At 30.8% G+C, this 45,869-nt stretch carries 45 protein-coding genes; 42 read left to right on the top strand and 3 right to left on the bottom strand.

What is annotated here, in order from left to right; translation table 11 throughout:
• The 7 genes from AACQ14_RS21805 to AACQ14_RS21775 all read left to right on the top strand — a co-directional run.
• The coding region (locus tag AACQ14_RS21805) for a hypothetical protein (RefSeq protein ID WP_339365682.1) at positions 1–394 on the top strand (394 nt) is incomplete at its 5' end.
• On the top strand, positions 391–1,359 hold the full coding sequence (locus tag AACQ14_RS21800) for a VWA domain-containing protein (protein WP_339365681.1): 969 nt from the start codon (positions 391–393) through the stop codon (positions 1,357–1,359). The genes AACQ14_RS21805 and AACQ14_RS21800, both read left to right, overlap by 4 nt.
• Positions 1,360–1,396: 37 nt before the next feature.
• Positions 1,397–2,383: a VWA domain-containing protein gene (locus AACQ14_RS21795; protein ID WP_339365680.1), complete on the top strand. Its 987-nt coding sequence runs from the start codon at positions 1,397–1,399 to the stop codon at positions 2,381–2,383.
• Positions 2,383–3,342 (top strand): tetratricopeptide repeat protein, encoded by a 960-nt coding sequence (locus AACQ14_RS21790; protein WP_339365679.1) that lies wholly within the window; start codon positions 2,383–2,385, stop codon positions 3,340–3,342. The genes AACQ14_RS21795 and AACQ14_RS21790 overlap by 1 nt, the downstream gene beginning before the upstream one ends.
• Positions 3,332–5,023, top strand: coding sequence for a BatD family protein (locus AACQ14_RS21785; protein ID WP_339365678.1), 1,692 nt, complete (start codon positions 3,332–3,334; stop codon positions 5,021–5,023). The genes AACQ14_RS21790 and AACQ14_RS21785 overlap by 11 nt, the downstream gene beginning before the upstream one ends.
• Before the next feature lie 182 nt (positions 5,024–5,205).
• Positions 5,206–5,484 carry a CD3324 family protein gene (locus tag AACQ14_RS21780; RefSeq protein WP_339365677.1) on the top strand — a complete coding sequence of 93 codons (279 nt, stop codon included), beginning with the start codon at positions 5,206–5,208 and terminating at the stop codon, positions 5,482–5,484.
• Between the two features lie 235 nt (positions 5,485–5,719).
• Positions 5,720–6,319, top strand: a complete 600-nt coding sequence (locus tag AACQ14_RS21775) for a DUF1062 domain-containing protein (protein WP_339365676.1) — start codon at positions 5,720–5,722, stop codon at positions 6,317–6,319.
• 121 nt (positions 6,320–6,440) lie between these two features.
• Here the strand turns inward: AACQ14_RS21775 and ychF are convergent, their stop codons facing one another.
• Together ychF and AACQ14_RS21765 are read right to left on the bottom strand one after the other, a co-directional pair.
• A complete protein-coding gene (gene ychF / locus AACQ14_RS21770; RefSeq protein WP_339365675.1) occupies positions 6,441–7,538 on the bottom strand; it encodes a redox-regulated ATPase YchF in 1,098 nt (365 codons plus the stop codon).
• A gap of 151 nt (positions 7,539–7,689) precedes the next feature.
• Positions 7,690–7,863 (bottom strand): hypothetical protein, encoded by a 174-nt coding sequence (locus tag AACQ14_RS21765; RefSeq protein WP_193774716.1) that lies wholly within the window; start codon positions 7,861–7,863, stop codon positions 7,690–7,692.
• A 275-nt stretch (positions 7,864–8,138) separates the two neighbouring features.
• Between AACQ14_RS21765 and lgt the strand changes: the two genes are divergently transcribed.
• The 21 genes from lgt (at position 8,139) to AACQ14_RS21660 (ending at position 29,874) form a co-directional block, all read left to right on the top strand.
• Positions 8,139–8,996: a prolipoprotein diacylglyceryl transferase gene (gene lgt, locus AACQ14_RS21760; RefSeq protein ID WP_339365674.1), complete on the top strand. Its 858-nt coding sequence runs from the start codon at positions 8,139–8,141 to the stop codon at positions 8,994–8,996.
• Positions 8,997–9,049: 53 nt separating this feature from the next.
• A complete protein-coding gene (locus AACQ14_RS21755) occupies positions 9,050–9,220 on the top strand; it encodes a Spo0E family sporulation regulatory protein-aspartic acid phosphatase (protein ID WP_339365673.1) in 171 nt (56 codons plus the stop codon).
• 395 nt (positions 9,221–9,615) lie between these two features.
• The gene (mraZ, locus tag AACQ14_RS21750) at positions 9,616–10,047 is read left to right on the top strand and encodes a division/cell wall cluster transcriptional repressor MraZ (protein WP_339365683.1); all 432 of its coding nucleotides are present in this window, start codon (positions 9,616–9,618) and stop codon (positions 10,045–10,047) included.
• A gap of 33 nt (positions 10,048–10,080) precedes the next feature.
• Positions 10,081–11,025 (top strand): 16S rRNA (cytosine(1402)-N(4))-methyltransferase RsmH, encoded by a 945-nt coding sequence (rsmH, locus tag AACQ14_RS21745; protein ID WP_339365672.1) that lies wholly within the window; start codon positions 10,081–10,083, stop codon positions 11,023–11,025.
• A complete protein-coding gene (locus AACQ14_RS21740) occupies positions 11,026–11,559 on the top strand; it encodes a hypothetical protein (RefSeq protein ID WP_339365671.1) in 534 nt (177 codons plus the stop codon).
• A 5-nt stretch (positions 11,560–11,564) separates the two neighbouring features.
• Complete coding sequence (locus AACQ14_RS21735; protein WP_339365670.1) at positions 11,565–13,445, top strand: peptidoglycan D,D-transpeptidase FtsI family protein; 1,881 nt, start codon at positions 11,565–11,567, stop codon at positions 13,443–13,445.
• A gap of 97 nt (positions 13,446–13,542) precedes the next feature.
• A complete protein-coding gene (locus AACQ14_RS21730; protein WP_339365669.1) occupies positions 13,543–15,468 on the top strand; it encodes a penicillin-binding transpeptidase domain-containing protein in 1,926 nt (641 codons plus the stop codon).
• An 87-nt stretch (positions 15,469–15,555) separates the two neighbouring features.
• Positions 15,556–17,013: a UDP-N-acetylmuramoyl-L-alanyl-D-glutamate--2,6-diaminopimelate ligase gene (locus AACQ14_RS21725; protein WP_339365668.1), complete on the top strand. Its 1,458-nt coding sequence runs from the start codon at positions 15,556–15,558 to the stop codon at positions 17,011–17,013.
• Positions 17,014–18,429: a UDP-N-acetylmuramoyl-tripeptide--D-alanyl-D-alanine ligase gene (locus AACQ14_RS21720; protein WP_339365667.1), complete on the top strand. Its 1,416-nt coding sequence runs from the start codon at positions 17,014–17,016 to the stop codon at positions 18,427–18,429.
• A gap of 44 nt (positions 18,430–18,473) precedes the next feature.
• Complete coding sequence (gene mraY / locus AACQ14_RS21715) at positions 18,474–19,442, top strand: phospho-N-acetylmuramoyl-pentapeptide-transferase (protein WP_339365666.1); 969 nt, start codon at positions 18,474–18,476, stop codon at positions 19,440–19,442.
• Positions 19,443–19,462: 20 nt separating this feature from the next.
• Positions 19,463–20,815, top strand: a complete 1,353-nt coding sequence (gene murD / locus AACQ14_RS21710; protein ID WP_339365665.1) for a UDP-N-acetylmuramoyl-L-alanine--D-glutamate ligase — start codon at positions 19,463–19,465, stop codon at positions 20,813–20,815.
• A gap of 9 nt (positions 20,816–20,824) precedes the next feature.
• Entirely contained in the window at positions 20,825–21,979 is a 1,155-nt protein-coding gene (locus AACQ14_RS21705) for an FtsW/RodA/SpoVE family cell cycle protein (protein WP_339365664.1), read from the top strand.
• Between the two features lie 162 nt (positions 21,980–22,141).
• Positions 22,142–23,398, top strand: coding sequence for a UDP-N-acetylglucosamine 1-carboxyvinyltransferase (gene murA, locus AACQ14_RS21700; RefSeq protein ID WP_339365663.1), 1,257 nt, complete (start codon positions 22,142–22,144; stop codon positions 23,396–23,398).
• A 28-nt stretch (positions 23,399–23,426) separates the two neighbouring features.
• On the top strand, positions 23,427–24,164 hold the full coding sequence (locus tag AACQ14_RS21695) for a cell division protein FtsQ/DivIB (protein WP_339365662.1): 738 nt from the start codon (positions 23,427–23,429) through the stop codon (positions 24,162–24,164).
• Positions 24,165–24,355: 191 nt separating this feature from the next.
• Positions 24,356–25,474 (top strand): cell division protein FtsZ, encoded by a 1,119-nt coding sequence (gene ftsZ / locus AACQ14_RS21690; protein ID WP_339365661.1) that lies wholly within the window; start codon positions 24,356–24,358, stop codon positions 25,472–25,474.
• A 290-nt stretch (positions 25,475–25,764) separates the two neighbouring features.
• A complete protein-coding gene (locus AACQ14_RS21685) occupies positions 25,765–26,682 on the top strand; it encodes a sigma-E processing peptidase SpoIIGA (RefSeq protein WP_339365660.1) in 918 nt (305 codons plus the stop codon).
• 140 nt (positions 26,683–26,822) lie between these two features.
• Positions 26,823–27,542, top strand: a complete 720-nt coding sequence (sigE, locus tag AACQ14_RS21680) for an RNA polymerase sporulation sigma factor SigE (RefSeq protein WP_330408070.1) — start codon at positions 26,823–26,825, stop codon at positions 27,540–27,542.
• A gap of 82 nt (positions 27,543–27,624) precedes the next feature.
• Positions 27,625–28,401, top strand: coding sequence for an RNA polymerase sporulation sigma factor SigG (gene sigG, locus AACQ14_RS21675; protein WP_113675233.1), 777 nt, complete (start codon positions 27,625–27,627; stop codon positions 28,399–28,401).
• A 58-nt stretch (positions 28,402–28,459) separates the two neighbouring features.
• Complete coding sequence (locus tag AACQ14_RS21670) at positions 28,460–28,723, top strand: YlmC/YmxH family sporulation protein (RefSeq protein WP_113675232.1); 264 nt, start codon at positions 28,460–28,462, stop codon at positions 28,721–28,723.
• Positions 28,724–28,842: 119 nt separating this feature from the next.
• A complete protein-coding gene (gene nrdR, locus AACQ14_RS21665) occupies positions 28,843–29,298 on the top strand; it encodes a transcriptional regulator NrdR (RefSeq protein ID WP_113675231.1) in 456 nt (151 codons plus the stop codon).
• Between the two features lie 168 nt (positions 29,299–29,466).
• Positions 29,467–29,874, top strand: a complete 408-nt coding sequence (locus tag AACQ14_RS21660; RefSeq protein ID WP_339365659.1) for a DUF6241 domain-containing protein — start codon at positions 29,467–29,469, stop codon at positions 29,872–29,874.
• A gap of 189 nt (positions 29,875–30,063) precedes the next feature.
• On the opposite strand, the gene AACQ14_RS21655 is transcribed toward AACQ14_RS21660, so the two are convergent.
• The gene (locus AACQ14_RS21655; protein WP_339365658.1) at positions 30,064–30,357 is read right to left on the bottom strand and encodes a helix-turn-helix domain-containing protein; all 294 of its coding nucleotides are present in this window, start codon (positions 30,355–30,357) and stop codon (positions 30,064–30,066) included.
• A gap of 478 nt (positions 30,358–30,835) precedes the next feature.
• Here AACQ14_RS21655 and AACQ14_RS21650 point away from each other — a divergent pair, with 478 nt between their 5' ends.
• The 14 genes from AACQ14_RS21650 to fliJ all read left to right on the top strand — a co-directional run bounded on the left by AACQ14_RS21650 (position 30,836) and on the right by fliJ (position 45,699).
• Positions 30,836–32,374 carry a YifB family Mg chelatase-like AAA ATPase gene (locus AACQ14_RS21650; protein ID WP_339365657.1) on the top strand — a complete coding sequence of 513 codons (1,539 nt, stop codon included), beginning with the start codon at positions 30,836–30,838 and terminating at the stop codon, positions 32,372–32,374.
• An 84-nt stretch (positions 32,375–32,458) separates the two neighbouring features.
• On the top strand, positions 32,459–33,562 hold the full coding sequence (alr, locus tag AACQ14_RS21645) for an alanine racemase (protein WP_339365656.1): 1,104 nt from the start codon (positions 32,459–32,461) through the stop codon (positions 33,560–33,562).
• Positions 33,562–34,791 carry a lipid II:glycine glycyltransferase FemX gene (locus AACQ14_RS21640; RefSeq protein WP_339365655.1) on the top strand — a complete coding sequence of 410 codons (1,230 nt, stop codon included), beginning with the start codon at positions 33,562–33,564 and terminating at the stop codon, positions 34,789–34,791. The genes alr and AACQ14_RS21640 overlap by 1 nt, the downstream gene beginning before the upstream one ends.
• Positions 34,792–34,809: 18 nt before the next feature.
• Positions 34,810–35,907: a DNA-processing protein DprA gene (gene dprA / locus AACQ14_RS21635; protein WP_339365654.1), complete on the top strand. Its 1,098-nt coding sequence runs from the start codon at positions 34,810–34,812 to the stop codon at positions 35,905–35,907.
• A 12-nt stretch (positions 35,908–35,919) separates the two neighbouring features.
• Positions 35,920–37,995 (top strand): type I DNA topoisomerase, encoded by a 2,076-nt coding sequence (topA, locus tag AACQ14_RS21630; protein ID WP_339365653.1) that lies wholly within the window; start codon positions 35,920–35,922, stop codon positions 37,993–37,995.
• Positions 37,996–38,195: 200 nt separating this feature from the next.
• On the top strand, positions 38,196–38,963 hold the full coding sequence (codY, locus tag AACQ14_RS21625; RefSeq protein WP_113675225.1) for a GTP-sensing pleiotropic transcriptional regulator CodY: 768 nt from the start codon (positions 38,196–38,198) through the stop codon (positions 38,961–38,963).
• 319 nt (positions 38,964–39,282) lie between these two features.
• Positions 39,283–39,657 (top strand): flagellar basal body rod protein FlgB, encoded by a 375-nt coding sequence (gene flgB / locus AACQ14_RS21620; protein ID WP_339365652.1) that lies wholly within the window; start codon positions 39,283–39,285, stop codon positions 39,655–39,657.
• 58 nt (positions 39,658–39,715) lie between these two features.
• Positions 39,716–40,153 carry a flagellar basal body rod protein FlgC gene (flgC, locus tag AACQ14_RS21615; protein ID WP_339365651.1) on the top strand — a complete coding sequence of 146 codons (438 nt, stop codon included), beginning with the start codon at positions 39,716–39,718 and terminating at the stop codon, positions 40,151–40,153.
• A gap of 37 nt (positions 40,154–40,190) precedes the next feature.
• Positions 40,191–40,496 (top strand): flagellar hook-basal body complex protein FliE, encoded by a 306-nt coding sequence (gene fliE / locus AACQ14_RS21610; RefSeq protein ID WP_339365650.1) that lies wholly within the window; start codon positions 40,191–40,193, stop codon positions 40,494–40,496.
• Positions 40,497–40,567: 71 nt separating this feature from the next.
• On the top strand, positions 40,568–42,163 hold the full coding sequence (gene fliF / locus AACQ14_RS21605; protein WP_339365649.1) for a flagellar basal-body MS-ring/collar protein FliF: 1,596 nt from the start codon (positions 40,568–40,570) through the stop codon (positions 42,161–42,163).
• A gap of 7 nt (positions 42,164–42,170) precedes the next feature.
• A complete protein-coding gene (gene fliG / locus AACQ14_RS21600) occupies positions 42,171–43,178 on the top strand; it encodes a flagellar motor switch protein FliG (RefSeq protein WP_339365648.1) in 1,008 nt (335 codons plus the stop codon).
• On the top strand, positions 43,171–43,923 hold the full coding sequence (locus AACQ14_RS21595; protein ID WP_339365647.1) for a FliH/SctL family protein: 753 nt from the start codon (positions 43,171–43,173) through the stop codon (positions 43,921–43,923). The genes fliG and AACQ14_RS21595 overlap by 8 nt, the downstream gene beginning before the upstream one ends.
• 13 nt (positions 43,924–43,936) lie before the next feature.
• The gene (fliI, locus tag AACQ14_RS21590; RefSeq protein WP_339365646.1) at positions 43,937–45,262 is read left to right on the top strand and encodes a flagellar protein export ATPase FliI; all 1,326 of its coding nucleotides are present in this window, start codon (positions 43,937–43,939) and stop codon (positions 45,260–45,262) included.
• On the top strand, positions 45,262–45,699 hold the full coding sequence (gene fliJ / locus AACQ14_RS21585) for a flagellar export protein FliJ (RefSeq protein ID WP_339365645.1): 438 nt from the start codon (positions 45,262–45,264) through the stop codon (positions 45,697–45,699). The genes fliI and fliJ overlap by 1 nt, the downstream gene beginning before the upstream one ends.
• Positions 45,700–45,869: the final 170 nt, after the last annotated feature.

Here is a 45,869-nt window from a genome sequence, read left to right as displayed (position 1 = left end):
GTCTTTCTTCTTTTTATGTATAAGCCTATGGCAATACATAAAAAGAAGAAAGACAGGTCCAGTTAGTGCTTTTATTATTTTCAAAAAAGCAACAGACGATATTTCATTAGAAGAACGTGATTGTTTTGTTACTATGACATTAAATCTTAAGAATTACCTACAGACAAAGTATTCATGTTCTATTAGAGGTAAAACATGTAATGAAATAATAGCTGAGATTTCATCAATAACTGTTTTGGAGTCTTTTGTACCACATATCAAATCTTGGCTTCAGATGTGTGATTACTATAAATTCACAGGAGTAGTAGTTACCACAGAACAAAAACAAGAATTACTTATAAGACTTGTAGAATTAGTGGAAAAAATAGAACAAGCAAAAGAGGTAGATGTATGATACGATTAGCGAATTGGTATTTCTTATTATTTATACCTTTAATTATATATATTTTCATAATCAAGAAAAACAAAAGTACATTAAAATTTTCTAGTGTTAAGCTTCTAAAAAGTTCTGGGCTGAAAAAAACTTATAAGCATAAAATCGGTAAGTACATGATATGTTTGAGTTTAATAATATTAGTTCTAGCACTTTCTAGACCCCAGTTGACCAGCCAGCCAGATACCATACAGGAAAAAGGGATAGATATTGCAATGGTATTAGACGTGTCTGGCTCAATGGAATCTGTTGACTTCAAGCCTAATCGTCTTGAGGTTGCTAAGAAAACCATTGAAGATTTTGTAGAAGAAAGACCTTCAGATAGATTAGCCTTGGTGATTTTTGCTGGAACTGCATACACCAGAATACCATTGACACTTGACCATAACATTGTAAAGCAGTCATTGGAAGAAATAACCACAGAATCAGTTAATGATAATGGTACAGCTATTGGAATGGCTATTTCTGTTGGACTTAACAGACTGAAAAAGAGTGATTCACAATCTAAGGTTATGATATTAGTTACTGATGGTGAAAATAACGCAGGAGCCATTAACCCAAATACCGCATCTGATTTGGCAGAAGAATTAGGTATTAAAATATATACTATTGGTGTAGGAACAGATGAAACCATATATCCAGTAGATTTCTTTGGACAAACTAGATATCAGCGATATGAAGGTGGACTTGATGAAGAATTGTTAAAAGGTATCGCTGAAAAAACTGGTGGCAAGTATTATAGAGCAAGAGATCCCCAGGCTATGTCTAAGATATTTTCAGATATAAATGAACTAGAGAAGACAAAATTTGATAGGGATGATTTTGTACAGTACAAAGAACTTGCTTTTGATTTAATTAAAGTAGCTCTTATTTTGCTGCTGATAGGTATTTTCCTTGACCGTTATTTTTATATTCAAATTCCATAATGTATGCAGTAACTAAGATAGAAAGAGGGTTATTTTATTGAATGGTTTAGAATTTAGATATCCTTTTAATATAATATATATCATAATTCTGATAGGATGTTTGGCTGTTTTTATACTAGGATATTATAAAAAGAAAAAAATATTGAATTTGTTGAAGTTTGATACTAAGGTGAGATTTATATCCGTCAAAATCATTTTAATGACTGTTGCTATTGGTTTGATAGTATTTTCTCTTCTTGGACCTCAGAAGCTGAAAGGGCTTACGGAAGTGAATAGAGAAGGACTTGACATATATGTTCTCATTGATACTTCCAAGAGTATGCTAGCTGAAGATATCAAGCCTAATAGGATTAGCAGAGCTAGGAAGATAGTTGAGAATATAATAGACAATCTTGAAGGAGATAGGATAGGCTTTATTCCTTTTTCATCATCAGCTTTTGTTCAAATGCCTTTGACCGATGATTATGATTTGGCTAAGATGTTTCTTAAGGTAATTGATACTGATATGATTGGTGGAGGGGGCAGTAATGTTGGTACTGCAATTAGTCTAGCGGATAAATCTTTTGACCAGACTATGGGTGCAGATAAAGTTGTAATAGTTTTGAGTGATGGAGAAGAACATGATTCCAACAGTTTGGAAGTACTTAAAAAGATCAATGATGATAACTTGAAAGTGTTTGCTATTGGTATAGGTACGGATAAAGGCGGTTTAATACCTGTATATGACCCTGCTACTAATAATGTCATAGATTATAAAAAAGACCAGAATGGGCAGCCAGTAATGTCAAAATTGAATTCGGATATATTGAAAAGCTTAGCCTCTACTGGTAATGGAGCATATTATCAATCATCGTTAACTGGTGAAGAGATTAATTCCCTTACAAATGATATTCGTCATCTAAAAAGAGATTTGATGAAAACTAGGAAACTGAAGAGATATAGATTGTTATATCAATACTTTTTAGGTGCAGGGATATTATTATTTGTTCTAGGGTATTTCATTCCAGAAAGGAGGAAGTTATAATGAAAAAGATTTCTTTTGTATCTGGATCATTAATAATAATTATGTTAGTACTTTTCTTAACAGGAGTACTTGATTTTAATAATGGTATAAAAAAATCCATAGCGAGTGGTAATAAATTATATGCTTCAGAAGACTATGACAAATCTCTAGAAGCATATCAAAAGGGACTAGAAAAGAATCCTGAAGATACCATACTTAACTATAACTCTGGACAAGCATCATATCAATTGAATGATTATGAACAGGCAATTGAACATTATGATAAAGCTTCTAACAAAGTAGATAAATATTTGAACCAAGGAAATTGTAGTTATAAGCTAGCTGATAGCAGTAATGACATGAATCAGAAAATGGAGTGCTACAATAAGGCTCTGGAAGCTTATAAAAACGGTATGGTCAATTTCCCTAGTAATGTAGAGTTGAAATATAATTATGAGCTTGTAAAAAGTAAAATAGATGAGATGAATAAAGATAATCAGAATCAGCAAGATGATAAAAATCAAGAGGATAACAAAGAAAATCAACAAGATGATAAAAAAAATAATCAAGATGGTAAAAGTGACCAGCAGGATAATCAAGACAATGAAGAAAACGGGGACAATAAGCAAGAACAACAGCAGGACAAAGATAACCAAAACCATGAATCTGGTAGCAATGATGAAAATAAAAACGAAGATGGAGAAGATGAAAGCAAGGAAGAGGAACAAGAAAGTGAGCAATCCAAGAATCAAGAAGGAAATCAAGACGAAGATAAGAAGAATCAGCAAGAACAGGGCGAAAAGTCTGATGAGGATAAAGAAGATGGTAGCAGCATGAATAAGGAAGATACCTCCGAAGGCGAACAAAATGATAAAGACATAATGCAGATACTACAGATGTTGGAAAAACAAGAAGAGAGTAGTTTGAAAAATAATCAACAAGTAAAAAACAGTGGTAAGGAGGAGAAATATGACTGGTAAAAGAATGAAAGTTAGAATTTCCTTCATATTATGTTTGATAGCTACACTTATATTACTTACAGAAGGAAGCGTTTTAGCAAAAAAAGAGGCAGAGTTTCGTCTTGATATTGACAGTCTTAATCTAGAGGAAGGGGTTAGTACTAATCTAGTTTTTTCTATAATAAATGCTAATGGATGTAAGGATCTGGTAATAGATGGACTAGATAATTTTGATGTATTATCAACAAGTCAATCCACATCTACCAGAATTATTAATGGAGATACAACTAGTCAGATTGACGTTACTTATGTGTTGATGCCAAAGAAATCTGGAGAATTCACTCTTCAAGGTAGTATCAATTATAAGGGAGATATACGTAAAACAAACACATTGAAAGTCAATGTCAGCAAAAGGAATGATGATGTTCATAATGAGGAGGTCAAAGATATATTTTTAAAAACTTTAATCTCTGATGATGAAATTTATTTTGGGCAAAAGATTGGTTTAACTTATGAACTCTATTCACGTTATAGCATTGAAAGTTATGGTTTTGCAGATCAAATAGGGTTTGATGACTTTATGGTTAATGAAGTTGCCAATGATGACCTAAAAGGTAATTATGTTTATGTTGATGGTAATAAATATGTTAAATACGAGGCTAAGAAGATGTATTTATCACCAATAAAAACAGGTAAGGTAACAATCCCTTCATATAAATTTCAAGCAAATATCGCTACATCGAATTTTTTTGATTCATCTAAACCAGTATATTTAGGAACAACTGAAAAAGAGGTGACTATTAAGCCATTACCAGAGGAAAATAAGCCTGATGATTTTTCGGGACTGGTTGGTGATTTGAAAATAGAAGCTGAGTTTAATAAAGACCAATTAGAATATGGAGATTCATTGACTCTTAATGTTACTGCTTCTGGTAATTGTAACTTAGAGATTCTGGATAAGATAATAAAAGATGAGGTACCTGGTTTTTCTGTTTATGAAACAGTAAAAGGTATGAATGAAAGTATTGAAAATAATCAATACAATGCTAAAAAACAATTTGAAGTAATATTAGTTCCTGAAAAAAATGGAGATATTAAGATTGATCCTATCTACATATCCTACTTTGATACTGTATCAGGAACTTATAAAAGAGCTGAGATACCTGGTAAGACTATTACCGTAACTGGTGAAGTTACAGAAAATAATCAGTCTAATAATCAGTCCGATAATGGAAATAAAACAGATAACAAAGAATACGCAACTTCTCAAAAGATTAAAATTAATCAAGTCAGTTATAATATGGATGATAAGGATTATCTTACACTAAAATTCAGCAAGAAAGGTTTGTTGATAGGGTTTATTATACTCATTATCTTAATATTATTAGTTACATTATTAATTGTATTAAGGGCGTATGCTAAGAAACAAGATAAAGAGCTTAATAATATGTATAAGCAATTAAAGAATAGTGATAATGAAAATGATATCTACAATATTCTTAATGACATGATAAAGCACCATTATAATATAAGCTTAAAAGCTAATTCCAAAGACTTTATAAGAAGTAGTATTCAGGAACATGAAGTTGCTGATATTGTAGTGGAAATCATTAATTACATGGAAAATAAGAAAGATAGCGCTAATAGAGATAATATATATCTAAAACAGAAAATTAAGGAGATATATAATAAGATTAAATAATAATATCTTGCAAATTTCTCATTAATTGGTTAATATGTTATTGAGAGAATTTAATTTAATCACGGGAGGTTTATATATGAGAAGATATGTTATTAATGCGTAGCAGAGGCTATTGCATTGTTAAATCATTATAGATAATAGCCTTTGCTTAATCCTAAAAATAATCTATTAGGAGGAGCAAAATGAGCTATATTAAGGCGGCAGAATTATTACCAAAGGATTTGGTAGAGTTAATTCAAAATTATATTGATGGTGAATATATTTATATACCCAAGAAGGAAAAAAATAAAAAAGCTTGGGGAGCAAGTACAACGACTAAAGCTGTTTTGGCTGATAGAAATATGAAAATATATGAAAAATATATGAACGGTTATTCAGTCAAAGAACTTGCAGATGAATTTTATTTATCACAAAAAAGTATTCAAAGAATTATTTTGAACATAAAAAAGAAATATTATTAGATACATAAGTCTGTTTCAATCCTTTTGATTCAGGCTTATTTTTATTTCTGAAAAGAACATGAGGTAGTTATTTTGTATAGATGCTAGTATAATATCCAAGAGACATATTGATTAAAGGAGGATTGTATTATGAGAAAACTTATTATTAGTGCTTAGCAAAGGCTATGCATGATAAAATAAATATTGTGAAATAGCCTTTGCGTAATCCTAGAGATAAATATATAGGAGGAGCAAAATGAGCTATTTAAAAAATATAAAGTGGGAAATAGTTCCTTTGACAATACCAGCTGTAATAAGGAACTGTCCAAAATGCGGTAATAATGCTGTTTATAGAAGTAGTGGAAAATTTCGAGTGAATGCCAATAAGAATAAGCTGGATATATGGCTTATATATCAATGTGAAAAATGTAAATCTACTTGGAATATGGGGATATATGAAAGAATAACACCTACTGATATAGATTCACAGCTATACGAATTATTTTTAAGTAATGATATTGAGCTTGCGAAAGAATATGGATTTGATATTGCTATCCATAATAAAAATAAAGTCAAGCTTGATTTTACAAATGTTGAATATGGAATTATTGGTGAAGATATAGATATAATCAAAAAAGATTTCAAAGGAAAAGACAAAATTATTCTTGATATCATATGTAAATATCCACTTGGACTAAGAGTGGATAAAGTGTTAAGTAAAAAACTTGGTATTTCTAGAGAAAAGGTAAAAAATTTATATGAGAATTCCATTCTAATGGGTGAAAATAATAAAAATTTGTTGAAACAGAAAATTAATGATAGAGTAAGAATCTTTTTTAATGGAGGAATAGAGTAGAAATATATATATGAAGATAGACGGTTTTAAGATATAGGGTGCAGTATAAATAGATATAATAATACCTCCTAATGGTGAAATAATCATCAATAGGAGGTTTTGATTTTGTACAATAATTTTATTAAACGTTAAATCTAAACAACATTACATCTCCATCTTGTACAACATATTCCTTACCTTCAACTCCAACTAATCCTTTTTCTTTAGCAGCAGTATAATTACCACATGCGATAAGGTCTTCGTACTTGACTACTTCTGCACGAATGAAGCCTTTTTCAAAATCGGTATGGATTTTACCAGCTGCACCAGGGGCTTTTGTACCTTTTGTAATAGTCCAAGCTCTTGTTTCTTTTTCTCCAGCAGTAAGGAAACTGATAAGACCAAGAAGGCTGTAGCTTGCATTTATTAATTTTTCAAGACCAGCATCTTTTATACCAAGGTCCTCTAGGAACATTGCTCTTTCATCATCATCAAGTTCAGAAATCTCTTCTTCTATCTTAGCGCATATTACAAACGCTTCAGAAGCTTCTATCTTAGCGAATTCTTTTACTGATTGTACATAAGGATTACTAGCTCCATCATCTGGAAGATCATCTTCTGTAACATTAGTCGCATAGATAACAGGTTTATATGTAAGAAGATTAAGGGATTCTACGAATTTGATATCTTCTTCAGAATTAAAATCAACGTTTCTTGCAGATTTGCCTTCTTCTAACTCTTCTTTTAATTTCTTTAAAACATCTATTTCTTTTATAAGAGATTTATCTCCTTTTAGAGATTTTGTTGTCTTAGCTATTCTTCTGTCTAATATCTCAATATCCGAGAAAATTAATTCAAGATTGATAGTTTCAATATCTCTTATAGGGTCGATAGAACCATCTACATGAACTACATTAGTATCTTCAAAACATCTCACTACATGAACTATTGCGTCTACCTCTCTTATATTGGATAAAAATTTATTACCAAGTCCTTCGCCTTTGCTAGCACCTTTTACTAGTCCGGCGATGTCAACAAACTCTATAACTGCAGGTATAGTTTTTTTAGAATCATATAATTTAGTTAATTCATCAAGTCTTGGGTCTGGGACTGTAACGATACCTATATTAGGGTCAATGGTACAGAATGGATAGTTAGCAGATTCTGCTCCAGCCTTAGTTAATGAATTGAATAACGTACTCTTACCAACGTTTGGTAATCCTACAATTCCTAATTTCATTGGTCGTCTTCCTTCCTAATTAATAATATTATTCTTTACTGCTGTTATTATAAATATTATCTAGCAGTATTGTCAACTATATATATTGAAATTAATCATCTATGCATACAAACAAAAACCTAGGTTATTAACCTAGGAATTGATATATAAGCTATTTTCTATTCATTGCAAGTCCAATTAACCAACCTTGAATAAAACAAAAGATAGCGATAATAATGGAAGTTTTTTTGATATCAAATTCCATTATGCTTTTTTCCTGAGATTGCTGTTGTACTTGTTTTTCACCTACTCTATGATGTGGTCTTCTATGATTAGGTCTATTCATTATAGTTCCTCCTTATTTCATCTAAGATATGTTTTTGTATTATAATTATATATTAGTATAACACAATATGATAAAATTAATCAATAATATATATTTAACCGCTTTATTAAGTTAATATACTACAATATCACTGATATATAGTTAATGTACAAGAGGTTTCTGTCTGTATATGTCGTATAAAAAATTGTTATGGTAAATGTGGACGAAAAGTTTGCATTTTCTAAGAATATACTATATTATATTTGTAATATGATTTTTTATGGAGGAATGAAAAAATGAATTTAGCACCAGACATAATTTTTCCAAATCTAGGTATAGAGATAAATAGTATCGACCCGGTTGCATTTAGCATATTTGGTTTAGATGTATATTGGTATGGTTTGATAATAGGATTTGGGATACTCGCAGGATTATTTGTTGCAATTCAATTAGGAAAAAGAAATGATATAGACGAAGCCTTATATCCTGATTTTTTAATTTATGCACTTATCGTTTCAGTAGTTTCAGCTAGATTGTTTTACGTTATATTTTCATGGGATGAATATAAAGATAATCTAATCAAGATATTTGCATTCAGAGAAGGCGGACTAGCTATCTATGGAGGAATCATTGGAGCAGTAATAACTCTAATCATATTTTCAAAGCGTAAAAAAGTTGATTTCTGGAATTTTGCAGATACTGCAGCTCCAGGCCTGATACTTGGACAAATTATTGGTAGATGGGGTAATTTCGTCAATATGGAAGCATTTGGCGGTTACACCGAGAATCATCTAGCTATGATGTTGAAAACTACTAAGGCTAAGTATATTCCTGCACAATTACTTGATAAAATCAAAACGGTAAACGGTGTAGAGTATATACAAGTCCAACCAACATTTTTATATGAATCACTATGGAATTTAGGTGTTTTAGTTCTATTGTTAATTTATTTCAAAAGAAGAAAATTCAACGGAGAAATATTTGCACTATATCTTTTGGGATATGGTTTAGGAAGAGTTTGGATTGAAGGTCTAAGAACAGATCAATTAATAATTGGTAGTTCGGGTATTCCAGTTTCACAATTACTTGCAGGGGTCCTTATAGTTGTGTCATTAGTGTTTATAATAATCATGAGGAGGAAGAGAACAAGATAGAAAACGAATGCTACAAATATTGAAAGAAGCTTAAAAGCTAAGGGGAATGAGAAATGCAGAATTACAATATTGAGCAGCTAAGGGAAATTCTTGACGAAATGATCGCTTGTAAAGCTGATCAGCAAGAAATTTATAGAGTTAGTGTTGAACTCGACAAACTTATTGAAAGTTATTATATTAAAGCAAATATGACAGAAAAACAGTACAGTAAAATAAATAATTGACTTTCCTTAAAATATAGATAATGGGTATTAGTACTTATGATTTAAGGGAAGTGAGAGTTAATTACTATAGGTGTACAGAAATAATTTGAATTGTAAATTTAAGTAAAAATTTGTATAAAATAAATAAAAATAATATACAAAAATTATAAAAAATAATTAAATGCATTCGTTTTAAATAGTAGTATCATTGCAAAAATAGTAATAATGTATAAAAATCTAATAAAAATTTATATAAAATAACAGATTAGATGTATTGGTCTGTTATTTTTTTTTGTCTAAATACTTGAAAAACTCTCTCATATATACTATTATATGGATATGGGTGGTAGAAAGTGGTAGTGAGTGGTAGAAAGTGGATGATGATTTAATTATCTGGGGAATTGCAGGTGAATGCTATGTTTATAGGTGAATATAAACATTCAATTGATGATAAAGGAAGATTAATAGTACCTGCAAAATTCAGGGCTCTACTAGGCGAGACTTTTTACATAACCAAAGGATTCGATAATTGTTTAATGGTATATACAGAAGAAGAGTGGAATAAATTTATTGAGAAGTTGAATAATAACCCTATGAAGAAAAAAGATGCAAGAAGAATACAAAGATTCTTTATCGCTTCTGCTAATGAATGTAATCTGGACAAGCAGGGAAGAATATTGATACCATCACACCTTAGAGAATATTCAGTGCTTGAAAAAGAAGTCATCTTAATTGGTGTTTCCAATAGGGTAGAGATTTGGTCTAAAGAGAATTGGGAAGATTATAATGCTGATGACGATATTGATATAAGCGAATTAGCAGAAGACATGGAAGACCTAGACATATAGTTTAATAGACACATATAGAAAGAAGGAGTAAAAATGGCATTTCAACATAAGTCAGTACTATTAGAAGAATGCATAGAAGGACTTAACATAAAGCCAAATGGTATTTATATTGATGGAACTCTTGGTGGAGCAGGGCATTCTTACGAAATATGTAAAAAACTTAATAAAGACGGATTGCTAATAGGTATTGACCAAGATGAAAATGCTATTGATGCAAGCACGAAAAAACTAGCAGAATATAAAGGTATTGTTAAAATTCATCGTGCTAATTTTTCAGAATTTGAATCAGTCCTTAATGAAGAAGATATCCATAAAGTAGATGGTATCTTATTGGACCTTGGTGTTTCATCACATCAGCTTGATACTGCAGAAAGAGGATTTTCATATATGAAGGATGCGCCTCTTGATATGCGTATGGATACAAGACAAGTATCTACAGCAGCTGATATTATAAATAACTATGATGAGGAAGAATTATATAAAGTAATCAGAACATATGGAGAAGAGAAATGGGCTTCTAGAATCGTCAAAAATATAGCAGCGGCTAGACAAGAGAAGCCTATAGAAACTACATTAGAGTTAGTTGACATCATTAGAAAATCAATACCTAACAAAGCTATGCAAAAAGGTGGACATCCTGCTAAGAAAACGTTTCAAGCTATTAGGATTGAATTAAATGAAGAATTAAATGTATTAAAAGATACATTGAATGATATGATAGATAGACTTAATGATGGAGGAAGATTATGCATAATAACATTTCATTCATTAGAAGATAGAATTGTTAAAAGAGCATTTAAGGATAATTTTGATCCTTGTACATGTCCTCCGGATTTTCCTATATGTGTTTGCAATAAAAAATCTCAAGGTAAGATAATAACTAGAAAACCAATTACAGCTACGGAAGAAGAGTTAAATAGCAATAGCCGCTCTAAAAGTGCTAAGCTTAGAATTTTTGAGAAAGTTGAGGTGAAGTAGATGAGCAGAAAACAACATTATAATACTGATAATCAATTCTATGTGATAGGGAATAATGCAGCCAAATTAGAAAGAGATTACAATACTTATAACAGAGATTCAATTAATGAAAATAATTTGAATAAAGTTAAAAGAAATAAGGCGGAGAGAAGAGTTGTTAAGAGATACAAATATAAGTTGAAATTTTCACTTATATTATGTCTTACCATGGTTATGTGCTTAATCATGATAAAAACACAATTTACAGTATCAGATAGATTCGATAATATTGCAGCGCTAGAAAATAGACTCAACAATCTCAAGAAGAACAATAAATTAATTGAAGAAAGTATCAATACTAATATTGACCTCAATAAAATATATGAAGTAGCAACAACTAAGCTTGGCATGGTAGTACCTAGTAAAAATCAAATAAATAGATTAGATGTGGCACAGAATAGTTATACAGAACAATTGACTGATATAACACAACCAACCCAACAGAATAATAATTTTAACAATATCGTAAGTTTTATTCTAACAAAGGGAAGGTGATTTCATTGAATAGCACGAAAGATTATACATACAAAGCGAAAAGGAATCTTGTTTTCCTTTTCTTTATTTTTATTACATGTATTCTTTTATTATGTTTTCGAGTATATTCCATAGTTAATGCAGAAAGCTTGAACTATAAGAAACGTGTATTGTCTCAACAAGTTAACAATAGTGTTAGATATAATAACTTGCTAGAACCTAAGAGAGGGACAATATATGATAGAAATGGCAGGGTTTTTGCAGAGAGTAAAAAAGTATATGATTTGATTTTTGACCCGGGAGTATTAGCTAAGTGTGATGAAGAAGATATAAATGAGACTATTAATTTTTTAGTTAATACTTATGAATTTAAAGAGTCTGATCTAAAGGATTTATTAAAAAATAGAGCTTTCAGTAATTATGAGGTTTTAGCCTCTAATCTTAACTATAGTGAAATTGAAAATGAATTTGAAGATATTAGAAAAAGAAAGTATAAAGGACTTCATCTAAAAGAAGTTTATAAGAGATTATATCCTAACAATAATATGTTATGTGATGTATTAGGTTTTGTGGATAAGGGTAATCAAGGTAGATGGGGTGTTGAAGAAACTTATGGGAAATATCTGAGAGGAGAAGAAGGTAGAGAATTTGGTGTTATCAATGATGGTAATTATATAGAAAATAAGTACATAGAACCTAAAAACGGCAATGATGTAGTGCTTACCATAGATCAAACTATTCAATATTATGTAGAAGAAGCTATAAAGGCTAATTTAGAGAGTAATCCTAAGAATGTATATGTAGTTGCTACTAATCCTCAAAATGGGGAAGTGCTTGCTATGGCCAGCTATCCTGATTATAACTTGAATGAACCTTATGATCTGACTGCATACTTTACGGAAGAAGAAATTAAAAATATGCCCCTAGAAAATAAATCTAATTTTCTTAATGGATTATGGCGTAATTTTAATATTAGTGATACTTATGAACCAGGTTCAACTTTCAAACCATTTGTAGCAGCAGCTGCTATTGAGGAAAAGAAAGTAACATTGACTGAAACGTATTATTGCGGAGGGAGCAAAAGGCTTTACGGCAGTAATATTTCATGTTGGAAATCCAGTGGACATGGTGACTTGACAGTAATAGGAGCGTTAGAAAATTCATGTAATGTTGCATTTATGGATATAGGTGCAAAAGTAGGAAAAGAAATCTTTTATGATTATCAACAGCTGTTTGGATTTGGAACAAAGACTAATATTGATTTAATAGGTGAGGGAGATTCAAAATATTATGGAATAGAAGGATTAGGACCAGTAGAACTTGCTACTTGTTCTTTTGGACAAGGTTTTACTATAACTCCCCTTCAATTAATAACATCTTTTGGTTCATTGATTAATGGTGGATATTTATATGAACCACATATAATGAAAAAGATTGTTAATGAAAATGGTAATGTTGTAAAAGCGAATGATGCCAAGCAAGTAAGACAAGTCATATCTTCAAAAACAGCTCAGACCATAAAAGAAGCTTTACATTCTGTTGTTGAGAATGGTACAGGTAAGAGAGTTGCTATTGAGGGGTATGATATTGGAGGTAAAACAGGTACAGCAGAGAAATTACCTAGAACAGCAGAAAAATATATGGTTTCATTTCTAGGATTTGCACCAGTAGATAATCCAAAGATAGCATTATTGGTAATTGTAGATGAACCTGAATCGCCAAAACCAACAAGTATTTTTGCACAGAACATTTTTAAGAGCATAATGGAAAAGACACTTCCGTATATGAACATTTATCCTCGTATAGAAGGTGAGGAACAAGGGAATAGTACAGTAGATAAACCAAAAGTCAATACTGACACAACTACTGATAAAACGACTGAAGAAAATATTGAACCTGAGATATAAAAATCGGCTTATATTAATTATTAAGTTTCCTTTAAATTTAGCATAACATTTTTGAAAACTCATAGAATTATATAAAAGTTAATGTTATGGTGAAATAATGTTAAGAACAAAAACACATAATAGAAAAAGAACGTTTTTTATATGTTCCGTCTATGTTTTACTACTTTTCATATTATGTTTTCGTGTAGGTTATATAATGATTTGCAGGGCTGATTTTTTACAGGAAAAAGCAGAAGAACTTCATAATAGAGAACGAGTTATAAAAGCTGAACGTGGTAGCATACTTGATAGAAATGGTATACCTATTGCAGTAAATAAATCTGTCACATGTGTTTCTGTTATACATAACCAGATTACTGATAAAGAAAAAGTTATAGAAGTTCTATGTGACAAATTAGAAATGGATTATGATTTAGTTAAGAAAAAAGTTGAAAATAAAGTAGCTCTAGAAAGAATTAAGATGAACGTAGAAAAAGAGGTTGCAGATGAGATAAGAGAGTATGACTTGGATGGAATAATCATTGATGAAGATTACAAAAGAATCTACCCATTTTCAACTCTAGGTTCTCATGTAATAGGTTTTGTTGGAAAGGATAATCAAGGGATTATTGGTCTTGAAGTAAAATATGATAAATACTTAAAAGGCGAAGTAGGTATGATATTAACTAGGACCAATGCAAAAGGTATTGAAATTGAAAACTTGGCAGAAAGTAGAAAAGACCCAGTAGCAGGTTATCATTTGGTTACAAGTATGGATGTTAACATTCAAAAATATGCAGAACAAGCACTTGAAAAAGTTCTTATATCCAAAAATGCTAATAGAGGGTCTATCATAGTAATGAATCCTCAAAATGGTGAAATATATGCTATGGCCAATAAACCAGACTTTGATCTTAATGAACCTTTCGATCTTGGGGATTTACAAATAGAATCAAGTGAAGAACAACAGAAAATACTCAATCAAATATGGCGAAATTATTGTATTAATGATACTTATGAACCAGGCTCGACTTTTAAGGTGGTAACTGCTTCAGCAGGGTTAGAAGAAAAAGCAGTTAAACTTGACGATACTTTTTTCTGCCCTGGGTATAGTATTGTCGCTGATAGACGAATAAGATGTCATAAGGCAGGAGGACATGGTTCAGAGACTTTTGTTCAAGGTGTTCAGAATTCCTGTAACCCGGTTTTCATGGCAGTAGCTGAAAGACTGGGAGTAGAGAGATTCCTTAAGTATTTTGATAAATTTGGTTTATTGACTAAGACAGGAATTGATTTACCAGGTGAAGCAGTAAGTATAATGCATAAAAAGGCTAATATTGGACCTGTAGAGCTTGCTACCATGTCATTTGGTCAATCTTTTCAGATAACGCCATTACAGCTGATTAGAGCAGGTTCAGCAGTAGTTAATGGAGGAAAACTCATAACTCCTCATTTTGGTGTAGAGATTCTTAATCAAGATGGAGTACCTATTGAAACCTTGAAATATGACAATTCAAAAACAGCTATCAGTAAGGAAACATCAGATACTATGGCTAATCTATTAGAAAGTGTTGTTTCAGAAGGTACAGGTAGAAGATGTTATGTTCCAGGTTACAAAGTAGGAGGTAAAACAGCTACTTCAGAAAAACTTCCTAGAAGCAGTAACAAATATATATCATCTTTCTTAGGATTCGCACCTGCAGATAATCCTCAAGTTATTGCTCTTGTATTAGTTGATGAACCAGAAGGAATATATTATGGGGGTACTGTTGCAGCCCCTGTAATTAGAGAATTATATGAAAATATTTTACCATATATGGGCATTAATCCCAAATATGTCCAGAGAGATTTTGATGAATTCAAAGTTGGAGAGATTACTATACCTGATTTATTAGGGGTAAATATAGATGAAGCAAAAAAAATACTAAAAGATATAGAATTAGAGATAGTAAATATTGGTAATGGTGAAACTATAACAGAGCAGTTTCCGCTGCCAAATGATAAAGTTAATAGAGACAGTAAATTAATACTCTTTGCAGATTAAAAAAATTATGGTAATATTAATGGTAAATTATAGTTTTGGGAATTACATAATAGTATTATATAATTCTCTCAGTTTGGAGGAGATAGATTGAAATTACAAGGACTGTTAAAGAATATAGATTATAAAGTGTTACAAGGAAATGAAGATATTAATATATCAAATATACAATACGATTCCAGAAAAGTAACTGATGCTAGTCTTTTTGTTTGTATAAAAGGTTTTAAGGTAGATGGACATAATTATGCAAAAAGTGCAGTATCAAAAGGTGCAAAAGCTATTTTGGTGGAAGATGATATTGATGGAATTGATAAAGATGTAGCAATACTTAAAGTAGAGGATACAAGAAAAGCTATAGCATATATTGCTGAAAGATATTATAATCACCCATCCAATAAGTTTAGGTTGATTGGTGTTACTGGAACTAATGGAAAAACATCAATAACTTATCTGACAAAGAGTATTATTGAGGAATTCAATAAAAAAACTGGAATTATTGGTACAATTGAGAATAGAATAGGAGATAAAGTGCTAAAGGCTAGCAGGACTACACCTGAATCACTTGATCTACAAGAATTATTCTATAATATGGTTCAGGAAAATGTTAATGCTGTAGTAATGGAAGTATCATCTCATTCACTTGCTCTTCACCGAGTAGACGCGTGCAAATTTGACGTAGGTATATACACCAATCTTACTTTAGATCACCTAGATTTTCATAAGACAATGGAAAATTACAGAGATGCCAAACTGAAATTATTCAAGATGTGTGATATTGGAGTAATAAATATAGATGACAAGTATGGACTATACATGATAGAAAATGGCACATGCAAAAGATATTTAACTTATGGTATTGAAAATGATAAAGCAGACTTGAATGCTACTGAATTGAGTATTGACCTAAGTGGAGTTACGTTCAATGTGGTTTATGAAGGAAATTCATATAATATAACTCTCAATACACCTGGAAAATTTAGCGTATATAATGCATTAGCATCTATGGGAGCTTGTTTAGCTCTAGGTGTACCTATGGATGTAGTTATAAATGGACTTAAAAAGAATAAAGGAATCAGAGGTAGATTTCAGTCTTTTACAAGCAGTAAAGGTTATACAGTAATTGTTGATTATGCTCATGCACCTGATGGATTACTTAATGTATTACAATCCATGAAAGAATTTGCAAAAGCTAGAATTATTACTGTATTCGGCTGTGGTGGAGATAGAGATACCAGCAAACGGCCTGTAATGGGTGAAATTGCAGGTAATAATTCCGATTATTGTGTAATAACTTCTGATAATCCAAGAACTGAAGATCCAATTTCTATTATTGATGAAGTTGAATTAGGTATTAAAAAGACTGATTGTGAATATGTTAAAGTAGCTGACAGATTAAATGGTATACACACAGCTCTTTCTATGGCAAAAGAAGGGGATTTAATCCTTATAGCAGGCAAAGGTCATGAAGATTACCAAATACTTCATGATAAAGTGATTCATTTTGATGATGCTGAAATAGTATTGAATTATTTTATGACAGAAGAATAATTGCCTAAGAAAGGAAATGATTTATTAATGAAGCAAGTAGATATAGAGACAATTGCTGAAGTAGTAAAAGGGAGTATTATAAATAAAGAAGTGTTGAAGCTAGATATTGAATATAATAATGTATCGATTGATTCAAGAACCATACAAAAAAACGATATATTTATACCTATAAAGGGGGATAACTTTGACGGTCATGATTTTATATTAGCAGCATATGAAGAAGGCGCTATAGTTTGTTTTACGGAAGATAAAGCAAAGATTCCTTCTGATCGCTTAGGGTTATTGGTAAATGATACTGGGCAAGCTCTAAAAGACTTTGCCAAGTATTACCTTTCTATGTTTAAAATACCTGTTATAGCTGTAACAGGCAGTGTTGGAAAAACCAGTTGTAAAGAAATGATAGGGTCTGTTTTAAGTGCTAAGTATCTTGTTCATAAGACTAGTGGAAATTTTAACAATGAGATAGGTCTTCCTCTGACTATTTTCAAGTTAGAAGAAAAACATCAGGTGGTTATTCTTGAAATGGGTATGAACCATTATGGTGAACTTCATAGACTTAGTGAGATTGCTAATCCTGATATAGCTGTAATTACAAACATTGGTGAAGCGCATATTGAATACTTTGGTACGAAAGACAACATTTTGAAAGCTAAGAGTGAAATACTTGATTTCCTTAAGGAAGATGGTCTAGTAATATTAAATGGTGATGATGCTTATCTAAGAAAACTTAGGGATAGAATATCATTTAAGACACTTACTTTTGGTTTTGATGATAGTAATGATTTTTATATTGATAAGTATAAAATATTAGGTTGGGATGGATTGGAAGGTACAGTAAAAGGAGATAACAGAGAGTTTGATATCAAAATAAATACACTTGGTAAACATATGTTATATAATATATTGCCAGGGATTATAATTGGGAATCATCTTAATATGACTGTTACTGAAATTGAACAAGGTGCCTGCAATTATAAACCTTATAAAATGCGAATGGATAAAATTATACTTGATAATGATATAGTAGTAATTAATGATGCTTATAATGCTAGTGTTGACTCTATGAAATCAGCTCTTGAGACATTGACTAACTTAGATACTAATGGTAGAAAAGTGGCTATTCTAGGTGATATGTATGAGATGGGAGAAAGGTCTAGGGACGCTCACAGCAAAATAGGAGAAGAAGCAGCCAAAAAAAATATTGATCTGCTTATATGTGTAGGTAAAGATGCCAAATATATTTTTGATGGTGCTGCTAATCATGGAATGGATAAAGATAAAATATTATATTATGAAACAAAAGATAATCTAATAGGTGGTATTGATAATTTAGTTAACAACAAAGATACAATTATAATAAAAGCATCTAGAGGAATGCATCTTGAAATGATAGTTGAAAAGTTAAAATCATTATAAATAAAAGTTAAAACGAAAGTTGAGAAATTAAAGAGGTGGAACTTATGACAAATACATCCTATATAATACCAGTACTGATTTCATTTTTTATTAGTGTGGTGCTGTGTCCAATTGTTATCCCATTTTTGGCTAGACTGAAATTCGGTCAATTCGTTAGGGATGATGGACCTAGATCACATTTAAAGAAAGCGGGAACACCTACTATGGGTGGTGTAGTTATACTAGCAGGCATACTTTTGACATCTTTGATTTATGTTGGAAGCAATCCTGATATTATACCTATACTATTCATAACAGTAAGTTTTGGTATTATAGGATTTCTAGATGATTTTATTAAAGTAGTTATGAAACGTTCTCTAGGATTAAAAGCGTATCAAAAAATTATAGCTCAGTTAATAATTACTGGATTATACTGCTATTACATGTTTAATGTAGCTTCACTAGGTACAGAGATTTATGTTCCTTTTACAGGAGGGTTGGCAATTGACCTTGGATGGGCTTATATACCATTAATATTTATTATTATGATTGGTACAGTAAATAGCGTTAATCTGACAGATGGATTAGACGGTTTAGCTTCTGGTGTAACGGTATTGGTTGCTACATTTTTTACAGTAGTGAGCATCGGAATAAAAAGCGAGATTACACCTATTACATGTGCTGCTGTAGGTAGTTTGCTAGGATTCTTATTATTCAATACTTACCCTGCTAAAGTATTCATGGGAGATACAGGTTCTCTGGCATTGGGTGGTTTTGTTGCTGCTACAGCCATATACTTGAAAATGCCTATATTTTTACTTATAGTTGGATTAATATATGTTGTTGAAGCTTTATCAGTTATGATTCAAGTATTTTATTTTAAACTTACTAAAAAAAGATTCTTTAAAATGGCGCCTATACATCATCATTTTGAATTATCTGGATGGAATGAGACAAAAGTTGTTGTGGTTTTTTGTATAATTACAGCAATTTTAAGTCTAATAGGATTATTAGCTTTTAATGGATTTTTTTAGGATAAAGGAGTGCTGCTAGAATGGAATTAAAGGATAAGAACATACTCGTTATTGGAATGGCATTAAGTGGTATAAGTGCAGCTAAACTATGCTTAGAAAAGAAAGCTAATGTCACAGTATATGATGGAAAAAGCAAGAAACAATTGGTAGACAGTATCAAATTATTTGATGGAAAAGAACCAAGATTTGTTTTTGGAGAATTTGATTACAGCATTTTAGATAATATCTGGCTGGTAATCGTAAGTCCTGGTGTGCCTCTTGATCTTCCTTTTATGAAGAAGATTTTTGAACTAGGTATACCTGTTTGGAGCGAAATAGAATTATCTTATAGATTTTGTGATGCTCCTATTGCAGCTATTACTGGAACTAATGGAAAAACAACTACAACAACTCTTGTTAGTGAAATAATGGAAACTTATTATAATAATACTTTTGTTGTTGGTAATATTGGTATTCCTTTTTCACAGATAATTAATAAAACGGACAAAGATTCAAAAATAGTAGCTGAGATAAGTAGTTTTCAGCTTGAGACAATACATGATTTTGCTCCAAGAGTCAGTGCAATATTAAATATAACTCCAGATCATCTTAATAGACATAAAACATATGATAATTATATTAATGCAAAACTTAGAATCTCTGAAAATCAATCAAAAGACGATTACTGCATTATTAATTATGATAATGAAATATGTAGAGGGTTGGCTGATAGAATCCCATGTAATGTCATATATTTTAGCAAATCTCCAATAGATGCTAAGGGAGTTTACCTAAAAGATGGTTATGTATGTACTAATGTTCATGGAGCAGAAGAAAGAGTAATAGATATAAATAAACTAGGTGAACACAATGTTGAAAACATTATGGCAGGGATAGCGATTACAACATGTATGCAGGTTCCTATTAATGTGATTAGTAAAGTAATAGAGAATTTTAGAGGAGTTGCCCATAGAGTTGAATATGTAGCCACTGTTAAAGGAGCTAAGTATTTCAATGATTCAAAGGCAACTAATGAAGATGCTGCTATTAATGGAATAAAATCAATGAAAAGTAATACAATTTTAATTGGCGGCGGTATGGATAAAGGTGGAAGTTACGATAGCTGGATACAAGCATTCAATAATAAAGTAAAAGGTTTAATTCTATTTGGTGAAACAGCATATAAAATTGAGGATGCTGCTAGAGCTAATGGATTTGAATCAATATATCAAGTAGATAACCTGAAAGAAGCAGTAGATAAGGCATATTCTCTAGCTGAAAGTGGAGACAATGTTTTGTTATCACCTGCATGTGCAAGCTGGGATATGTTTAAAAACTTTGAAGAAAGAGGTAATTTATTCAAGCAATATGTAAGTGAATTAGATAAGCAATAGGGAGGGGTTATGTTGCATGAAAAAACAATCAAGAGACATCGTAAGAAGCGGTCACTTTTAAAGAAGAAAAAAAATCAAACAGATTTTACTCTTGTTGCAATAGTGGTTATTCTTATTGTTTTTGGAATCATTATGATATATAGTTCTAGTTATTATTATAGTATTGATATGTACAATGATAGTACTCATTACCTTAAGAAGCAAATTGTATGGGGTGTTCTAGGAATAGTTGTAATGATGGTTGTCTCAAGAATAGACTTTCATATTTTTAATAGATTTGCTCTGTTACTTTACATAATGTCTTTAGGTTTTTTGGTTTTGGTATTACTTGTTGGTAAAGAAATCAAAGGGGCTAAGAGATGGTTAGTTATTGGACCTGTCAATTTCCAACCTTCTGAGTTTGCCAAGTTGATGATTATTATTGTTATTGCTTATGTTGCATCAAAAATGGTTAGTCACTTAGATAAATATAGATTAATGATGTTAATATTATTTATTATAGGAATTCCAACAGCGTTAGTTGGTGCAACTAACATGAGTACGGCTATTGTAGTTTTTGCAATAGGTGTGGCTATTTTATTTGTAGCAGTACCAAAAGTCTACAAACTGATGTTGATAACTGCTCTGCCTGGGGCTGTCGGTGGTGTGCTTGGAATATTGTTGGCTGGTTATAGAGCAGATAGGGTTAAGATATGGCTTGAAGGACCATGGACAGATCCACTTGGAAAAGGATATCAGACTATTCAATCCCTATATGCTATAGGTACAGGTGGTTTATTTGGTACGGGTCTAGGCCAAAGCATGCAAAAAAGAGGTTTCATTCCTGAGGCACATAATGACATCATATTTTCAATAGTATGCGAAGAATTAGGGTTATTCGGAGCTTTGGCGCTTATCATTTTGTTTATCTTACTTATATGGAGATGTATGGTAATAGCTAGTAACTGTTCTGATCTTAATAGTTTGCTTATTGTTGTTGGTGTTATGGCACAGATTGGATTACAAGTAATAATTAATATCGCAGTAGTTACTAATTCAATACCTGCAACAGGTATGCCGCTACCATTTATAAGTTATGGAGGTTCTTCATTACTATTTCTTATGGTTGAGATAGGAATGGTGCTTGGTATAGCTAGAAGATCAAAGATTAGTAAAGCGGGATAGAATACATAAAATAACCCGCACGTTACAATAATTAATCATTTATTATTATAATAATTTTATGTTGCTGTAATTGATTAAGGGATAAGTTATATAGTAACATAAAAGGATTAAATGAATACTATGAATTATATAGAATTGCTATTTGTGCGGAGGTCGCAGTACATGGGTAAATATATTATAGAAGGCGGATACAGTCTAAGTGGCGAAATAAAAGTGCAAGGGTCAAAGAATGCAGTTCTCCCATTACTTGCAGCTACTGTTTTAAATGAAGGGAAGACATATTTTCATAACTGTCCAAAAATATTAGATGTCTATAATATGCTTAACATACTAACTGCTATAGGGTGTACAATCAAATGGGAGGGAGATATATTAATAATCGACTCTTCCGATATAACAACTCATATAATACCAGAAAAATATGTTCAGATGATGAGATCTTCCATTATCCTATTAGGTTCTGTTCTTGGAAGATTAAAAACTGTGAAGATATCTTTTCCAGGTGGTTGTTCTATTGGAACTCGTCCAATTGATTTGCACTTAAAAGCTTTAAAGCAGATGAATGTAGATATAAAAGATAGGCATGGGTTTATTGAATGCAGCACTAACGAAATAATAGGCAATAAGGTTAGCCTTGATTATCCAAGTGTTGGAGCTACTGAAAATATAATGTTAACAGCAGTACTCTCAGAAGGAATTACAACTATTAATAATGCTGCTAAAGAACCTGAAATAGTAGAATTACAAGAATTTTTATGTGAAATGGGAGCTAAGATAGAAGGGGCTGGAACAGATACAATTACCATAAAAGGTGTTAATAAGTTAAACTCAGTTGAATATAGGATAATGCCAGATAGAATAGTAGCAGGTACTTATATGTGTGCAGTTGCTGCTGCTGGAGGAGAAGTTCTATTAAAAGACGTATGTAAGGAACATCTAAACTCAACAATAACTAAAATTAATGAGATGGGATGTTTTACAAAAGAATTTGAAAATAGTATATTAATAAAAGCACCCGAAAGACTAAAGTCGCTTGATCTTATAAGAACACAACCTTATCCGGGTTTTCCTACTGATATGCAAGCCCAGTTAATGAGTTGTCTTGTTACAGCTGACGGAACAAGTATTATAGCTGAAACAATATTTGAATCAAGGTATAAACATGTTGCAGAATTAGTTAGAATGGGTGCAGATATTATTATAGATGGAAGGATAGCAGTATTAAAGGGAATTAACAGATTAAATGGAGCAGAAGTTTTTGCAGAAGATTTACGAGGTGGTGCAGCATTAGTACTAGCAGGCCTAGGGGCAGAAGGTAAAACTATTGTTAATAATGCTAGTCATATTTTAAGAGGATACGAGAATTTGGAAAAAGATTTAAGCTTGTTGGGAGCCAAGATAAAATACTCTTCAGATTAAAGGTGATAATATGTCTAATGTTATTTCGATGGAAAAAGTTAGAAAGCGTAAAAATAAAACAGGTAAATTTGTCTTATTAATAATTTGCTTAGTATTTATCCTAGTTATTTTTGCCTTTCAACTTATTAATGTGAATATCATTACTGTTATAGGAAATAAAATATATAGTGAAGAGATAATAAAAAATATAGTAGGTATTCATGAAAAGACAAATTTGTTTGTATATAAATTAGCTTCTAAAGAGTTGAATTTGGAAGAATATCCATATATTGAGAATATAGATATTAAGTACCGTTCTTTTAACAATATAGATATTGTGGTAACTGAAAAAAGTGTAATATCCTATATTCCATATATGGGTAAATATCTATGTCTTAGTAAAGACGGTACTGTTATTGATTATACAAATGATTTGCAGGTTAATATACCTATTGTACACGGGCTATCTTTTAACCATTTTGTAATTGGGGACAAGCTGTTTACAGATGATACAGACATTTTCAAAGCTATTTTAGAAATTTCACATAAAATGAAAAAGTTTGGTTTCAAAATAGACTATATAGATTTTAATTATAATGACCCAGAACAAATTATATTAAAAATCGACAAAATATCTATATCAATCGGCAACATAAATGACATTAATAGGAAATTTGAACTATTAAAAGACTTAATAGGAAAATTGCCTGAAGGTGTGGAAGGAACAATTAACTTAACTGACGCAGATGAAAGAAATATAATATTTACTCCCTATAATAGTAAATAATGACTAGGTTTGTTTAAGCAAAAACTTAAATTACTTTTATTTTTACTTAAAGATGAAAAAAAAATAATGAAAATTTCAATTTTTATATTGATTAATTATCAAAAAAAATATATTATTATGTGTAAGAGATTATGTCAATAAAATCGCTTAAATGCATATAGATTAAGAAAGATTTGTTAGGAGGAACTACTTTGCTTGAAATTAAGATGAATGAAAAGGCAAGTGTGGCAAAGATTGTTGTCATTGGAGTAGGCGGAGGTGGAAATAACGCTGTTAATAGAATGATAGAAGATAGATTGAACGGTGTTGAGTTTATAGCTGTTAATACAGATGTACAAGCTCTACAATGTTCGAAAGCTTCTGTTAAAATTCAAATAGGGGAAAAACTCACTAGAGGCCTAGGAGCTGGAGCTAATCCAGAAGTTGGTTTGAAAGCTGCTGAAGAGAGCAAAGAAGAACTATCTGAAGCTATTAAAGGTGCAGATATGGTTTTTGTAACTGCCGGTATGGGCGGTGGTACTGGTACTGGTGCAGCCCCTGTAATAACTAACATTTCTAAAGAGATGGGGATTCTTACAGTTGGTGTTGTAACAAAACCTTTTGATTTTGAAGGCAGAGTTAGAATGAAGAATGCAGAGGCAGGAATAACTGCATTAAAGAAATCGGTGGATACATTAATTGTCATACCTAATCAAAAATTGTTATCTATTATTGATAGAAGAACAACTGTAAAAGATGCTTTCAAGAAAGCTGACGAAATATTACAACAAGGTGTACAAGGTATTTCGGATCTGATTTATACACCAGGTATTATTAACCTTGACTTTGCTGATGTAGAAACTGTAATGTCAAATAAAGGTATTGCACATATTGGTATTGGAAAAGCTAAAGGTGATAATAAATCTGAGGAAGCTGCACAAATGGCTATTTCAAGTCCATTACTTGAAACAACTATTGATGGAGCCAAACATATACTTATTAACATTAGTGGTGATTCAAATATGTCCATGTTTGAGGCTAATGATGCAATTCAATTAATACAGGAAGCTACAGGCAATGATTCAAATATAATCTATGGTCAGATTATTGATGATTCTCTCGAGGATGAATTAGTAGTAACTGTAATTGCAACTGGATTTGAAGCACCTATTACAGAAAGCAGAACTGATAATAGCAGTAAGATTAGTTCTAAAACCAGTGAAATGGTTAGTGCTACTACTGAGCCAGAACAAAATGTTCAGACAGATATACATATTGATGAAAAACCTATAGATATTCCACCATTTTTACAAAGAAAAAGAAATAGATAATATTATTAACTGAGAGGTTATTCCTTCTGGGAGTAGCCTCTTTATTTTTTTGAACAAATATCACAACCTTATGAATCATAATATCAAGTGAAGTTGTACAGGGTTAACTTTATTGTTGAAAAATATAAGAAAAAAAACAGAATTCATTTATTGTTTTTGACAAATTATTCCAATTAGCCATGCTATAATTAGCATAGCTTAAATAATATGTGAATAAAATATACTATAGGATTCATATAACAAAACTAATAAAGCCTTGATTTATTACAAATTTGTAAAGGAGGGGGGGCGTGTATTTAGAAGTTTATATTGACATAGTCTTCATCATTAATTTGATAATGGACTATATTATACTCTGGATAGTTAAGATTCTAACTAAGAAAAATTCCAAGAACATAAGGTTATTGATTGGTGCTATAGTTGGATCATTAATGATGTGTATTATAGTCATACTTCCTTATGATAGTTATCTTTTTAATGTTATCGTAGGATACTTGTTAACTAGTATATTATTAATATACATATCATTCAAACCTAAAAGATTAAGTGAATTTGTTAAATTAACAATTATTATGTATTTAAGCGCAATCATGCTTGGCGGATTAATGTTTGCATTATATTACTATTCATTTATTGGAGTTGCTGTAAGCAAAATAATAAATGGTACATACAATATGAATTTGAGAGTAGGATTGTTTGTAATTTTTGGAATAATTGCAATTGTCATATTTAGAATCGTTAGAAAAGTAATGTCTAGTACAATTAGGGCTAATAAAAATTTATTTGGACTTGAAATCAATATTGACGATTCTAAGATTAAGGTTAATGGCTTATTGGATACAGGTAATAATCTATACGATCCTATAACAAATAATCCTGTTCTTATTGCAGAAAGTGAACTATTAAAAGGTTTACTAACAAAAGATTGTTATGATAAGTTGCTAAATATCTCTGGTGATTTATATAATATATCTAATTTTACAGATTTTGGTAAAAACAGTAATTTAAAATTAAGGCTTATTCCATTTTCTTCACTTGGTAATGAAAATGGAATGTTACTTGGAATTGTTGCGGATAATATATGTATTAACCTTGGTGATGAAATGAAAGATTATAGAGATGTGGTGATTGCTGTATATGATAAAAAACTGTCAAATGACAACAGTTACCAAGTCCTTATACATCCCGAATTAGTTAGTGTACATTAGAATATTATTGGTTTTATAAAAATGTGGTAGAACACAAAAAAATAACATAAAAGCTAAGGAAAATATCTTTTGTTTTAATTCTAATATAAAACAAAAGATATATAATAGGGGGAATAGAATTGGTATGTAAAAGTAAAAACATATTAGATATTTTTAGCATAAAACTTATTGAGAGATTTAGAAAATTATTTTTGTGGGATAATGGAGAGATTCACTACATTGGCGGTAGTGAGATATTGCCTGCTCCACTTGGGAATGAAGAGGAATCAAGGATTATTGCTATGCTTGGTAGTGAAAACGATTTTAAAGTGAAATCTATACTTATTGAGCATAATTTAAGACTTGTAGTATATATAGCTAAGAAATTTGAAAATACTGGTATTGGAGTAGAAGATTTAATTTCTATTGGTACGATAGGATTGATAAAATCTATAAATACCTTCAAACCTGATAAAAAAATCAAGTTAGCGACCTATGCTTCTAGATGTATAGAAAATGAAATCCTTATGTATCTAAGAAGAAATAATAAAACAAAGTTAGAGATATCTATTGATGAACCCCTTAATGTAGATTGGGACGGAAACGAACTATTATTATCTGATATACTAGGTACTGAGGAAGATGTTATCTATAGAAATATTGAGGAAGAAGTAGATAAAGAATTATTGAAAAAGGCTCTTAGTAAATTGTCTAATAGAGAAAGAGTTATTGTTGAACTTAGATTCGGACTGAAAGCAGATGGCGAAGAAAAAACTCAAAAAGAAGTTGCTGATATGTTAGGCATATCACAATCATATATATCAAGGCTTGAGAAGAAAATCATAAAAAGATTACAAAAGGAAATTATTAGAATGCAATAAAAAAAGGTATAAATATATTACCACTGGCAATCATTTTAGTATAAGGAAAAATATATGACAAAATGATTACTGGAGGTAGAGTATGGCATTGAACAAAGTTGAAATATGTGGTGTGAATACATCTAAATTACCCATATTGAAAAATAAAGAAAAGGAAGCATTATTTAATAGGATACTTGATGGAGATCTTGCTGCTCGTGACGAATATATTCACGGTAATCTGAGATTAGTATTAAGTGTAATCCAGAGATTTAGTAATTCAGGGGAAATGGTAGATGATTTGTTTCAAGTAGGTTGTGTAGGACTTATTAAGGCGATAGATAACTTTGATATTACTCAAAATGTTAAATTTTCAACATATGCCGTACCAATGATAATAGGGGAAATAAGAAGGTATCTAAGAGATAATAACAGTATAAGGGTCAGTAGGTCTCTTAGAGATACAGCTTATAAAGCTTTACAAGCAAAAGAAAAGTTATTACGACAAAATAATAAAGAACCAACTATTATGGAAATATCAAAAGAGTTAGATATGAAGAAAGAGGATGTTGTTTTTGCTCTTGATGCTATTCAAGATCCTGTGTCACTTTTTGAACCAGTTTATAATGACGGGGGCGATTCCTTATATATAATGGATCAAGTAAGTGATAAAAAGAATAAAGAGGAAAGATGGGTTAGATCAATAGCTCTTGGTGAAGCTATGAAAAAACTCCCTAAAAGAGAGTTTAATATACTGAAGCTTAGATTTTTTGAAGGTAAAACACAAATGGAAGTTGCTAGTGAGATAAGTATTTCTCAAGCACAAGTATCAAGGCTAGAAAAATCAGCTATAAGACATATGAAAAGATACTTAAATTAACTAGTAAATTATTTTGAATATGAATCTAAGCAAGGACAGCTTTTAGGGGGAAATTAGTATGGTTAGAATATATGATATGAAGCAAAAAGAGGTTATAAATTCTAACGATGGTATTAGATTAGGATTTATAAGTGATATTGAGGTAGATTTACAGGAAGGCAAATTGATTAAGCTGATTGTTCCAGGGCCAGCTAAGATATTTGGAATGTTTGGTAGAGGCAAGGAATATCAAATACCCTGGGATAGTATTAAAAAGATAGGTGAAGATATTATTCTGGTTGATATCAACGTTGATAAGTCATTGGTTGAATCAGAATACTAATAATTAAAATTATTTTAAATAATTATAAGTATTTAAAATCAAAGGTTGACCTTTTTCTGCTTATAACTTATAATATGACTAAAATAGTGGCTATAAGCGGAAAGTAGGGAGAATAACTTATGAGATGTCCTTTTTGCAATGAGGATAATACTAAAGTAGTTGACTCAAGACCATCAGACGAAAACAATTTAATACGTAGAAGAAGACAATGTGAAGCATGCGGCAAACGGTTTACTACTTATGAGAAGATAGAAACAATACCTTTAGTCATTATTAAAAAAGATAAGACAAGAGAACCGTATAATCGAAATAAGTTAATGAATGGTGTTGTTAGATCTTGTCATAAACGTTCTGTATCAATGAGTGAAATTGAAGGATTAGTAGACGAAATAGAGAACAGTTTGTATAATTCATTAAAAAAAGAAATCAAAAGTAAAGATATTGGTGAAAAGGTAATGGAAAAACTTAAGACCATAGATGAAGTAGCATATGTTAGGTTTGCATCTATATATCGTGAATTCAAGGATATTAATACTTTTATGGATGAACTGAAAAAAATATTGAATGATAAGTAGGTTTCCCAGTGGGAAGCCTCTTTTCGTGTATGGAATAATATAACACTTGTTAGTTTAGTATGAATATAATAATCCTAATTCAGATTGGAGAAGATAGTATAAAAGGGTAACTTATTCTTATTATACCATGTAAAAACATTCAACTAGCTAGAGGTGACAGACTTGAAAATGAATAGGATGTTTATGTTAATATTAATATTAATTATTATATCTATAACTGGATGCTCAAACAAAATTAAACAGATTGATGATACCAAGTATCAAGAACTCATTCAAACGACAGAACTAACTAAAGTATATGTTAGAGATGAAAAAGAAGTATGGAATGAAATGCACATGATGGCAAACACTAAAATTGTTGCTGATGAAATATGGGGTGAGATTGAAATCACTGAAGAAAGAGTTGATTACTTGATTACTGAAGTTCTAGTTTCAGAGTATCCTGACAAAAAAAGACTTTTGACCATATTATATAACTGGAAGAATGAAGATTTTTCCTGTGCAGTAGATGAACATAATTATCTGTGGGATAAGTTAGGTGGAAGTGTTGGAAAAGCTTATAAATTAAAAGAATAGTTATTTTTGGATTTTATTAGCAATGATATAATAATGATTATCTTCCTATAATTGCATATTTTAGCTTTAAATGGATTTTTGCCATTGGAGGTATATCATATATACCCTTGAATCTTTAAGGGCTTAATTTCGACGTATTTTAAGGTGGACTCAAAGTTTGATTAGAGTATTTTTATAATTTATAATATATTATTTCATATATTTAGCAACCTGTATAAGTGTTTCCAGTTTTTCAGGAGATAGCTCCATAGCACAATTAAGCAAATCTTGTAGCACTATTGGATTTTTATCTGTTATAAAAAAATCAGATAATGAAATTCCAAATGCATCACATATAATTTTCAATGATGATATAGGTGGTTCAATATTATTTCTTTCATACCTAGAAATTATTGATTGTGAAATACCTGTAATCTCAGCCAATTGATTCCCCGTCATGCTTTTACTTTTACGTAGTTGTTTAATTCTATAACCAATATTCATATTAAAATACTCCTTTAATCAATATAATTATATTTTATAGAATAATTATCAATAATTCTAATACATTAAACGTAATAATAACTTGACAATTATTCATTAAACGTATAATATTATTAATATGCTGAATATAATAATTTATTATTCATAATTAATAATTTCAAAATGGAAAGGTTTGAACTAGTTTCTTCTATATTAATAGAGAACTAGTTTTAGTTTAGTAATTTTTATAGTTCACCTAGTATAAGTGACAAATTAAAAAAATAGAGTGTTTTAGTACTTAGTTTTTGGCCATATTTAATTGAAATATTAATTTGTTATTAATAATATGATTATTTTATGATATAATGATATAGATTGTTTATATACTTAAAATTACTAATAAGGTTAATGCTTTAATAAGTTGAACATAATAAATTCTTAATTGTTTAACATTTCATTTTATTGCATAACCAAATATACATATGACAAGGGGGACAACATGTTTAATAGAGTTTATAGTGCTGCGTTAATGGGCATTGACGGATACATGATTGGGGTGGAGGTAGATATATCAAGCGGTTTTCCTAGGCTTGATTTGGTTGGATTACCAGACTCTGCCGTTAAAGAATCTATAGAAAGAGTAAGAACATCTATTAACAATTCAGGATTTCAATTTCCCTGTAAGCGAATAACAGTAAATTTAGCTCCAGCTGATATAAGAAAGGAAGGACCTGCATTTGATTTACCAATAGCTATTGGCATATTATCATGTATGGAGTTAATAGATACCAAATCATTGGATAAAACCTTAATTATTGGGGAATTATCTCTTAATGGAGAAGTTCAAAAAGTAAATGGTATACTGCCAATTGTCTATAGTGCATATAAGAATGGTTTTGGAAGATGTATCATTCCTATAGATAACGTTGATGAAGGTGCAGTGGTAGAAGGTATTGATATTATCGGTGTTAGTAACTTGTCTGAAGTTGTCAGGTTATTAAATAACAATATTAAAATAGAACCAAAGCAAATTGATATAGAAAAGTTGTTCCATGAATCATGGGATAATGAAGAAAATATAATTGATTTTAGCGATATAAAAGGTCAAGAAAACGTTAGAAGAGCATTAGAAATAGCGGCGGCAGGAGCTCATAACGTTTTAATGATAGGTCCTCCTGGTTCAGGTAAAACTATGATGGCAAAGAGATTACCTACCATATTGCCAGATCTGACTTTTGAAGAGAGTATAGAAATAACTAAGATATATAGTGTAGCTGGATTGTTAAGAAAAGATCAGGCTCTAGTCACTAAGAGACCATTTAGGGCTCCCCACCATACAGTATCAAACTCAGCGTTAACAGGTGGAGGAAGAATTCCAAGACCGGGAGAAATAAGCTTATCTCATAATGGGGTATTATTCCTAGATGAGATGCCTGAGTTTAGCAAAAATGTATTAGAAGTAATGAGACAACCTCTAGAAGATGGTAAGGTAACAATATCTAGGGTGAATGCAACAATTACATACCCAGCTAATTTTATGCTTGTAGCTTCTCTTAATCCTTGTCCATGCGGATATTATCCCGACAGAGAAAAATGCAGCTGTACTCCATTACAAATAAAAAGGTATCTTAATAAAATATCCGGACCACTACTTGATAGAATAGATTTGCACGTAGAGGCCAATAATGTTAATTACAATGAACTTAATGATAAGAAGAAAATGGAAACTTCTAAGGATATTAAGAAACGAGTAATGATAGCCCATAAGATTCAGCAAGAACGATATAAAGATTCCAAGATATATTTTAACTCAATGTTAAGTGCTTCTCAGATTGAAAAATACTGTCAGTTAGGTGATGAATCCAGAGAAATGATGAAGTTAGCCTTCGAGAAGCTGGATTTGAGTGCGAGAGCATATCATAGAATATTAAAAGTTGCAAGAACAATAGCGGATTTAGATGGTAAAAATGACATAGAAGAAAAACATCTAGCAGAAGCAATTCAATATAGATCTCTTGACCGTAACTACTTTGATTAATAAATAGTAACTTGATATTATTCCATAAACTGTTTATAATGTTAACTTAGGGAAATTAATAGAATGATTTGAGGAGGAAGACAATTGTCTGATATCTATTTGGAAGTTAATCTTCATAACCTTTATTATAATCTATCCAAAATAAAAGAACAATTAAATAGTGACACTATGATTATGGCAGTTGTAAAAGGTAATGCTTATGGACATGGAAGTGTAGAAATTGCAAAAGCATTAAGTGGTGATGTTAATTATTTTGGAGTAGGATTATTAGACGAAGGTGTTGAACTTAGAAAAAACGGTTTAGAGCAATCTATTTTTCTAATGGGACCCACTGAAGAGTTTGATATAGTTTATGAGAATAATATTACTATGAGTATCTGTTCATTGAATCAATTAAAAAAACTGATAGATTGGACAGAAAACAATAAAAAGACAATCAAGTTTCACTTGAAAGTAGAAACAGGAATGAATAGATTTGGTATAGATTATGACCAATTGGAAGAAGTTAAGTCACTATGTGAAAAAGCTACTTGTGCCATACTAGAAGGAGTATATTCTCATTTTGCAACAACATATAAAAATAATAGGTCATATGTATTAGGACAAAAAGAAAAGTTTGATAAATATATAACTTTCTTTAATCAGCATTACAGCAACCTAATTTATCATATATCTAATAGCGAAAACACAATAGACTATAAAGAAGCTCATTATAATATGGTAAGATTAGGTAATGCTTTATATGGTCCCTGTAATAGCAAAAAAAGAATAGGGCTCAAAAAGATTGCTGATATTAGAGCCAAAATCATATATTCTAAAAGTATTAAAGCCGGAGAACATATAGGTTATGGTAATAGTTATAAATCAAAACAAGATAAAACTATAGGAATAGTTCCAATGGGATTTTATTGTGGAATGGGATTGATTAAGAAACCTATAGGTTCCAAATTCGGTTCAGTTATTATATATTATTTAAAAGAAATATATAGATATTTATTTAGGAATAAAACAGTAATATTCTATAAAGGAAAACCTTTAGAAATATTAGGAAGACCTAATATGCAGTATACTATTGTTGATATTACAGGCATAGATGACCCTGATAAAATTATGGTTGAGATAAAGATTTCACCTATTTTTGTAAAAGAGAATATAAAAACGACATACATTTCGGAGGTAAAGAGTTAATGAAATTTGTTACACACATAGATGAAAAAAAATTTACTTTATTTAATGAAAAACATCCTAACGGACATGCTCTACAATCTATAGAATGGGGAAACCTAAAGTGTATTGGAGAGTGGACTAAGGAATTAGTTGGTTTAGAAGATGGCAGTGGTGATTTGCAAGCATCAGCTATGCTGCTTAGAAGAAAATTACCTGGATTATCAAGATATATTTTATATGCTCCAAGAGGATATGTTCTTGATTATGAAAATATTGACTTAGTTAAAGAATTCACAAAAGAATTAAAGCAATATGCTAAAAAAACAAAGGCGATTTTTGTGAAAATTGACCCATGTATAATATATAAGGAAAGAACTATAGATGGAGACATAAAAGAAGATGGTATTGACAACACTAAGCTCATAGAATCATTGAAAAATATGGGTTATGCACACAAAGGAACAAATCTTGATTTTGAAGGGATTCAGCCTAGATTTGTATTCAAGTTAGATGTTGATAAGGATAAAGATACATTATTCAAAAGTTTTCATCATAAAACAAGGTACAATATTAGACTTGCAGAAAAAAAGGGTATTGAAATATATGAAGGCAGTATAGATGACCTAAAAGAATTTGAAAGAATCATGCGAGTTACAGGCGCTAGAGACGGCTTTATTACAAGACCTTTAAAGTATTTTAAAGATATGTATAATACTATGGAAAAACAAGGTAAAATGAAGCTGTTCATGGCTAAATATAATGTTAAGAAAGCACTAGATAAAGCTATTACTGACTTGGAGAAAGAAGAAAACTCAAAAAAACCTAACGAAGATAGAATTAATAAACTTCAAAGAGAAATTCCAGAGATGACAGAGTTGGCTGATAAAAATCCAGATGGAATTATTGTTTCTGGAGCAATTGTATTATTAAATGGGAAAAAAGCATGGTATCTATATGGAGCAAGTGATAACTTATATAGAAATCTAATGCCTAATTACTTATTGCAATGGCATATGATATCATATTCTATGGATTGTGGTTGTACATTATATGATTTTAGAGGAATTTCAGGCAATCTTGACCCAAACCATCACCTATATGGTTTATACAGGTTTAAAAAGGGATTTAATGGTGATTTTGTTGAATATATAGGCGAATTTGATTTGGTGGTTAGTAAATTTTATTATAATCTGTGGGAATTTTGGGTGCCAAAAGTAAAAAGATTAATTAGAAAACTTAGGAAAAATTAACTAAAGGATGATGCGTATATGGGGAGTATTATGGAAAAGGAGCACTATTGGTTATGGTTGAATAACATAAAAGGTATTGGGTTAAAAAAAATAAAATATCTATTAAATTATTTTGATGAACCAAAGTATATTTGGGAAGCGACTGATGAACTTTGCGAAGTAAAAGGCCTAAGAGAAATAGACAGAAAAGCAATTATCCAGTCTAGAAATAAAGATAAGATAATAGAATATTATAACAGAATAAAAAAGAGTAACATTAATTTTTATTCTATTGATGATGATTTGTACCCAGAAAACTTAAAAAATATTTATGACTATCCCTATGGTATTTATGTAAAAGGAGATATAAAAGATGATTCTCCCATCATAGCTGTAGTCGGTGCTAGAAGGTGTACTGAATATGGTAGGGAAGTTGCAAAACTTTTTGGAAGAGAATTAGCTAAAATGGGAATTATAATTATAAGCGGGATGGCAAGAGGCATTGATACTGCTGCTCATAAAGGTGCATTGGAAGGCGGCGGCAGAACATATGCTGTCCTTGGATCAGGTGTTAACATATGTTATCCTAAGGAAAATTATAAATTAATGGATGACATTAGTCATAAAGGAGCTCTAATATCTGAATTTCCAGTTAATCAAATTCCAAAACCAGGTAATTTTCCTCTAAGAAATAGAATTATTAGTGGAATAAGTGATGGAGTACTAGTTATAGAAGCTGCAGGAAAAAGTGGTTCTCTAATAACAGCAGACCAAGCATTGGAACAAGGAAAAGATGTCTATAGTATCCCTGGCAGGATAACAGATAAGCTAAGTGAAGGTACTAATAATTTAATAAAAATGGGTGCTAAAATGGTAACCAATATTGATGATATTTTAGATGAAATTTCTATGAGTTTCACCAAGAAAAAACAAAAAAATTCAGAAAATATTACTTTAGGACTTGCAGAAATTGAAAAAATAGTGTATTCTTGTTTAAGTTTAGAACCTTTATTTATTGACGATATACATATTAAGTCAAACATACCAATTGATGAACTTGGGTTGATATTAACAAAACTGGAACTTAAGGGCGTAATAAAACAACTGCCAAACAAATATTTTATTAAAAAATTGTAGTGGAGGGTAAAAATGGCAAAGAATTTAGTAATAGTTGAATCGCCTGCAAAAGCAAAGACTATAAAAAAATTTTTAGGTAGTAATTATAAAGTTGAAGCTTCAATGGGACATGTAAGAGATTTACCCAAAAGTCAGTTAGGGGTAGATGTAGAAAATGATTTTGAACCGAAATATATTACTATAAGAGGTAAAGGTGAACTCCTAAAACATCTTAGAAAAGAAGTAAAAAAGGCTAACAAAGTTTTTCTCGCTACTGACCCTGACCGTGAAGGTGAAGCAATCTCATGGCATTTGTTATTTTCTCTAAATTTAGAAGACAAAAAATTCTACAGAATAACTTTTAACGAAATAACAAAAAATGCAGTTAAGAATTCTATAAAACAGGCTAGAGAAATTAACATGGATTTGGTTGATGCTCAACAGGCTAGAAGGATACTCGACAGAATAGTCGGATATAAGATTAGCCCGCTACTATGGAAAAAGATAAAAAAAGGACTCAGTGCAGGAAGGGTCCAGTCAACTGCTCTAAAACTGATTTGTGATAGGGAAGAAGAAATTAACAGCTTTATACCAGAAGAATATTGGTCATTAGATGCCAAGTTGCAGGATAAGAAGTCAAAAGACGAATTTACTGCTACATTCTATGGTAAAAGTAAAAAGATGAAGATATCTTCTAAAGAGCAGGTTGATGAGATAATTGAATACCTTAAGGACAAAGAATATATTGTAAGTGATGTTAAAGAAAGTGAAAGACTAAAAAAACCACTTCTACCGTTTATTACGAGTACTCTTCAACAAGAAGCTGCTAAGAAACTTAATTTTACAACTTCTAAATCAATGAGAATAGCTCAACAGTTATATGAAGGTATAGATGTAAAAGGAAAAGGTACTATAGGACTTATTACTTATCTTCGTACTGATTCAACTCGTATATCTGATGATGCAGATAAAGCTGTAAAAGAATACATTTCAAGTAGTTTTGGAGAAGAGTATGTAAATAATAATAAAATCGCAAGCAATAAAAAGAATAATGTTCAAGATGCCCATGAAGCTATAAGACCAACTTATGTTGATATTTATCCTGACGATATAAAAGAATCATTATCTAGGGATCAATTGAGATTATATAAGTTGATATACAACAGATTTGTTGCAAGTAGAATGAAACCCGCAAAATACGCTACAAAATCAATTAAAATTAATGGAGGAGATTACAGATTTAATGCTTCCGGTTCTGTTTTAATCTTCGATGGATTTTTAAAAGTATATAATATCTCAGATGATAAGGAAGACAACCAAAAAATTGGGAATATTAATAAAGATTCTAATTTAAATTTAATAGATTTGAGCAAAAAACAACATTTTACTCAACCAGCGCCTAGATATACAGAAGCATCATTAGTAAAGACATTAGAAGAAAATGGTGTTGGTAGACCAAGTACCTATGCACCGACTATATCTACCATTCAAAAAAGAGGCTATGTTTCAAAAGAAAAGAAAAATATCTTTCCTACCGAGCTAGGAGAAATAGTCAACGAGATAATGGAAAAATATTTTGAAGATATAGTAAATGTTAAATTCACAGCAGCACTTGAAAAAGAACTAGATGAAGTTGAGACTGGAAATATACAATGGAAAGAAGTACTTAGAAAATTTTATCCTAATTTTTACGAAACAATTGAATACGCTGAAGAAAAAATAGGCAAAATTGAAATAAAGGATGAAGTTTCTGATGTTCTATGTGATAAATGTGGTAGAAACATGGTAATCAAAATTGGTAGATACGGTAAGTTTTTAGCATGTCCTGGTTTTCCAGAATGCAGAAACGCGAAACCTTTATATGAAAAAGTTGAAGGTGTATCATGCCCTGAATGTAGTGGCGAGATCTTTATTAAAAAGACTAAAAAGGGCAGAAGATATTATGGGTGTGAAAATAACCCAGAATGTGATTTTATGACTTGGAATAGACCTACTAAGGAAATATGTCCAAAGTGTGGAACTATTATGGTTGAAAAGGGCAAATATCTAAAATGTAACAACGAAGAATGTAATTATAGCGTTCTAAAAGAAAAAGAAGAACATGAATAATAATTTTGTTATTCATAAAAGTTGTCAAAGTAATTAGAAATAAAATTCTAGGGCAGTTACTTTGGAGTTAAAAAAGCTAGGTAATAGCGTCAATTGAAAATATATACTTGAATATTTAGAAGCTTCGTAATATAATAAACTATGCAACTTGGTTGATGCTTTTAGCTTAATAGCATAATAATTTAGGAGGGAAAAATTTAATGAGTGTACAACTACTGGATAAAACAAGAAAGATCAACAGATTATTACAAAGAACAGGTACACAAAGGGTAATATTTACCGACATATGTGAAGTGCTTAGTGATATTTTATATTCTAATGCATTAGTCATTAGTAAAAAGGGCAAATTACTAGGACTTCATAACAGGGAAGAGATTGGTATTATTGAAGAGTTGTTACAAGATAAACTAGGAGCATGTATTGATGAAAATTTAAACGAAAGACTATTAAATGTTTTATCAACTAAAGAAAATGTTAATCTTGAAACATTAGGGTTCTCTTCAAACGTAAACGCAAATAATTATATTGGAATTATTATTCCAATAGATATTGCGGGAGAAAGACTTGGAACTTTATTCCTATATAAGAATAATGCTTCCTATGACATTGAGGACATAATATTAAGTGAATATGGTGCTACTGTTGTAGGACTAGAAATCATGAGATCAATCAACGAAGAAAACACAGAAGAAATTAGAAAGACTACTATCGTTAAATCTGCAATTGGTACATTATCATTCTCAGAACAAGAAGCAATTACTCATATCTTTGAGGAATTGAATGGTAGTGAGGGCATATTAGTTGCAAGTAAAATAGCTGATAGAGTTGGAATAACTAGATCTGTAATCGTTAATGCACTTAGAAAATTTGAGAGTGCAGGAGTTATTGAATCTCGTTCCTTAGGTATGAAAGGAACTTATATTAAGGTTCTTAATGACGTATTGATTGAAGAACTCAGGAAACTATAAGATTTTATAATAAAGAGGGGAAGCTCGATAAGAGCTTTCCCTTTTTTGATTACAAAAAAAACTATTACTGTAAATTCTAGGTAATATTTTCAAAAATTGTTAAGTATATATTGTATATTATGACATAAACTGATACAATATATAGGAGAAAAGTATTTTTTTGGAAGAGATAATTGAGTATTTAATAACTTAAATTAATTATTAAGTCTTATTTATTAGATTAGTGTAAATTAAGTCTAATTGCTCATTACAAAAGCCTTGCAATTTTCGACATATAAATTATAATTAATATTAATGGATAAAAAAGGCAGGTGGAATTATGATAAGTAATAATATGTACAATGCAATTAATATTCTAGATAAATCTTTAAATGCAAGTTTAATGAGGCACAATGTAATTTCAGAAAATATTGCTAATGAAGATACACCAGGTTATAAAAGGAAAGATGTTAAATTTGAAGGATTATTACAAGAAGCATTACTATCTAATAATAAGTTGTCAGATATAGATACTAATGCATTAACACCACAGGTAGTTGTCGATAAATCAAATCTAAGTTATAGATTAGATGGTAACAATATAAACATTGACACAGAAATGACAGAACTTACAAAAAATCAAATTAAATTCAACGTTTTAGTTGACCAAGTATCTAATAATTTTAGTAGAATTACAACAGTTTTAAGTCGTTAATAAGGAACAAGAGGTATATATGTTATATAAATATTAATTATGATTGGAGGTAAAGTAAATGTCTTTTTTTAATTCAATGAATGTTAGTGCAACAGGCTTGACTGCCCAAAGACTAAGGATGGACATTATTTCTCAAAACATTGCTAATGTTAATACCACCAAGACAAAAGATGGTGGACCATATAAAAGAAAAGTTTTACTTTTTGAAGAACAGAAAAGTAACAATTTCAGTTCCATACTTAATGATTCTATTGATAATTATACAGCTTCAGGAGTTAAAGTATCCAAGATCATCGAAGATACCAAACCATTAAAAAGAGTATATGATCCTAGTCATCCAGAAGCTGGCAAGGATGGATATGTATTAATGCCTAATGTAAATACAATAGAAGAAATGGTTAATATGATTTCAGCTAATCGTTCCTATGAGGCAAATGTGACTGCAATGAATGCGGCTAAATCAATGGCAATGAAATCTTTAGAAATTGGCAAATAAGAGATTAACATAATTGAGATGATTGGAGAGATGCAAAATGGGAATTCAGATTGGGGATATTAGCAGCATAAATAATCTTATATCCAGTGGAAATAAGTCTAAAAAAGAATCTGGACAATTATTTGAGGATATCTACAAAGCAGCAATTGGATTAATAGATGATACTAATCAATTGCAAAAAAAATCCGAACAAGTAACTACAGATTTTGCTGCAGGAAAAACTGATAATTTTGTCGATGTTCTAATCGCATCAAAAAAAGCTTCAGTAGCAATACAATATACAGTAACATTAAGAAATAAATTACTTGATGCATATAATGAAATAATGCGTATGCAAGTCTAAATAATATTTAGATGTCAAACCTAAACTAAGTTAGAAAATGGATGTGTGATTTATGTTAAAGGGGTGTACATATGCCTGGTTTTATAAGTAAAATTTCAGACCAAATAACCGGGTTCTGGAACAAGTTTGACAAAAAACAGAAACTGCAAATAATTGCAGCTGTGGTAGTAACGGTTATTGCATTGAGTATATTGACAATAGCACTTAATAAAACAAAAATGGTTCCCTTTGTTTCAGGATTGGAACCAAAAACTACTAACCAAGTTAAAACTTTATTACAAGAACAAGGGATTAAATATGAAGTTCGAGACGATGCTTCTTCAGTATACGTTGATAAGAAGAGAAAGCAAGATGCTCAAATGGCATTAGATAGTATGGGTATTATATCAAATACTGGTATGACATATAAAGAGGCTTTTAATTCTAGTCTTAGTACTACCGAAGCCGAAAAGAGAGCAAAACACAAATTAGCATTTGAAAATGAACTAGGAGATAAAATATCTGTTATTGAAGATGTTGAATCAGCTGTAGTTAAATTAGTTACACCAGATCAAGATAGAACAATATTTGATGATGTCAAAGAAGCTAAAGCATCAGCCATACTTACTACATCACATGAACTAACAGAAGAACAAGTAGTTGGTATCGCTAACTTTTTAGCATCTTCTGTAGAAAATTTAGATCTTAAAAATGTAAGAATACTTAATAATTCTGGTAAAATGTTATACTATGGTGAAGATATTGCTGTTAATGGGTCAAGTCTAAATAAGAAAATTGATTATGAAGTAACAATGGAAAATAAAATAGAAAAAGATGTTTTATCTATATTATTAGGAGAATTTGATGATGCTGTAGTAACAGCAGATTTGATTATTGATTTTGATGCTCAGTCTTCCATAAAAGAAGAATATACTACACCAGAAGGTCAATCAAAGGGAATACCTTCATCTGAGTATCATTACGAATCAGAAGGTTCTAATCAGACACCATCTGGTGTTCCAGGAACTGATTCTAATAATGGTACTACTGATTACCTTGTACCAAACAATAGTAATTCTGATAGCAGTACCAAGATAGATAAAGTAGATTATGATGTGAGCAAAACTGTTACAAATGAAACTAAACATATTGGAAATATAAAATATAATGAATCATCTGTATCAATATCAGCTAAGAAATATAAAATATATGATCAAGCACTTCTAAAAAAACAGGGTGTTTTAGATAACATATCATGGGAAGAGTACAAGGCAAGCAATAGCGAATCGAAGAAAATAGCTATTGATGATGACCTTATATCACTTGTCAAGAATGCTGCTAATGGTTCAAAGGTTGAAATAATAGGTTATGAAGTTCCTACATTTATTCCTATTTCAGTTAAGAAAAAGCCTATTACAGATTATATCTTTATAGCTATTATCGTAATTATGATAGCATTGCTTGGATATGCAGTTTATAAAGGTACTGAACCAGTGGAAGTTACTGAGATACAACCTGAATTATCTGTTGAAGATATGTTGGCAAGTACCAGAGAACAACAAGATCTAGAAGAAATTGAATTTGATGATAAATCAGATACAAGAATTCAAATAGAGAAATTTGTTGATGAGAAACCTGATGCAGTAGCACAGTTGCTTAGAAACTGGCTGAATGAAGATTGGGAGTGATAATAATATGGCTAATAAAGATTTAAAAGGATTACAAAAAGCAGCTGTATTGCTAATTGCTTTAGGTCCTGAGAAATCATCAAAAGTTTTTAAACATCTAAAAGAAGAGGAAATTGAACAATTAACTCTTGAAATAGCAAATACAAGAAGTGTTTCTCCAAAAGACAAAGAAGCTGTATTACAAGACTTTTATGAGGTATGTTTAGCTCAACAATATATAGCAGAAGGTGGAATTGGTTATGCCAAAGAGCTTCTTGAACATGCTCTTGGTTCTGATAAAGCAAAACAGGTCATTGGTAGACTTACTGCATCATTACAAGTTAGACCTTTTGAATTTGTTAGAAAGACAGAACCTAGTCAACTTCTTAACTTTATTCAAGATGAACATAACCAGACAATTGCACTTATCTTATCGTATTTAAGTCCTGCTCAATCAGCAATGATACTTGCTTCGTTACCACAAGAAAAACAAGCAGATGTAGCTAGGAGAATAGCTGAAATGGATAGAACATCTCCAGATGTCATAAAGGATGTAGAAAACGTATTAGAGAGAAAACTATCTTCATTAGTTACTCAAGATTATACAATTGTCGGTGGTGTCGATTCTATTGTTCAGATATTAAATTCTGTTGATAGATCTACAGAAAAGAACATTATGGAAACATTAGAAATCGAGAATACAGAACTTGCTGAAGAAATCAGGAAGAAAATGTTCGTATTTGAAGATATCTTATCACTTGATAGCAGATCAATTCAGACTATACTTCGTGATGTGGATAATAATGAGTTAGCAACAGCATTAAAAGGTGCAGGAGAAGAAGTACAAAATACTATATTTAATAATTTATCTAAGCGTTTAGCAACTATGATAAAAGAAGATATGGAATATATGGGACCTGTTAGACTTAAAGATGTAGAAGAAGCACAGCAAAAGATTGTTGGTATAATCAGGAAATTAGAAGATGCTGGTGAAATTGTTATCTCTAGAGGTGGAGGTGACGAGATAATTGTCTAGTATTATCAAATCACCATTTATAAATTACGCCTCCAATAATAAGAAGATTATTGGCGTAAATAATAAAAATAACATCTCTGAGAATAAGGAAGAAGATATACATATTAGTGCTGCTAAGATTAATAAATCTATTGAAAAGCAAAAAAAACAAGCTGAGCAAGTTGCAAATGATATTATAAATAAAGCAATGGGAGAAGCTCAGTGTATCGTTGAAGATGCTAAGAAAAGTGCAATAGATATTACTGAAGAAGCTTACAAAAAGGCACTAGAGGACGGATATAAAGATGGTATTAGTAAGGGTGAACAAGAAGCAATACAATTAAAAAATGAAGCTGACCAAATATTACAACAAGCGTATGACGAAAAAGAGAAAATACTTAGTGATATAGAACCTAAGATAGCTAACATCTTAATTGAATTAGTGAAAAACCTAACTGGTTATGTTATTGAAAAAGAGAATATAATTCTTTATCTGATTAAAAAAGGCTTTTCAGAAATTGAGACATTAGATGACCTGATTGTTCACGTATCACCTGATGATTTTGATTATGTTAACGAAAATAAAGACAAGTTATGCGAAGAAATAAGTCAAACTGTTAATGTTGAAATTATTAAAGACAATGCATTAGAATCTAACGATTGCTTTATAGAAACTAAGTTAGGAAATTTAGATTGCAGCCTTAACACTAGACTAAATGGTTTAACATCAGATTTGAAGCTTATAGCAAATAGTTTAAATTCTTAAGAGGATGAAACTTATGGAAAGTATTGATTTTAATAAATATGAGACACTTATTAGTAATTCTTATATTAGACATCTAGGAAGGGTTACAAGAGTAGTAGGATTGACTATTGAATCATTAGGTCCAAAGGTTCGAATGGGAGGATTATGTCTTATTCATTCGGGTATTGATAAAGCATCTGTTTTAGCAGAGGTTGTTGGATTTAAGGAAAATAGAATATTGCTTATGCCCTTAGGGGATTTAGAAGGTGTTGGATTAGGAAGTACAGTTGAGGCTCTTGGACAAACTCTTACAGTAGCTGTTGGTGATAAACTATTAGGTAGAGTGTTAGATGGATTAGGTAATCCTATAGATGATAAAGAAATAATCTATACTGATACAGATTACAGTATACATAATGAACCTCCAGAGCCTCTTAAAAGAAAAAGAATTAAAGAAGTATTACCTATTGGTGTAAAAGCTGTTGATGGTTTATTGACTATCGGTAAGGGACAAAGAGTAGGTATCTTTGCAGGAAGCGGCGTTGGAAAAAGTACATTGTTAGGTATGATTGCAAGAAATACAAGTGCTGATATTAATATCATTGCACTAATTGGTGAAAGAGGAAGAGAAGTAAAAGAGTTTATTGAAAGAGATTTAGGCGAAGAAGGGTTGAAAAGGTCAGTAGTAGTAGTTGCTACTTCTGATAAACCTGCTTTAGTTAGGCAAAAGGCTGCTAGTACAGCTACAGCAATAGCTGAGTATTTTAGAGATACAGGAAAAGATGTTCTGCTGATGATGGATTCCTTAACTAGATTTTCTATGGCTCAGAGAGAAATTGGATTAGCTATAGGGGAACCTCCTGTTAGTAGAGGATATACTCCATCTGTATTTGCTGTAATGCCAAAACTGTTAGAAAGAGCTGGGAACGCAGAGGTAGGATCTATTACGGGGCTTTATACAGTACTGGTTGATGGTGATGACATGAATGAGCCAATTACTGATACAGCAAGAGGTATTCTTGATGGACACATCGTGCTATCGAGGAAATTAGCTTACAAAAATCATTATCCAGCGATTGATATTCTACAAAGTGTTTCAAGAGTTATGTCAGAAGTTGCAGATGATAGACATAAAGATATGGCAAACAATATGAAAACTGTTTTAGCAACTTATAAAGATGTAGAAGATCTAATAAATATTGGTGCATATTCTAGAGGTAGTAATGAAGATATTGATTATGCAATTGACAAGATTAAACTGGTTAACAATTACTTAAAACAAAAAACAGAAGAAAAGTTTAATTTTGATGAAGAGATAGATAAAATGGAAGAGATATTTTTAGAAGGTAGTGATAAGTAATGGCTAAATTTCAATTCAGGTTACAAAATATCTTAAGTGTAAAAGAGAAATTTGAAGAACAAAAGCGTATGGAATTAAGCAATGCTAATCAATTACTTGAAATAGAAGAAAAAAGATTAACACAGTTAATTACTCTAAGAGATAATAATAATAACCTATATAAAAAAATGGTTAGTGATAGAATCACAGTAAAGGATATTAGAGATTTTGGAGAAAAAAACAAATATTACACTAATGTAGTTTTAGAACAAAATATTACAGTTACTAAGGCAAATAATCAAGTTGAATCAATTAGAGATGAATTGAAAGAAGCTCTCATTGAAAAAAAGATGTATGAAAAGTTGAAGGAAAATGCTTATGAAGAGTATTACAAAGAAGAATGTAAAGAAGAACAAAAGCATTTGGATGAAATAGTAAGTTATAAGTATAGAAAATAAATTAAATCACCACCACCCGTAAAACGGGTGGTTTGCACTTACCCTATAAGGGTATGTTACTAGCTGAGTCTCAAGACTCATTGAATAGTCTGCCAACTGCATCTATTCTCAAGTTACACCTAAAGGTGTTTTCATTAGCCTTTTATTATCGGCTTACCCGTAAACGGGTC

It is taken from the genome of Vallitalea maricola, assembly GCF_036985595.1.
Lineage (GTDB): Bacteria > Bacillota > Clostridia > Lachnospirales > Vallitaleaceae > Vallitalea > Vallitalea maricola.
This window is presented reverse-complemented; position numbering and strand designations above follow the sequence as displayed.

Bases quoted from the DNA above. Each gene is read 5' to 3' on its own strand.
- murA (WP_339365663.1), top strand. From the start codon at position 22,142: ATGGGTAAATATATTATAGAAGGCGGATACAGTCTAAGTGGCGAAATA.
- murD (WP_339365665.1), top strand. From the start codon at position 19,463: ATGGAATTAAAGGATAAGAACATACTCGTTATTGGAATGGCATTAAGT.
- mraZ (WP_339365683.1), top strand. From the start codon at position 9,616: ATGTTTATAGGTGAATATAAACATTCAATTGATGATAAAGGAAGATTA.
- mraY (WP_339365666.1), top strand. From the start codon at position 18,474: ATGACAAATACATCCTATATAATACCAGTACTGATTTCATTTTTTATT.
- dprA (WP_339365654.1), top strand. From the start codon at position 34,810: ATGGGGAGTATTATGGAAAAGGAGCACTATTGGTTATGGTTGAATAAC.
- ychF (WP_339365675.1), bottom strand. From the start codon at position 7,538: ATGAAATTAGGAATTGTAGGATTACCAAACGTTGGTAAGAGTACGTTA.
- rsmH (WP_339365672.1), top strand. From the start codon at position 10,081: ATGGCATTTCAACATAAGTCAGTACTATTAGAAGAATGCATAGAAGGA.
- fliI (WP_339365646.1), top strand. From the start codon at position 43,937: ATGGAAAGTATTGATTTTAATAAATATGAGACACTTATTAGTAATTCT.
- AACQ14_RS21755 (WP_339365673.1), top strand. From the start codon at position 9,050: ATGCAGAATTACAATATTGAGCAGCTAAGGGAAATTCTTGACGAAATG.
- AACQ14_RS21785 (WP_339365678.1), top strand. From the start codon at position 3,332: ATGACTGGTAAAAGAATGAAAGTTAGAATTTCCTTCATATTATGTTTG.
- AACQ14_RS21775 (WP_339365676.1), top strand. From the start codon at position 5,720: ATGAGCTATTTAAAAAATATAAAGTGGGAAATAGTTCCTTTGACAATA.
- AACQ14_RS21650 (WP_339365657.1), top strand. From the start codon at position 30,836: ATGTTTAATAGAGTTTATAGTGCTGCGTTAATGGGCATTGACGGATAC.
- AACQ14_RS21660 (WP_339365659.1), top strand. From the start codon at position 29,467: ATGAATAGGATGTTTATGTTAATATTAATATTAATTATTATATCTATA.
- fliG (WP_339365648.1), top strand. From the start codon at position 42,171: ATGGCTAATAAAGATTTAAAAGGATTACAAAAAGCAGCTGTATTGCTA.
- fliJ (WP_339365645.1), top strand. From the start codon at position 45,262: ATGGCTAAATTTCAATTCAGGTTACAAAATATCTTAAGTGTAAAAGAG.
- AACQ14_RS21670 (WP_113675232.1), top strand. From the start codon at position 28,460: ATGGTTAGAATATATGATATGAAGCAAAAAGAGGTTATAAATTCTAAC.
- AACQ14_RS21800 (WP_339365681.1), top strand. From the start codon at position 391: ATGATACGATTAGCGAATTGGTATTTCTTATTATTTATACCTTTAATT.
- flgB (WP_339365652.1), top strand. From the start codon at position 39,283: ATGATAAGTAATAATATGTACAATGCAATTAATATTCTAGATAAATCT.
- AACQ14_RS21765 (WP_193774716.1), bottom strand. From the start codon at position 7,863: ATGAATAGACCTAATCATAGAAGACCACATCATAGAGTAGGTGAAAAA.
- flgC (WP_339365651.1), top strand. From the start codon at position 39,716: ATGTCTTTTTTTAATTCAATGAATGTTAGTGCAACAGGCTTGACTGCC.
- fliE (WP_339365650.1), top strand. From the start codon at position 40,191: ATGGGAATTCAGATTGGGGATATTAGCAGCATAAATAATCTTATATCC.
- AACQ14_RS21740 (WP_339365671.1), top strand. From the start codon at position 11,026: ATGAGCAGAAAACAACATTATAATACTGATAATCAATTCTATGTGATA.
- AACQ14_RS21655 (WP_339365658.1), bottom strand. From the start codon at position 30,357: ATGAATATTGGTTATAGAATTAAACAACTACGTAAAAGTAAAAGCATG.
- AACQ14_RS21695 (WP_339365662.1), top strand. From the start codon at position 23,427: ATGGAAAAAGTTAGAAAGCGTAAAAATAAAACAGGTAAATTTGTCTTA.
- nrdR (WP_113675231.1), top strand. From the start codon at position 28,843: ATGAGATGTCCTTTTTGCAATGAGGATAATACTAAAGTAGTTGACTCA.
- topA (WP_339365653.1), top strand. From the start codon at position 35,920: ATGGCAAAGAATTTAGTAATAGTTGAATCGCCTGCAAAAGCAAAGACT.
- fliF (WP_339365649.1), top strand. From the start codon at position 40,568: ATGCCTGGTTTTATAAGTAAAATTTCAGACCAAATAACCGGGTTCTGG.
- codY (WP_113675225.1), top strand. From the start codon at position 38,196: ATGAGTGTACAACTACTGGATAAAACAAGAAAGATCAACAGATTATTA.
- AACQ14_RS21790 (WP_339365679.1), top strand. From the start codon at position 2,383: ATGAAAAAGATTTCTTTTGTATCTGGATCATTAATAATAATTATGTTA.
- AACQ14_RS21640 (WP_339365655.1), top strand. From the start codon at position 33,562: ATGAAATTTGTTACACACATAGATGAAAAAAAATTTACTTTATTTAAT.
- AACQ14_RS21780 (WP_339365677.1), top strand. From the start codon at position 5,206: ATGAGCTATATTAAGGCGGCAGAATTATTACCAAAGGATTTGGTAGAG.
- sigG (WP_113675233.1), top strand. From the start codon at position 27,625: ATGGCATTGAACAAAGTTGAAATATGTGGTGTGAATACATCTAAATTA.
- AACQ14_RS21730 (WP_339365669.1), top strand. From the start codon at position 13,543: ATGTTAAGAACAAAAACACATAATAGAAAAAGAACGTTTTTTATATGT.
- lgt (WP_339365674.1), top strand. From the start codon at position 8,139: ATGAATTTAGCACCAGACATAATTTTTCCAAATCTAGGTATAGAGATA.
- AACQ14_RS21705 (WP_339365664.1), top strand. From the start codon at position 20,825: ATGTTGCATGAAAAAACAATCAAGAGACATCGTAAGAAGCGGTCACTT.